Below are 43,640 nucleotides of genomic sequence, written 5' to 3' on the forward strand. Positions count from 1 at the left end.
GGTGCGCCAGCCGCGCATCGGGGAAGAGGACGAGGATGCTTTCTTCCTGATCGACGCCGCTCAGGTAGAACAGGTCATTGTTTTGCCGGAAGGCCATGGTGCCGTCAGCATTAGTCGGCATCACGTCATTAGCCTGAAAAATAGCCAGTGAAGCCGGGGGCAGCAACTCGCGGAAACGGCGGCGGTTTTCAATAAAAAGCTCGGGAGCGAGGAGAGCGTAGCGCATAGAAAAGCGTGGTGAGCGAAGAGATGGGAATAGCGTGCAAGTTAGGTTCGAAGGAAGTAGCACCCACTGCACCGGCTCGACACGGGGCCTCTGGCTTATAACCCATCAGAATTGAGCAAGTAGCCTGAAGTCTGGCCAAAGAAAGACCCTTGCCGCTAGTGGTAAGGGTCTTTCTTTGGCCAGACTTCAGGCTACTTACATTTTAGTCTTGGTCGTTTTGACCGTGGTTTTGTTGGCTTTGTAGCGCATGTCGGCCGTGCCGTTGGCTTTTGCAGGGCCGGTGGAAGTCGTCTTCGTACTACTCATTTTATTGGATGAGTAGCGCATATCCGGCGTACCATCGGCTTTCACTTTGGTACTAGTCGAGGTTTTGGTTGTGCCCGAAGGCGTCGTCATGGTGCTCGACTTCGTCATGACTTTAGTGCCGGGTGCTTGGGTCTTGCTGGTAGTAGTTTTAGTTGAGCTGGTGCTCATAGTAGCCGGTGCAGTAGTGGCAGCCGGCGCTTGGGCTAGCGCTAAGGAGCCTCCAAACAGGCTCATAGAAACGAGTAAACTGAAGATACGCTTCATATAGAAAAGGGTGGGAATTAATGGTGAATACATGGGCCTAATACGGAGCTTACATCTACGTAGTTCGCTGATAATGTACATATTTTGCGAGCATATGTGCAGGTTATTTAATATAGGCAGTGAATAATAGCAGATAGGATACATTCCGATTTATAGTAAAGCTCTCTCAGCAGTTGTTTTTATTTTTAATGATTATTTATCATAGTTTTTTCAAAAAATCGTATTCATAACTACTTTAGTGCAGTTTTACTACCCTAACCCCCTTTCAATTCCTTTTAATGAAAAATTTCTACATCTTGCTAACTGCTGGTGGACTGCTGTTTCTCTCGCAGCACTCGGCCTCTGCCAACCTAAGCGACCCCGCACCGCGCACTGAAAGCCCAGCCGAAGTTCAGCGCAAAGCCACTGCTGCCGAGCAGACTGCCGCGGCCAGCACCACGAAAAAAACAACATCTCACAGTGCCCACAAATCGAAAGCCAAGTTGCGCCACACCCTGCGGGTACTGCTGGGACTAGAGGAAAGGAAGTCCGTGACTTCCCCGGCTCAACTCCGACGGCGGCTACACGCGCGTCAGAGGCACTTGAAGATACACGCACGACGGGAATCCCGGGCACGACGTAGCCGCTCGCACGAATAGACATTCTCTGCCTATCGGGCACGAAAAAGCCCCTTGCCAGACTGGCGAGGGGCTTTTTTCTATGCAACGAGAAACGGCATTAAGCCGTTACCTGCGCTTCGAGTTTTTGGGCGAGCACGTGCTTGGGCACGGCGCCTACTTGCTTGTCAACGATTTGACCGTTCTTGAAAACCAGCAGCGTGGGAATGCTGCGGATGCCGAATTTCATCGAGGTTTGGGGGTTGGCGTCAACGTCAACTTTGCCCACTACCACTTTGCCTTCGTATTCGCCGGCCAGTTCCTCCACTACGGGGCCTACCATGCGGCAGGGGCCGCACCATTCGGCCCAGAAATCGACTAATACTGGCTTGTCGCCGCCGATGATTTCATCGAAGTTGGCGTCGGTTATTTCAATTGCTTTGTGTCCCATTTCAATTTGGGTTGGGTTAATGATGGTCTGGCGTGTACGGCCAACGGGGTCGCAAGGTAGCAGATTGGATGTTTAACATAGTGGGTGGGGGAAAGTTCAGAAGCGCGTTTCCGGCCGGCCCAAGGTCCGGCGAACGACTGAACTGGCTATCTGAAAGCTGGGAAAGTCATGCTGAACGCAGGCCTTTGAAGGAAGTCATTTACCAGCCTGTCATGCTGAGCGCAGTCGAAGCATCTCGCCCGCAACAGTAATCCAATCAAGAGGATTAGCGCACGAGCGAGATGCGGCGGCGCTCAGCAGGACGTTCCTCGGACCAATAAACAGTCTCTATATCAGCGTGCAAACTTCCAGCTCCAACTCTTTCATCTTCTCAATAAACATCTTGGGCTCAATCTGGAAGCGGCGCGAGAACATGTCCACGGCCAAGTGCTCGTGGGGCTCCACGAACTGAATTTCGAGGCGCTTGCCGCCCGGCGCGTGGTCGATGGCGTCTTGCAGGCGGTCGAGCATGGGGCCAGTTACGGTGCGTAGGTCGAGGCGCACGCGGACGCCTTTGCTCATTTTCTCGGCCACGTCGGCCAGAGGCTGCATCGAGAGGATGCGCAGGTCCCACTGGTCCTGGGTGTGGCGGCGCAGCTCCTGCTTGAGGCGCACGTACATGGGTGGCACCTGCTCGTTGGGGTAGTTGCGCGGGTTGATGAGGGGCGCAAACTTGGTGTAGTCGTCGCGGAACAGCGCCGGATTTATGCTGGTCTCGTAGTCCTCCAGCGTGAAGGTGCAGAAGGGCTGGCCGGTTTTCGTAGTCTTGAACAGAACGTTGTTGATGAGGCCGGCCACGGCCAGTTCCTTGTTCTTAATCTCGTCCACCTTGTCGAGGCCGCAGGTGCAGTAGGCGTCCAGTTCCAGCTTGAAGCTGTCGAGCGGGTGGCCCGACAGGTAGAAGCCCACCACTTCTTTTTCGCGGCGGAGCTGCTCGGTCTTGCTCCAGGGCTCCATCTCGTGCATTTTGGGCAGCGGCGCGGCCACGGCCCCGAACGCTCCGGCGCCGAAGAGGCTATGCTGCGCCGATTCTTTGGCCGCAGCATGTTGCTGCCCCATTTTCATGGCTTTTTCAATGAGGCTCTGGTCGCCGGCCGGGGCATCCACGTAGAGGCGGCGGTGCTTGCCGAAACCGTCGAAGGCGCCGGCTTGGGCCAGGCTTTCGAAGGTTTTCTTGTTCACGGTGCGCAGGTTCACGCGCTTGGCGAAGTCGAAAATGTCGCTGTATTCGCCGTTTTTCTCGCGCTCCTGCACCATGCTTTCCACCGCAAGTTCACCGGCGCCTTTCACCGCGCCCATGCCGAAACGGATGGCGCCTTCCTGGTTTACGTTGAATTTCAGCAAGGATTCATTCACATCCGGCCCGAGCACGGGCACGCCCTGCTTGCGAGCTTCCTCAATGAAGAAGGTCACCTTCTTGATGTCGCCCATGTTGTTGGTGAGCACAGCGGCCATGTACTCGGCCGGGTAGTTAGCCTTCAGATAACCAGTCTGGTAAGCCACCACCGAGTAAGCGGCGGAGTGCGAGCGGTTGAAGCCGTACTCCGCGAATTTCTCCATCACGTCGAATACCTCGTTGGCTTTTTTCGCCACGATGCCGTGCAGGTTCTTGGCGCCTTCGATGAACTTCTCACGCTCCAAGGCCATCTTTTTCATGTCCTTCTTGCCCATGGCGCGGCGCAGCAAGTCGGCCCCGCCGAGCGAGTAGCCAGCCAGAATCTGGGCCGTCTGCATAATCTGCTCCTGGTACACCATGATGCCCTGGCTGTATTCCAGGATGGGTTTTAGGAGCTCGTGCGGGTACTCCACTTCCTCGCGGCCGTGCTTGCGGTTGATGAAGTTCGGGATGAATTGCATCGGGCCGGGCCGGTAGAGGGCGTTCATGGCAATCAGGTCCTCGATGTTGGTCGGCTTCAAGTCCTTGAGATACTGCCGCATACCTTCGGATTCAAACTGGAAGGTGCCGATGGTATCGCCGCGCTGGTAGAGCGCGTAGGTCTTCTCGTCGTCGAGCGGAATGTTGTCGATGTCGATTTTGACGCCGTGGTTGCGCTCAATCAGGTTCATGGCATCCACGATGATGGTCAGGGTTTTGAGGCCCAGAAAGTCCATCTTTAGCATGCCCGCACTCTCAATCACCTTGCCGTCGAACTGCGTGACGAGCAGGTCCGAGTCCTTGGAGGTCGAAACGGGGATGTACTTCGTGATGTCGTCGGGCGCAATGATGACGCCCGCCGCGTGAATACCGGTGTTGCGCACCGAGCCTTCTAGCTGCGTGGCCAGTCGCAGAATCTGGCCCTTGAGGTTGTCCGGTGACTCGTCACGCCGAATCATGTCCAGTTCTTGGTTTTCGGCGAAGGCGCCGGCCAGCGTGGTGCCCGGCTTTTCGGGCACCATCTTGGTGAGGTCGTTGGTCTGGGGCAGCGGCAGCTCCAGCGCCCGCGCCACGTCCTTGATGCTGGACTTGGCGGCCATGGTGCCGAAGGTGATAATCTGGGCCACCTGCGTCTTGCCGTACTTTTCTACCACGTAATCAATGACTTTCTGACGGTTCACGTCGTCAAAGTCGATGTCGATATCGGGCATGGACACGCGCTCCGGGTTCAGGAAGCGCTCGAACAGCAGCGAATACTTGATGGGGTCGATGTTGGTGATGCCCACGCAGTAAGCCACGGCCGAGCCCGCGGCCGAGCCCCGACCCGGACCCACGGCCACGCCCATGTCGCGCCCTTTGTTGATGAAGTCCTGGGTGATGAGGAAGTAGCCCGCAAACCCCATGGTCTGGATGATGCGCAGCTCGTAATCGAGGCGCTCTTCGACTTCGGGCGTGCGGTCGGCGTAGCGCGGCGGCTTGTTGAGCTTCACCGTGCCGTTCCCCGCGCTTGGCCCAAAAGCCCCCACGTAGGTCAGCTCGCGCAGAAACTCGTCGGCGTTGGCAAAGGGGGCCGGGATGGGGAAGTTGGGCAACAAAATGTCGCGCGCCAGCTTGGGCGGCGTGATTTTGTCGACAATTTCATTGGTGTTGTCCACGCTGTCGGGCCGGTCGGCGAACAGCTCGTTCATCTGCGCCTGGTTCTTGAAGAAGAACTGGTCGTTGGCAAAGCCGAAGCGGGTGTGGGGCTTGGGTTTCTGCAGTTCCTCGTCGATGCGGCGCAGCTGCTTTTGGGCGTTTTCGTCGCGGCTGTAGTCGCGGCGCAGGTTATCGAGCAGGTCGTATTTCACCTCGCCCTTGGAGGTGAGCAGGGTGTAGTAGTTGGTGCGGATGTCGCCGACCGGGATGCTGTGCTCCTCGCCGGTGTTCACGCACAGCAGCAGGTCGTGGGCGGCGTAGTCGGTTTGGTCGACGTAGTGCGAGTCGTTGGTGCAGATAACCTTGACGTTGTACTTCTTGGCGAAACCGAGCAGGACTTGATTCACGTCTTCCTGGCTTTTGCCGGTGCCGTCGAAATTCATCAGCCCGTGGCGCTGGATTTCGATGTAATAATCCTCGCCGAACAGGTCGAGCCACCACTTCAGCTTTTCCTCGGCCTGGGCTTCGGTGCCGAACAAAATCGTCTGCGGAACCTCGGCGCCGATGCAGCAACTGGTGGCAATCAGGCCCTCGTGGTACTGCACCAGCAGCTCCTTGTCGATGCGCGGAAACTTGGAGTACACGCCCTCAATAAAGCTCATCGAGCAGAGCTTGCTCAGGTTGTGGTAACCGGCTTGGTCTTTGGCCAGCAGCAGCTGGTGGAAGCGGTTGTCCCTCTCCCCTTTCTCACGGCTGAAGGCCTTCTTGTGCCGGTCTTCTACCAGGTAAAACTCGCAGCCCACGATGGGCTTCACATTGTACTTGTTGGCCTCGGCCACGAAGTTGAACGCCCCGAACATGTTGCCGTGGTCGGTAAGGGCCACGGCGGGCATGCCATCCGCCTGCGCCTTCTTCATCAGGGCCGAAATGCTGGCCTGGCCGTCGAGCAGCGAGTATTGGGTGTGGCAATGGAGGTGCGAGAACGTGGGCATAGTAGGAAGTTTCGAGTTCTAAGCGTTAAATACTGAGTCGCTTCACTGAGCAATCCAGCGTTCAACATTTAAACGCTCAACATTTACAAAGACTAAAGATACCCCCGGCTGGCAGGCATTCCCAAACCCAAAATGCCTGCGGTCTGATTCCCTGCACGCTGCATTTTTGGGCTATTTACCGCATCACCTTCACCGCAATAAATGCGGGACTCACTTGCCCGCCGCCTGCACACGCAGCACCTCGCCCACCTTCACGGACTGGTCGGGTTTGGCATTCCAGGCCTGGAGGTCGGCCACCTTCACATTATACTGGCGGGAAATGCTAAACAAGGTTTCACCTTTGACCACGGTGTGCTGAGTGGCCCCTGCCGCCACTGGAGCAGAGGTGGCAGGGGCAGCCGGCGCGGCCTTTTTGGGCACGTACAGCGCGGGGTTCACCTTGCTCCCCGGACGGGCAGCTGCGACAACTGGCGCCTGCACCGGTTTTGCCACCGGCACGGCGGCGACAGACAGCGGCGCCCGCCCCGGAAGTATCAGTACTTGCCCAACCGCTAGGTTAGCGGGGGGCGTGAGGCGATTTACCTCCATGAGAGTTGCCGGTGGAATGCCGTACAGACGGCTAATGGAATAAACCGTTTCGTGGGGCTCGACGCGGTGCGTAGTTCCGGCCGCCCCGCCCGGCGCCGACGCAGTTACTGGTTTGGGAGATGCTGTCGCCGGCTTGGCAGCAACCACGGGAGCAGGACTGGGCATGGCTGGCGTAACCGAACGCGCTGGCGGCGCGGACACCAGCTCGGGTGCCGGAATGGGCTTCGACGCCACCGCTGGAGGAGCCGCAACTGGCTCGGGTTTGCTGGACTCAACGACAGCCGGCTCCGTAGCGGGCTCAGGCTCACTAGGCTCATCGGCCAAGGGCGTGGGGGCCGGTGCCGGCGCGGGAGAGGACAATGGCGCTACTTCAGGCGCGGGTACAGCGGGAGTGGCTGGAGCCGGTACCGCAACCGGAGCAGCCGCGGGCGCGGCGGCAGCAGTAGCCGTCGACAGGGCTTCGCCCCAACCATCGGCTTCCTCCGTCACGACTTGCTTGGTCTCAGTAGTTCCGTTTTTGACTTTGATTTTTACTTTGACCTTGCCGTCTTCGGGAGCCCGCTCACGTTGGGCAACTACAATTTCGTTGGCACGGTCTATCAACACATCCGTATTCGCGGCGGCCGATCCGGCGGTGGGCCGCTCCAAGGCCACTCCTTCGGGCAAGCTGCGGTATTCCACTGCCACTTCGCGCGGGCGGGTGTGCTGAAGCCACAAGACCCGGCCGGGCCGCAGGTCATCGAAACGAGACATTCGGTTTTTAGAGAAAATGGCCTTTCGGCGGATGCCATATTTCTGAGCCACGTCCAATACGGTTTCGCCAGGCTGCGCCACGTGGTATTCCACGGCCGCCACATTGCGCTTGCTTTCCAGATAATATGGGCGGCCGGGTACGGCCATATCGAAAGCTCGCAGTTCGTTATGACGGAGAAAATCGCCCAGCTTTTGGTGGCCGCGGCGGGCCAGGTCCATGGTCGTTTCGCCGGGCAGCGCAATGAGGGCGCGCAAATTATTCACCCGCACCTCGGCCGAGTTAGCGGCCACGGCTGGCATCGTCAGCAGTTCTTTGCCGCTTTGCAGGCGCTGATTGGCCACTATGCCAGCGGCCTGCGTGACATCCCCCACGGGCACGATGAGCGTGTAGGGCCGGTCGGCGGGCACGGTCGGCGCTAGCAGCCAATGGTTATGAGTGGCCAGCGCGGCCGGGTCGGTGTGCAGGGTCAGGGCCTGGGCTTCGAGGGTTTGGCCGGCCACGGCGGGAAATTCCTGGAGCAGCAGCGGCGGCTTGGGGTTCTGGCCACAGGCGGGCTCGAAGGCAATTTTCTGGGCCAGAAACATCAGCACGTAGGGTGAGGTGGCCTCGGTGATGGCTATTTCGGTAGCGTTGGCGTCGGTGGGCAAGGTGTAGGGCTTCACGCCACCAAGGCCAGTATTATAGCTCAGCAGGGCGTTCAGCCAGTTACGCAATGAGGCGTTGCTGCGCGACAGGTAGCGGGCGGCGGCGCGGGTGCTGGCCGTAAGGTGCTGGCGCTCATCCACTGCGTCGCTCACCACCAAACCAAGCTCGGTGGCGGTTTCCTGCTTGAGCTGCCAGTAGCCCACAGCCTCGTGCGGACTGCGCGCATTGCCTTGCAGGGCACTTTCCTGCAAGGGCAAGTAGCGGAAATCGAGAGGCACGCCTTCTTCCTTCAGCACGCGGTCGATGATGGGAAATGCGGCGTCGGCCAAATCCACCCGGGCCTGAAACGAGGGCTGGTGGCGGCACAGGCCGTCGGCTTTTTGCTGCACCAAGCGCTGGGCTTCTTCATTCAGCACAAGGTGCAGGCCGGCCACGTCAAAGGCCGCGGGCACGTCGGGATGCGGACGGGAAACGACGGGTTGAGCGGCCAACGGACCCGCCAGGCCGAGGCCCAGCACTACAAACAACACAACAGAATTTCGCATAGGCAGCACGGGCGGGAGGCGGCCACCGTGGCCACTTCCTGCCCGGAAGCTACAAAGAACCTGATTTTTGGCCAAAAAACGGGCCGAGGCCCTACCGAGGGCCACCAGCCGGCGGGCCGGCAGGCGGTGGGCCACCACCGGGAGCACCGCCCCCATCAGACCGGCCATAGCCGCCAGGCCGCCCAAACCCCCGTTCGCCGGGAGGCCCGTCAGTAGGCTGGGCTGGAGCTACCACGTTGCCACTGCGGATGTTGTATGTAAACATCAGCATGAGATAACGCTGCAAAATGGTAGTTTGCACGTCTTCGTAGTACGCCTCCGTCACGTTGCGCTGAATGGCGCGGTTCTGCCCCAGCAGGTCGAAGGCGTAGATTTTGATTTCGCCGCGCTGGCCGGGGAAGACCTTCTTGCCTAGGCTGGCATTCCAGAGCAGATACTGCTGGTTGAAGCCGGCCGAGAGGCCCGAATAGGCCTGATGCAATAGGTCGGTGGAAAAGCTGATGCCCGGCCCTACAATCCAGCCCAGCCGCAGCCGCGTGACTTGCGAGAAGTAGTTGGTATTGAGCCGAGATTGCAAGGTATTGCGCACGAAGTTCTGGTTCGACGTGGTAGAAGCCGTGAAATCGAACTGCGGGCTGATGTTGGAGCTGAGCGTGAGCCCGGCCCCGAACGATGGCACGCGAGCATAGTTCAGGCCGCCATTCACGATGCCGGGCGTCTGCGTGAAACTGGCGTTGGCGCTCACGTTTACGTTGGTTTTGATGGCTTTGATGGGCTGGCCGTAGCTCACCAGCGAGCGCACCGAATACTGCTGGCTCAGGTTGGTAGGCTGGGTGAGCTGGCCGCCGGCCGGCAGGCGTACGCCGGGCGCCCCCTCCGGCACCACGGTCGTATCGCGAATGGCCACTTGGGTGCGGTTGGAAATCGGGTTCTGCGTGAACGAGCCCGACAGCAGCGCGAAGAAATTGCTCGATACTTCGGGGTTCGAAGCCGAGTAACGTACCACGCCCGAGTGCTGAAACTCCTGCCGCAGCGTGGGGTTGCCAATGCTGAGCTGCAGGGGATTGGCGTTGTTCACCACAGCTTGTAGCTGGTTCACGCTGGGTGGGTTGGTATTGGTGCGGTAAAAAATCCGCAGGTTTTTCTGCCGCGTAAAACGGTAGTTGAAGCTGGCATTGGGCAGCACGTTCACGAAATAGTAGCGCCCGATGCTGGGCCGCGGAAACTGCGCGTTGCTGTACAGCTCCGCGTATTGCCCGGCCAGCCCCACACTGGCCTGGGATTTCTGCGTAATGTGCCGGTAAGTCAGCCCGCCCGACTGCGTTAAGTAGTAGTTATCGAACACGTTGCTCAAGCCTTCATTCAGCTGGCGGGTGTCGCCGGTCAGCACGTCGTACGTGTACTTGTTCGAGCTATTGGGCGCGTAGTTGATGGCGTAATTGCCTTGCAGCATGTCCTGCTTCGTCAGCGCTTCGGTAAGAGTCAGGTTGGCGTTGATGCTGCCCCCGTTCTGCTTGAGGTCGCTGGCCTGGTTGAGGTTGTTCAGGGCCGAACCGGTATCAGCGGTCCGCAAGGTGGTGTTGCTGGTGCGCTGGCTGTAGCTGCCGCCGATGCTCAGGCTGGCAGTCCGCCCGGCCTTAGCGAAACGGTGGCGGAAGAGCAGGTCACCGCCGGTATTCAGGCCCTTATTGCCCGAGTTATAGTCGCTTTGGATGTTGCTTTGGTCCTCGCCAGCCCGGCGCGTCACCCCAAATACGTTGCTGGTAGCCTCGTTCTGCTGATAGCTGAAACGCGGCCGGAATAAGATGGAGTTGGCCGAATCAATCTTGTGCTCCAGACGCATATTGAAGCGCTGGTTAGTGTTGATACTATTGCTATTGGCGCTTTGGGTGTAGGTGGTACTGGCCTGCTCCGGCAGCACGTACTGCCGGTTCGTGGTGCTGAGTAAGGTGTTGTTGGCCCGATTGAAAAAGTAGCTGGCCGATAAGTCGGTTTTCTTATTCCAGGAATCGGAGTAGTTCAGGCCCAGCGCGTTGGTTTTGGTGATGCCGCCGCTCTGGTTCACCAGGAAGTCGCCGGCATTGCCCCCATTGCCGGCCGCACCGCCGCGCCCGCCTCCCCCACCCCGGCCGTTGCCGCCCTGGTTCGAGTTGCCCACCACTCCCAGCAGGTCTTCGGTGCCAAAGTTCTGCTCGTTCACGTTGTTCGACTGTGCCAGCACCGACACTCGCTGGCTGCCCTTGAACTTGTTCACGTTGCCGCTGGCCCGGTAGCGCTCGGTTCCGGCGCCAGCCAGCACTCGCCCAAAAGTGCCGTTGCGAAACTCCGCCTTGGTCACGATATTGATAGTTTTGGTAGTGTTACCATCATCCAAGCCCGAAAACCGGCTCTGCTCGCTGCGCTGGTCGAATACCTCCACTTTATCTACCATCTCGGCGGGCAGGTTTTTGAGCACCGCGTCGGGGTCGTTGCCGAAGAAGGGCTTGCCGTCCACCAGCACCTGCTGCACGTTTTCACCCTGAGCCTGCACCTTGCCGTCGGTGCCACGGCTCACGCCGGGCAGTTTCTCAAGCAGGTCGCCGGTAGTCGCATCAGGGTTGGTTTTGAAGGCGCGGGCGTTAAATTGGGTGGTGTCTCCCTTCTGCACCGGTTGGGCTGCTTGGCCCGTCACCACCACGCCCTTCAGCCGCACACCACCGGTTTGCAGTGCCAGTGTCCCCAGTTGCACGGGCTGCCCGCTCACGGTCAGCACCTGGCTCAGCTTCTGATAGCCTACAAAGGACGCATCCAGCACATACCGCCCGGCGGCCACGTTATCAAACTGAAATTTGCCGTTGGCATCAGCCGCCGCGCCGGTTTTCACCGAGTCGGGCAGGCGAATCAGCAGTACGTTGGCTCCGATAAGTGGCGACTGGTCTTTGCTGTCGGTCACACGCCCGCTCACGGTGGTAGGCGCCTGCGCGTAGGACAGATTTAGCCCAATCAGGAAGAAAAAAACGCAGGTAAAGAGCCGCATATGACTGGTAAAAGCAACCGAAACTCGCTTGACGGCATCTAGCCGCTCAAGGTTTATAATCCAGCAGAATGAGCGCCGGGCAGTTACTTTTTACGCAACAGTAGCAGTCCATCCCGCAGGGGCAGAAAAACCGGCTCCACTCGCACATCCTGGGCCATTTTGTCGTTGAAAGCGCGCACCAGCGGCGTATCCTTATCGCCGGTTTTTACCTCGTGCGTAGGCAGCACCTTGCCGCTCCACAGCACGTTGTCGACGATGAGCAACCCGCCCGGGCGCACCTGCCCGATGACTGCCTCAAAATAAGCGTCGTTATTACGCTTGTCAGCGTCAATAAAGACCAAATCCCACACTTCATCGACCAGGCCCGGCAAAACGTCGAGCGCGGCGCCAATGTGCAGCCGTACCCGCTCAGCGATGCCGGCTGCCGCCACATACCGCCGGATGCGCGCCTCCTTCTCGGGGTCTATTTCAATGCTGTGCACCAATCCGTTATCAACCAGCCCTTCGGCTAAGCACAGCGTAGCATACCCGCAAAAAGTGCCGATTTCCAGCACCCGCCGGGGCCGCACCAAGTGACTGAGCATGCTCAAAAATCGGCCCTGTAGGTGGCCGCTGCTCATGCGCGGCAGCAGGGTTTGCAGGTGCGTTTCGCGGGTGAGCTGGGCCAGCAGTAGCGGCTCCGGCGCGGTGTGCAGCTCCGCATAAGCCTGAATGGCGTCGTCGTTGGTAGTAGTCATTCTTTAATAATTATTAGCAACCCCTTATTATCCAGCCTTACCTCCACCCCAAAACCGCAGCCGAAACACAAAAACCTGGAAGCCCGACTTACCCGGCCCGTAGTTAGCGCCAACAACCTGGTAAAGCCCCTCGTAACGGTAGACTTCCGGGCCACCATCCTCGGCGGGCACTTTGCGCAGTACACGCACTGGCAGGCCGGTTTCCTGGCTTTTGAGCAACGCCAGATTAGTGCCGGTGGCCACTTGGTCGGTGGTTTGGTGGCCGGTTTTCGGGTCGCGCCCGCCGTTGCCGGAGTAGCAGATTTCCTCTTCACCGAACTCATCATCTTCGTACTGGCCGGCCAGCACAATACTCTCCGCCCCCAGTTTCTGGGTGCCGCAGACGCCAGCCCGGGGTGGCCGATGCACGCCGCTAAACGCCAGTTCCAATCGGTTGCGGAAGGTGTCACCAGGCCGGTACGTGCCCACGTGGCCAAACACCGGCCGCTTGTCCAAACGGCTGGCAGAGTTATTCGCCACGAGCTTCGGCATTCGGCTTATAAAAGTGGACCCGCTGATAAGCTAGAAAAACCGGATTAATCGGATGCTTCTTGTGCTGCCGCAGCTGCCCCGAAATTCCGAGCAGCTGCCCGTCGTCAGCCACGCCAAAGCTGCCCAAATCAAACAACACGTGGTGGTTAGGGCACAGGCAAAGCACGTTTTCCAGGCTATCAGGGCCGTGGTGCGGGGCCCCGAGCGGGCGGATGTGCGCCGCCTCAGCGTAGGGCCCCGCCGCCCCACGCAGTTGAATGCCACACACCTGGCAGCAATGTTCGTGTAGGACCTTAACGCGGCGCGTGACGGCTGTATCTCGCACAATCCGAAGGGTCGTGCTCACTCGGCGCGGGGCCGGACCGTAGGCCGATGCTGGTTCGGCGGCGGCGGAATCAGCCAAACCCGGAGGCGCAAATAATTCCGCTTGCCCGCTCGGCGCCTCGGTTTCTTCGTCAAGAGCGACCGTTTCGGGAAGCAGCTCCAGCCGGAAGCGCCATACGCGGTGCCCGGATTTGCCCGGCGCCGCCCAGTGGCTCACCACCCGGTAGAGGCCGGCATAGCGGTAGAAACTGCTGTGGTTGGTTGTCACCTTTCGCGTCACCCGTAGTGGCAGGCCCTCCTGCTCGTTGCGAACCAGTTCCAGGTTTGCGCCCGTCAGTGTTTGGTCGGCTACCTGCTGGTTGGTTTCGGCACTGCGCCCGCCCCGGCCGGTGTAAATAATGACAGCACCCCAGTCCTTATCGTCCTCGTAGCCGCCGGAAAGCACAATGGATTCTGCGCCCAGCCCCTGCCGGGCACTGATGCCCGCCTGCGTTTGGCGATGCACGCCCGAGCCCCACAGCTCCAGCCGGCTGGCAAACTCATGGCTGGGCGCGATGCCCGCAATCGGACCGAAAATGGAAGGTGACGCTTTCGGCACGATGCGGCTATTTTCCTTCCGGCACGTATTGCAACACGCTCAGGTGCTCGTCCGTCAGCACTTCGTTGGCCATTTCGCGCAGTTCCGCCGCCGAGATTTTGTTAATCTTTTCAAAAATCTCGCTCAGCGGCTCCACGCGGCCCAGGTCCAAAGTGCTTTTACCCAGGAGCTGCATCAGGCCGCTGTTGCTTTCCTCGCTCATGGCAAGCTGGCCCATGAGTTGGTGCTTGGCCGTGTGCAGCTGGTTGGTGGTGAGCGACTTTTCGCGCAACAGCTTCAGCTCCTTCTGCACCAATCCCAGCGTGCGTTTCACTTGCTTGCCTTCGGTACCGAAGTAGATGCCGAACAAGCCGGTATCGGTGTAGGGCGAATACGTGCTGTCGATGGTGTAGACGAGGCCATACTTCTCGCGCACCGCCAGGTTAAGGCGCGAGTTCATGCCCGGACCGCCAAGGATGTTGTTCAGCATGAAGAACGGAATACGGCGCGGGTCGGTCAGCGAATAGGCCGGGCCACCCACCAAGCAGTGCGCCTGTGTGATGGGCCGGGTTTCAACCTGAGTTTTGCGCTCATAGCCGCCCACCGGCCGCCGCACCCGCGGCCCCAGCCGGGCCGGCAACGGGGCCAGTAGCTTATCGGCCAGCCGCTTCACCTCCTTAAAAGACAGGTTGCTCACCGAGCTGAACACCAGTCGGTCAGTACGCATCTGCTCCTGCAAAAAGGCATGAAAATCAGCACTCTGAAAGCGGCTCACGCTCTCACGCGTGCCCAGAATGTTGACGCCCAGCGGATGGTCGCCGAACACGACAGTATCAAAATCGTCGATAATAGCATCTTCCGGGGCATCCTGGTACATGCTCATTTCCTCCAGAATCACGCCTCGCTCCTTCTCTACCTCACGGCCGGGAAACACGGAATTGAAGGTGAGGTCCGTCAACAGCTCAAATGCCCGCTCAAAGTGCGTGCTGAGTAGGGCGGCATAGAAGCAGATTTTCTCCTTAGTGGTGTAGGCGTTCAGCTCGCCGCCCACGGTTTCGAGACGGTTGAGAATGTGAAACGACTTGCGTTTTTCAGTGCCTTTGAAAGCCATGTGCTCCCAGAAGTGAGCCAGGCCCTGCTGGTGCGGGGCCTCATCGCGCGAGCCAATATCGAGCAGAAAGCCGCAATGCGCAATTTTAGTGTGCGGTACCTGCTTGTGTAAGAGGCGGATGCCGTTGGGATATTCGTGAATGTGATAATCAAGCATAAGTGCACAAAGGTACGAACGTCAGTAGCGCCAACTCTGTAGTTCGACTTCGTCAGCAACATTGCCGGACGGCGCGCACTACGTAGGTCACGCTATTCTAACCGGCAAGGGTCGCTAGCAGTTGTCTTACTTCAATGGTATGCGCGCAGCGGAAGTGCCCCAGCGGACAAGCCCCGTGCCCGTGCAGCCCACACGGCTTGCAAGCCAACGGCTCCGCGGTTTCCACCACAAATGAGACCGGCGAAAGCGGCCCAAACCCGAACGCGGGCACCGTACTGCAAAAAATAGCCGTCACTGGGGCGCCCACCGCCGAGCACAGGTGCATTGGAGCGGAGTCGTTTACGTAGTTCATTACGGCTCCGCGCATGAGTGCGGCAGAAGCCAACAGGCTCACTTTACCCGCGAGGTTGGTCACATTTTCGCGCCCACTGGCCGCTACCAGCCGCTCGCACGCCGCCACGTCGGGCGGCCCCCCCAGCAGATACACGCGCAACCCGGCCGGCAGGGCTGCCAGAAACTCCAGCCACTTTTCCTCCGGATATTGCTTCGTAAACCATACCGAAGTAGGTGCCAGGCACACGTAAGGGCCGCCCGCCACGAAAGGCGCAACCGCTGCCTTATCCGCCGCCGATGGATACAACCGCGGCTTCGGCAATAAAGAATTATCGAATAGCCTGCTTACCAATTCTTCATCGGGCGAAGCGTCCAGCAGGCGGAGGTTGCGCGCCACCTCGTGGGTGCCGTCGCCGATGTGGTGGGGCACCCGCCGCGTGAAAAACCGACTCAGCGGATTTTTAGCAAACCCTACCCGCTCGGGCGCTCCCGAAAAGGCAGCAAGGAAGCCCGTGCTGGCAAAGCGTTGTAAAGTTACCACCCGGCCGTACTTGGCAGACCTGATTTGACGCAACAGCTGCCACAAGTTGGCGTATTTGCGGTGCTTCTTGTCCCAAATCAGCACGTGGCGCACATGGGGATGGCCGGCCAGCAGGCCTTCATTACCGCGGCGCACCAGCACATCCACTGGCGTGGCCGACTCGTGCAGGGCCAGGTGCTCCAGCAGCGCCGTCATGAGAATAACGTCGCCAATAAAGGCAGTTTGAATGAGCAGGGTAGCAGGTGGCTTAGCAGGCATGAGCAACTACGAAAGTACGCCGCACCAACAAGCCCTGTCAACTACAACCATCCCCGCTCCGCATGTGGCTGCTACTGCTCTCCGTTTTTTGGTTTTGGGAAAGCGCCTATGTCGCTGCGGACGTTACACATAGCTAACGCACCGGCCACGACTGATTAGCAAAAAACAGTCATTAGCTCCACGCAAACTTACTTTGCACGGGACCAATGGCTGTTACACATTTGCTGTTCTCTAGCTAACCAATCTAGGTTAGCTGCGTGGGTCGGTTCACAACTTCTTCGAGCGAAATGAGCGTTTCGGTGCGTTCGATACCATCGATGGGCTGAATCCGGTCGTGGAGCACATCGCGCAGGTGCTGGGTATCGCGGCATACGAGGCGCGCAAATACCCCATAGGCCCCAGTAGTGAAATGGATACTTACCACTTCAGGAATGTCGCGCAGTTGATTGACCACGCTGGTGTAAACCGAACTTTTCAGTAAGTATATACCGAGAAACGCGCTAACCCCGTATCCAAGCTTCTGATAATCAATCCGCAGAGTAGCTCCCTGAACGATGCCGATTTCCTCAAGCCTGGCCATTCGCACGTGCACTGTACCACCCGACACGTTTACCTTACGGGCAATCTCCGTGTACGGCATTTTCGCATCCTGAATGAGCAGATTCAGGATATTGCGGTCAGTATCATCAAGTTCGTAATTTCGAGCCATATTTCGCAGAAAGAATTTGAAAAGATTAAAAAATTAAGGTGTAAAGGTTACCGTTATTGTAAATTTTGGGTTGAATAGCAAAAATATTTGCACCATCTCTCTCGCGTCCTTACATTTGTCATAATCCAAGGAAAAAGACCACGGTAACAAAGTAGTGGAACAAAGCACGCGATAAATACTGAATATTCGGGTTTGTTGCGGGTTGATTCTTAGAAAAGGCTAATTCCTTTTGCTACTACCGGGGTCGGATACGAGGAGAAGAGGGGAAAACGAGGCCGCGCATCTGGGTGGGTGCGCTCCTCACATTAGTAAGAGGCGGCCTCTGGGTGGGGGCCGCCTCTTCGTGCTTAAAATCGTTTGTGGCAATCAGCTATTAGTACTATTATGTCAATCAACTGTTTACTCAACGGGAAGCTACTGGCTCACGCTGATTGTGGAACTGCTTCAGCCCAGCCTGTAGAAAAGCGTTAAACTGCGCTATATCAGGCTCGTAAGCAATGGGGGTAACCAAGGGTTTGTTAGTGGCATCATCGGGGTCAAGCAGTACGTAGTAAGGCTGGGCATTGAAGCCGTAGCGGGTTATCTGCAAGTCCGCATTTTGCTTGCCCAGCGTTGTTTTAATCTGGTGGTCGCGGGGCGAGGTATACCACTCCTTCTGGGGAAGCTCGGTCTTGTCATCCACATAGAGCGCCACTACCACGTAATCGTTGCGCAGGCGTTGGAGCACCTGCGGGTCGCTCCACACGGTTGCTTCCATCTTACGGCAATTGACGCAGGCATGGCCCGTGAAATCGATAAAAATTGGCTTGTTCTGCGCACGGGCGCACCGCTTGGCCTGCTCTAGGTCGAAATAACCATTGAGATTGTGGGGCAGCTCTAGAAAATCACCGAAGCGCGGCGCCTCGCACTGCTGACTTGCGGTAGCTACACTGGTGCCACCACCCAAACCGACCGAATTACCATTGCCAGCCGCGGCCAGCGAAAAATCGTGCTTGCTCTGGGGTGGCAGGTAGCCGGCCAGCAGCGGCAGTGGCGCACCAAATAGGCCCGGCACCAGATACACCGTAAAGGCGAAGGCTGCCACGGCCATCAGCAGGCGGCCTACGCTAAGATGGTCAAGCGGCGAGTCGTGCGAGAGGCGAAACTTACCGAGCAGGTAGAAACCTAATAGGGCCGAGAGCACAATCCACAGCACGATGTACACGTCGCGGTCGAGCAGATGCCAGTGGTAAGCCAAGTCGGCAGTGCTCAGGAACTTCAGGGCCAGCATCAGCTCTACGAAGCCCAACACCACCTTCACCGTATTTAGCCAGCCGCCGGAACGCGGCAAGCTTTTCAGCCACGATGGGAAAATAGCGAATAGCGTAAATGGCAGCGCAAATGCCAGCGAGAAGCCCAGCATACCCACAATAGGCGTAATCCGTTCGCCCCGCGCGGCGAGACTCAGGATGCTGCCCACGATGGGAGCAGTGCAGGAAAATGACACCACCACCAGCGTAAGGGCCATGAAAAAAATGCCCGCCCAGCCCCCTTTGTCGGCCTGGGTATCTACAGTGTTCACGATTTTATGGGGCAGGGTGATTTCGAACAATCCCAAAAATGACAGGCCAAACACAACGAATACGGCGAAGAATATCAGGTTCGGCAGCCAGTGTGTACTGATGAGGTTGGGGCCATCTTCCCCCAATAACACTGATACCAGCACGCCCATCAGCACGTAAATAGCAATGATGCTGGCGCCATACACTAGGGCTTTAAGGATGCCGCGCTGCCGGCTGTCGTTGCCACTGGTGAAGAGCGAAACCGTCATGGGCACCATTGGAAATACGCAGGGCGTGACTAGAGCCGCCAGCCCAAAAGTGAAAGCCAGAAAGGCAAAGCTCCACAAGCCACCAGCCTTACCAACCGGGTTTTCAGGCAACTGAACGGGGGCTGGCGTGGGAGCCACCTCGGCACCATTAGCCGCCCCAACCGCTGTGCTAGCAGGAGCAGCAGATGTGGTAGCAGCAGCTACCTGCGCCGACGAGTCGGCAGAAATTGCCTTGGGGGCCGGAGTTACTACCGGTACAGCTCCGGGCTCCGCCACGGCTACCGAAGTTGGAGTAGCCGCAGGCTTCACTGCGCCGGTTGGCTTGGTCGGGGCTGCCGCGCTCGCCACCGTTAGCGGACCGAAGCGCAGTGTTTCGTTGCCGGGCACACAACGGCCGTCCACGTCGGTGCAACTTTGGTAGTCGGCCTCGGCGGTGATGGTGAGGGGGCCGGGTTGCAATACTTTGATGCGCTGGCGGAGTTGGCCGGTTTTTTCCCAAAAGGCTACTTCGCCTTTGAAAACCTCGTCCTGCTCGTGGTGCGACTTGATGGATTGTAGCTTACCTACCAGCGCGTAGGCAGGGCTCGGCTTGAATTTCAGGGTAAATACCACCGGCCCGACCTCATCACTGAAATCTGATGCATATAAATGCCACTTGTCGTCGATGCGGGCATTAACAATTAGCTCCAGCTCCTCGCCTACCTTGGCCGTGGGCTGGCTCAGGGCCGTGCTCAGGTGGGTGGGGGTTAGAATCTGGGCAACTGCGGGCAAGGTTAAGCCCAACCAGAGTAACAAAAATTTAACTATTGAAGAGTTCTTCATTTCTACAAACATCACGTGCTGTTTCCCGGCAACTCTTCCGGAACTGAAAAAGGTCGCCCCTCGTTACAGAACCCGTTCCAGTGACTTCGGAAGAGCCTGTTGCCAGGGGCCGCGCCAACTTACACGCGCTTCCTGCCACAAAACTACGGGTGTCGATACCACAAACTGCGGCCCCAAAAGTTCATCGGCCCAACCACCTGCGCCAAACTGCGTACTTTTGAGGAATAAAGGCCCCCCGACCGAACGCGTCACGGAGCCGCCGACATGGGTTTAAAAATATTATCCACCGTTTTACTGGTTCTGGTAAACGGATTTTTTGTGGCCGCCGAATTCGCGCTGGTCAAGGTGCGCCTGTCTCAGATTGAGTTGCGCGCCAAAGAAGGCAACCGTCTGGCTCGTCTTACCCTCAGCATCTTGCAAGACTTGGAGGCCTATCTTTCCGCCTCGCAACTCGGCATCACGCTGGCTTCGCTGGGCTTGGGCTGGATTGGCGAGAGCGTGGTGGCGTCCATCATTCTGGCCGCTGTGCACGCCCTCGATTTGAACGTGACGCCCGAATTGGCTCACCAAATTGCCTTACCGGTGTCGTTTGCCACCATCACGGTACTACACATCGTCATCGGCGAGCAGGCCCCTAAAATGCTGGCCATTCAGCGGCCCGAGGCCCTGAGCATCGCCATTGCCCTACCACTGCGGGTATTTTACATCATCAGCTATCCATTTATTTGGATACTGAACAAGCTTTCCGGCTTGGTATTGCGAATCTTTGGGGTTGACTCGGTACACGCTTCCGAAGCGCATACCTCTGACGAGCTCCGCATTCTGCTGGACCAAAGCAAGGAGAGCGGCGAAATTCAGGACTCGGAGCATGAATTGATTGAGAATGTGTTCGAGTTCAACGACCGAATGGTGAAGCAGATTATGGTGCCCCGCACCAAGCTCTCGGCCCTGGACGTGAATGCGCCGGCAGACCAGATTCTGGACATCGTTTTCAACGAGGGTTACTCGCGCATGCCAGTTTACGAAGGCAACATCGATAACATCGTGGGCGTGCTGAACGTGAAGGACCTGCTGCCCATCATCCGGCGGCAGGAGCCAGTAGAGCTGGCCCGCATCATGCGGCCGCCCTACTTCGTGCCCGAAACCAAGAAAATCAATCGCCTGCTGCGGCAGTTTCAGCGCAAGCACATCGTGATGGCCATTGTGAGCGACGAGTTCGGCGGGGTGTCCGGCATCGTCACCATCGAAGACATCATGGAAGAGCTTGTAGGCGAAATCCAGGACGAGTACGACAACGAAGTGCCGGTGGTAGAGAAAGTGGCCGAAGACGAGTACCGCGTCAACCCCGCCACGCCCATCTCCGACGCCAACGAATACCTCCCCTTCCCCTTGCCCGAAGGCGAAGACTACGAAACCGTGGGCGGCCTGCTCAACGTCATCTACGGCAGCATCCCCGAAGTAGGCGACGTGGCCGTGCTCGACCCCTACGAATTCCGCGTGCTGCAACGCTCACGCCGCGCCGTGGAATTGGTGCAGCTCCGTGTCACGACTATGGCCGAGCGCGCCGAGCCTCGCGGAGAACTGGGCGACGAGATGTAGTCCTCTTCCTATCAAACCTTTACTGTTTGGCCTGGCCGCCCACCCTTGCAGCAAGGGTTGCAAGAGCCGCTTGGGCCTTTCTGTCCGGCTCGAAGCGCCGCCTGCCAGTTGAACTACCTAGCAACAAAGTCTTAGCAGGGCTGCGCAGGTAGGCCAGCGTCTGGGCCGGAGTTAAGTATGCTTCAATACGGGTTAGTAAGGATTTCCCTTTGGGCTCGGTAAACAATACCCGTGCGGTTGGTAAAGGCACTAGCTGACCAGTAAGACCCAGCAGCAGTGTATCAGCGGGAAATGCTACGGCACCAGGAGCTACTACCGAGAGGTGAAACAGACCGTAGCGAGGTACCTGCGCGGAGTCGCGTACTGTTATATCCAATTCGGCATATTGGCCAGTTGGCCCTATAAGCAGCTGAGGCAGTAAGAAGTACTGCATCACGCTTGGTCCTACGTACATTTCCTGCACAGCGCGGCCAGACGGGCCAGCGGGCACGCTACTACTACCAGCCGCCAGTCCACTGGCCCCCATTGTAGTGCACGCACCTAACTCAACCGCAGCCAGTCCGGTGGCTACTACCCAGCAAAGAACAGCAGTCCGTTGCCTCATAATAATAAATTTCCTTTGAAGAGCTTGGGTGCCATATAATAGCTTCGAGCTACCACGGAGTCGCGGGTGAGGAGATTCACTACATGGGTATTACCAGACGTAGCCCGGCCCACGTAACGCACATTGAACTCGCCGCGGTGCCCACGTAGCAAGGCCAGTTGGGCTTCCCCCGGCAATGCCCGCCGCTCCACTACTTGCCACACGCTATCCGGTTCAACCAACGCCTGAAGATTGGCAGGTACTGGTGGCATTGCCAAGCCCAAATACACGGTTTCAGCGTCTTTACCAGCTACAATTCGGTGCAAGGGCTGGTTAAAGCGGGGATGAAAGTTGAAGCGCCGCTCATAAGAAGCTGTAGTTTCTTTATTCGGCTTCTCCTCACGAGTACCATCCGGCAACTTATATACCGCCGTAGGCCCGAAATAAACGGTCCGGCTTTGGGTCCGGGCTTGCTGACAACCAGCCAGCAGCCCCAAGTTTAAAAACAGTGTGACCCAGCTATTGAAACGATAATTCATTGAATTGCTTGACTTTTTTACACTAAAAAGCCGGAGCATTTGCCCCGGCTTTTTAGTTAGCTGAAGCGGACCAGAATCAGGTTGGCTCCATTACAGCATGTAATTATTCTCCCGTTACCGTCGTGGTGAACTGCTGGTAGATGAAGAGCACGTTCGAATGCTTTATGTCTACCGTCGACACGCGGGTAATACCAGCCTTTTTAGCAGCTGTCTGAATGGAAGCATCTCCTCCAAAGGAAAGAACACCTAAGTACACATCAGCCGAAGCCGTACCTACTTTAGTACCAATCGGGTTGCTTGACACAGCAACTGGTAGGGTGATAGAGCAAGAAGACAGTATGAACGATACACCGGCTGCAGCGAAAAGGAGAACTTTTTTCATAAAATGAAACGGTAAATGATGAGGGTTGGAAAAGGTGACAGCAATCGACTGAACAGTATAAACCGTGGGCCTTTGCTAATCTGGGCGAAGGTACGACGACGGCAGGTTAAGTTGAACAATAAGATTACAAATAGATTAATTATTTTAGTTGAACAGAATACTGTATATTCGATTGCAACCAAATTATGAACATTGCTCTTTCTACTATTATCTAATCATCAGCCTTTTCAACTGATGGTATCCAGCTCGCATACAATAGATAGTTAGCGGCCGTACGACGTAAGCCTTCGCGCTGCTCCTCTGTCACGGGTTTGATTTTCTTGGCGGGAACCCCGGCGTATAAAAATCCGGGTTCGCACACAAAGTTCTCCAGCACCACGGCGCCGGCTGCGATGATGCAGCCAGTGCCCACCACGGCATGGTCCATCACGATAGCGCCCATGCCGATGAGTACATCGTCCTCCACGGTGCAGCCGTGCACTAGTGCCCGGTGCCCAATACTCACACAACTGCCAATAGTGAGCGGCGCCTTCTGGTAAGTGCAGTGGAGCACGGCCCCATCCTGAATATTGGTTTCGTCGCCGATGCGAATACTATGCACATCGCCGCGAATCACGGCCGTGAACCAGACGGTACACTTGTGACCAAGTACTACATCACCGACGATGGTGGCATTATCAGCCACGAAGCAGTCGGCTGGTATTTGGGGGTAAACGCCGTGAACGGGCAAAATGAGAGCAGGCATTTTTTGGGTAAGCGGTGAAAAGAGCGTCTAATCTATTTAACTAAATGATTTTTCCTTCTAAAATCAAGCACCAATCAGCCGCTTCCACGTCCCTTTTTCCCAATTATATTTTAATGTACTAGGCAGAGCCTGCCAAAAGTACTTACTCGTTTCCACGGCGAAACTGGGCTGCATATAGCAGTTGATGGTGCAGCCCTCACACGCTGGCAGGCGGCCTTCGAGGGCGGCCAGGCGCTGAGTTTCGGGGGCATTATAAAGAGCGTATAGCCGGCCTTCGATAGGGAATTTCTGCTCGCCGAGGTGGTAGCAAGGCAACACCAATTCATTACTGGGTGAGATGACCAGCGTGGTACTAGCCGCGCGGCACACTGGCGCAGTCACATGGTTGCCGCCATCGCGCCGCAACTGAATGAAGGCTTCGTTCAAATACACGCCCTTGTGCTTGCCAAAGGCGGAGAGGTAATCTAATTCTTCGGCGGTCAATTGCTCGCCGGTTTCCACATCGCCATATTCGAAGGCGGGATTGATAATTAGCACTAGGCCGTTGGGCTGGGTGATGTCGCGATACACTGCCTCCAAATCTGTCAGATTTTTGCGGAAGACGGTGAAGAGGATGTCCGGCCGTTCGCCCAGGGCTTTGGCTACGCGAATGCTTTCGAGCACAAAATCATAGCAAGCAACTCCCCGACCCAGGTCGTGGGTATCGCGGTCGGCGGAGTCAAGGGAAAAGTGCAGCATATCGACCAATCCGCGCAGCTTTTCGGCATTTTTGGGATACAGCAAGCCGTTGGTTGTCACGGTGGTGATGAAGCCCATCTCGCGAGCCAAGGCCAGAAACTCGGGCAACTGGCGGTGCAGCAGCGGCTCGCCCCCCGTGAAATCAATCACCGATACTCCAAGGCGCTTAAGGTCGCGCAGGTTTTGGGCCACATCCTCTAGCGTGATATAAGGTGATGGCTTCTCCCAGATGTCGCAAAACGCGCACTTCGCATTGCAGCGGTATGTGACGTAGTAATTGCAGAGGACGGGATGCTTGACAAGGCGCATGACGTAAAGGTACACCACGTGCTGTGGGACGTAGCCTTTGCTACGTCATCGCCGGACAAAACCCCAATCATAGATCAATATTCTTGGCGACGTGGGCGAGACGCAACGATTTGTCTTACAGCTAGTGAGGGAGCTTACCCCAGGCTACTGGGTCCCACTGCGTGGGAGTAGCTGCTAGCGCCTCAGTAGTCGCTTCGCCATAATGCTCTTGGTAGTAATTACAAAAACCTTTCAGTGGGCAGCGCGGGCAGTTAGGCTTCAGGAAGAAGCAAATCTGCTGCCCGTGCCAGTAGTTGTGCTTGTGGAAGTTAAACAACGTCTCAGCATCAGCCGGTAGCAGGGCCAACAGTACGGTGTGAGCCTTCTCCACCGACACTTTAGGGCCCAGAAACCCTACCCGTTGCGCCACACGGTGCACGTGCGTATCGACGGGTAGTACCGGCTTATGGTAATTGAATAACAGTAGCAATGACGCCGTTTTCAGACCAATACCGGGCATATTGGTTAGCCAGGTCATGCCGCGCTCCAGTGGCCAATTGGCCAGAAAGTCCAGGTCGAACGGCCCACCCGTTTCGGCCTGAATCCGGCGCAAAATTTCCTGGATGCGCGGCGCCTGCGTATCTGGCCAGCGCGTGGTGCGAATAGTGTGGGCCAGTTCGGCAGTGGGGGCAGCCAGCACACCGGACCAATCACCGAAGGCTTCCAGCATTCGGTCGTAGGCCAATTCCTCGTCGGCGTGGGTCGTGCGGTGCGAAAGCACCGTAGAAATCAACTCACGCATGGGCGTACGGCGCGGCTCAGGCGGCAAATGGCCGTAGAAATGGTCGAGAATCTGGTGGTCAGCCCAGGCCTTCTCGGCCGCGGGCGAGTTATAGTTTATCACGGATTGAATCAGATTAGGCGGATTACTCGGATTATGGGTTACGCTGATTTGGATACAGGGTCGAGGTTTAAACGGAAAGAGCCGCCCCAAGGGGCGGCTCTTTCTTAAAAATCAACACGTCTTTTTACCGAAACACTAGCTGGCGGCTATCAAACCATCGAAGGCCACTAAATCAATGCTTCATGCAAAGCGGGCTAATTGCGTATGGCTTACAGTTGGCCTTTCTTGGCGGCCTTCTGCATTTTCTCGTTGGCAAAGATGGCTACTTCTACGCGGCGGTTGGCAGCTTTGCCAGTGGCAGTAGCATTGTCACCCACGGGCTGGGTCGAGCCGTAGCCGGTAGAGGTGATGCGGGCAGCATCTACGCCTTGAGCCGTGATTTCATTGGCCACGGCCTGAGCGCGACGCTCCGAAAGGGGCTGGTTGATGGCATCGGAGCCCGAGCTGTCGGTGTGGCCTTCAATTACTACGTTGGTGTCAGCGTATTTTTTCAGCGTAGCAGCCAATTGGTCGATGTTGCCAGCGGCTTCCGGAGTCAGGCTCGATGAGTTAGAGCCGAAGAGGATGCCCGAAGCAAAGGTAATTTTGATGCCTTCACCCACGCGCTCCACTTTAGCGCCTTCGAGGTCACGACGTAGTTCAGCCGCCTGCTTGTCCATTTTACGACCGATAAGAGCACCAGCGCTACCACCTACTACGGCACCGATAATGGCACCCTTGGCCGTACCCGACTTGCCGCCAATCAGACGGCCGGCCACGCCACCCGCTACGGCACCGCCCAGACCACCGAGGAGACCGCCTTTCAGGGTTTTGCTCATACCTTTCGGCTTATCGGTCGAAACGGTAGTGCTTTGAGCTTGTGCAAAGTTGTTTACCAACAGTAGCACTGCGAATAGAAATGCGAGAGATGAACGAAGAAATTTCATGTTTAAAAAAGGGTTTGGATAAAAAATACTGGCGTAGTGCCGTCGTCAATGCAATTGATCGGCAAGTAAGCCATTTGCAACCACCTTGCCAAACTATTTAAACGGAACGCTTGCTTCCACCAAATGAACGTAAGCTATGCCTCATCAAAGCAAAAAACGGCCCTGTCACGAAGGCAGGGCCGTTTACATAGGATAGCAGTACCAGCCAGATAGGCTACTGATGCTACTTTTTGTTGCGATATGCATTGTAGCGGGCAGGGTCCTTTTTCTTATCCTTGTTACGGCCAATTAAGCCCCCACCAATCACACCGGCGGCTCCACCAATGAGAGCACCTTTGCCGCCACCAATTGCAGCTCCGGTTACGGCCCCGGCACCTCCACCAATGGCCGCGCCTTTGGCCTTGTTGCTCCAGCCTTTCTTAGGTGTTTGAGCTTGGGAATTTGAGCCGGCCAGCAGCAAAAACGACAACAGCACCAAGAAATATATCTTGAAAGTTTTCATGACGAATACCAGTTAAAGTTGAATAAAGTACAGCATCATTAAACGTAAGCCTGTAATTAGGGTTCTGTCCAGCCAGCTTTATGGGTTATTATACAGCCTAGACTGCCCACAAAAAAGGCCGCCTAAACAGGCGGCCTTTTCATTTCTACAATCGGCTATTCTCTCAGGTAAGCGTAAGCCGAGATAGGTTGTTACTACAGGCGGCCTTCTTCGGCAGCTTTCTTCATTTTTTCGTTGGCGTAGATGGCGATTTCCACGCGGCGGTTTGCTTGGCGGCCCTCAGCCGTGCTGTTGTCGGCCACCGGCTGGGCCGAACCATAGCCGGAGGAAGTGATACGGGTGGACGATACGCCTTTGGCAACGGTAGAGTTAGCCACAGCCTGGGCCCGACGCTCGCTCAGCGGCTGGTTGATAGCATCAGAGCCGGTGTTATCAGTGTGGCCTTCAATCAGCACGTTGGTGTCAGGATACTTCTGCAACACAGCAGCCATCTTGGTGATGTCCGATTCTGAAGCGGGCCGCAACGAAGCCGAGTTGGTATCGAAGAGAATGCCCGAGTCGAAGGTGATTTTGATGCCTTCGCCTACTCGCTCTACGCGCGCATTCTTCATGTCATTCTGCAGGTCAGCGGCTTGCTTATCCATCTTACGACCGATGAGGGCACCCGTGGTGCCGCCAGCCGCTGCTCCCACAATGGCCCCGATGGCCGTGCCTTTACCACCACCCAGCAGGCCACCTATTACACCACCGAGTGCAGCACCGCCACCGGCACCCAGCAGACCACCTTTAGTCGTTTTGCTCATGCCCGTTTTGCGAGCTCCGGTGCCGTTGTTGCTCGATAAGTCGGGCTGAGTAGTGCCCTGCTTGGAGGTGGCGCAAGAGCTGAAGAGCAGCACGAAAGCCATTAGCACAGAAAGAAAAGATTTGGAGGTATTCATGGAAATTTTAAAATAGTGAGGATGTCTCCGGGCTTATACGGGAAAAACCCGTTCCGGTACTTGGAACGGGCTTTTCAAGAAGTATGCCGAAAATTAAAAAGGCCCTTATAGCACGATTAATGGGCCTTTGATGAGACCCGACGGGCCTCCCGGGGTTCGGCCAAAGCCACCGGGGCGGGCCGCAACATGCCCAGCAAGTCGGCCAGTCGCAGCTTTAAATCCCGGCGGTCCACAATGAAATCGAGGAAGCCGTGTTCCAGCACAAATTCAGCACTCTGGAAGCCTTTGGGCAGGTCTTTGCCAATTGTTTCTTTGATGACGCGCGGGCCGGCAAAGCCAATGAGCGCGCCCGGCTCGGCAATATTGAAATCGCCTAGCATAGCAAAGGAGGCCGTGACGCCGCCTGTGGTCGGGTCGGTCAGCAACGACACGTACGGCACGCCGGCTTCGGAGAGTAGCGCCAGCTTGGCGGAGGTTTTCGCCATCTGCATTAGCGAATAACCCGCCTCCATCATGCGGGCGCCGCCGGAGCGCGAAATCATTAGAAACGGCGTGCGGTTTTGGCGGGCAAAATCAATAGCTCGGGCAATTTTCTCCCCTACTACCGAGCCCATCGAGCCGCCAATAAATTTAAAATCCATGGCAGCCACCACCAGCGGCTGGCCCGCCGACAGGCCATGAGCCGTGCGCACGGCGTCTTTCAACGCCGTATTGTGCTGCGTGGCCGCTACCCGCTGGGGGTAAGCCTTGGTATCGACAAAGTGCAGTGGGTCGCCGGAGGAGAGGTTGGCGTCGAGTTCAGTAAACCGGCCTTCGTCGAAAAGAAATTCGAAATAATCGGCCGCGTCAATCCGGTCGTGGTGGCCACAGGGGCCGCATACGTACAGCAGGCGCTTGTGCTCAGCCATGGTAACCACCGTTTTGCACTCGGGGCACTTATGCCACAGGCCATCCGGCGTCTCCTTTTTTTGATCAGTGGGAGTGACAATGCCTTTTTCTACGCGCTTAAACCAAGCCATTTTAATTTGAATAGGAATGAAGAATTAGAGATGAAGAATTGCGGGCAGCCCGAAAGTGAAAAGCGAGAGCGGGCTATTGGGGCCCATTTCTTCGTTCTTCATTCTCAATTCTTCATTAAGATACGATTACCCGAGCCTTTACGCGAGAGTAATCGTATTGTCGAGGTATACGTCCTGAATGGTGTTTAGCAGCTCCACGCCCTCGGCGAAGGGACGCTGAAAGGCTTTCCGGCCCGAAATTAGCCCCTGACCGCCGGCCCGCTTGTTGATGATGGCGGTTCTGATGGCAGCTTCAAGGTCGCCGGCTCCGATGCTTTCGCCCCCCGAGTTGATGAGGCCGATGCGGCCGGCGTAGCAGTTTAGCACCTGATAGCGGGCTAGGTCGATGGAGTGGTCGCTACTGAGTTGCTCATACATTGCCGGAAAGGTTTTGCCAAACTTCAAGGTTGAGAAGCCGCCGTTATTTTCGGGCAGCTTCTGCTTGATAATATCGGCTCCTATGGTAACGCCCAAATGATTGGCCTGGCCAGTGAGGTCGGCGGCAACGTGGTAGTCTTTACCGCTGGTTTTGAAGGCATTGTTGCGGGTGTAGCACCACAATACCGTGACCATGCCTAGCTCGTGAGCTTCTTCGAAAGCCTCCGTTACTTCCACAATCTGGCGGTTGCTCTCCTCAGAGCCGAAATACACGGTGGCACCGACGGCGGTGGCACCCAGGTCCCAGGCCCGCCGCACCGAGCCGAACATTATTTGGTCGAACTTATTAGGGTAAGTCATCAGCTCATTGTGATTGAGCTTGACTAGGAACGGAATCTTATGGGCGTATTTGCGGGCTACCGTGCCGAACGTGCCGAATGTAGTAGCTACCGCGTTGCAGCCGCCTTCTACCGCCAGCCGGAGGATATTCTCTGGGTCGAAATAGATTGGATTCGGGCCAAAGGACGAGCCTGCAGTGTGTTCAATACCTTGGTCGACAGGCAGAATACTTACGTAGCCGGTGCCCCCTAGTCGCCCGTGATTGTAGAGTGCGCCAAGGCTGCGCAGCACCTGCGGCGGACGGCTGCTGGGCACGAAGGAGCGGTCCAGAAAGTCAGGGCCGGGCGCGTGCAACAGATCTTTGCTGACGAGGGCCGTGTGCGTGAGCAAGGCTTCATTTTCGGGGCTCAATTTCAGGGAGGAAGCCATTAGGAAAGAGCTGATTGGGGTGGAATTCAGCGAGCCAAAACCCGCCGGGGGTGAGGACAAAGATAGACTGAAAACGCGTGGTAAGTCGGGTTCTGAATGCGTTAGCTGCGCGTTAAGCGCTACCTTGCTATACCAAGGCAGCCGGGCGGTCCGGCACGCCGATGGCCGAACGTTTCGCCACTATTTACGTGAAAAATCTCTCCCCTACTCTACTCGCGCTGTCTTTACTAGCCGCGCAGATGCTTAATGGCTGCGTAACAGCCAAGAAATATGATGACCTCAGCGCCCGCCAGAAGGCCGACGCCGAGGGCAAAGCCACCGCCGAGCGCCAGTATCGCGGGGCGACCGCCGAACTGCAAAAAGCCACCGATGAGTTGGCCCAATTGCGCCTCACCCAAAAGCGCCTCGTGACCGACTCGACCGAAACGGGCTCTGCCTACCGCAAAACCCGCAGTCTGTACAACGAGCTGAACAACAGCTATGATAAGCTACTCAAAAACAGCGACCGGGAACTAGCTACCAAGTCTTCCGACTACAATAAGGTAGCCAAGGACCTGGCCCGCCGCGAGGCCGAGCTGGGTGAGCTTGAAACGAACCTGCAAAAAAGCAAGGCTGAAAACGACCGGCTCGCCGCCGACCTCAAAACCCGCGAGGCTCGCCTTACCGAACTCACCCAAGCTCTGGCCGACAAAGACAAAGCCGTGACCGACCTGAAAGCTCGGGTGAGCAAGGCCCTGCTCAGCTTCAACTCCAGCGACTTGCAGGTGAAACTGAAAGATGGCAAAGTGTACGTCTCGCTTTCCGAACAGCTGTTGTTTAAATCGGGCTCGACTAAAGTGGACCCCAAAGGCCAGGAAGCCCTGAAAAAGCTCGCCACCGTGCTACAGGAGCAGAAAGATGTGAATGTAGTGGTGGAGGGCCACACCGATAATGTGCCCATCCTGCGCGGCACCGCCGGCCTCACCGACAACTGGGACCTGAGCGCCCTGCGCGCCACCGAAATTGCCCGCCTGCTCACCACCGCCGGGGTTTCGCCGGAGCGCGTCACAGCCTCTGGCCGCGGCCAGTATGTGCCTGTTGCCGCAAACGACACGCCTCAGAACAAGGCCATAAACCGCCGCACGGAAATTATCCTCACGCCCAAGCTCGACGAGCTGTTTCAGATTTTGGGCAGCAACTCAACTACGCCTGCTACCGGGCTGGTCCCCGGCAAATAGCACCTGGCTGCTCAGACGTTTGTTATTCCACAAAAAAGCCAGCCTCATATGAGGCTGGCTTTTTTGTCGGGAATCAATTATCAAGTGCTTTACAATGTCACGTTCACACGGGCGAAGTAGAAAGCACCGTTGAAGCCGAACTGATTTGGGTTATAGAGCGTGCGGCCACGGTTGGTATTATCGAAATTGGAAACGTAACGTGTAGCAGGAGTGACTGAAAAATTGTTCGGGGCGTTACGCGGGTCAACACGGTATTTGTCGGGATAGACATTGAATATATTATTGGCTCCAAGGGCCAATCCCAGTTGAGGCAGTAGCTTGAAATTGACCGTAAAATCGGTTACCCACTTAGCCGAAAAGGTCTGGTCGATGGAGGAGAACAGGAAGTTACCATTGTCCGCCGTTGGTGCATCGATGCGAGCATCGTAGTACTTCACTTCACCGAAGCGTACTGTGCGGGCTTCCAATCCTAATTTGCCGATGCTGTAGCTGGCAGTAAGCACTATTTTGCTACGAGGTTGTGCGCTTTCCAAACGACCACGCTGCTGGCGGTCAAAAAAGGTAGCTTGCAGGTTAGCGTCGTTCACCAATGTGGGCGGTAGGTTAACGGACTGTACTTTCGTTTCGGTGAAGTTGGCGGCGGCCGTCAGGCTCAAGTTACTTTTTTCGCCAAGAGGTAGGCGCTCGTTGGCAACAATGTCGATGCCGCGAGTGCGGGTATCGACAGCATTAGCGAAGAACTGCACAATACCGGCGCTGATGGTAGGCCCCAGAATATTATCAACGGCAGGGTTTGGTGTACCATCGGGCCGAAAACGATTGAACTGGGTTGAAAGTACAATCCGGTCTTTGATATCAATTTGATAAGCATCCACCGTTAGGGTCGCCGTTTTGGCAACCCGAGCCGTGATACCCGCACTAAAGTTGACTGATTTTTCCTGCTTGAGTGACCCTACTCCAAAAGCAGCCACCACCGGGCTTTCATTGTTGGCCGTGAGCACGGTTTGTGGGTTTCCTTGCACAAACTGGGTGCTGGAGCTAGTGAAGTAGCGCTGCTGTAAGGAAGGGGCTCGGAAGCCATTACCAACGGTACCGCGAATAGAGAGTCCATCTAGAAGAGTGACGCGGGCTGAGGCTTGGCCACTGACGTTGGAACCAAAATCGCTGTAATTTTCGGCCCGACCAGCTAGGCGCAGCAGCACCCGCTCAGTAATATCACTTTCCAAATCCAGATAACCAGCTTTATTGGTACGCGATTTATTGAGCACGTCGCTTGGCTGGTAGCCTGGGAAGACTTGCGCCCCAGCCGCCGCAGGACCAAAAGTAGGGCTACCATCGACCCGCACGCCATTTTGTACTGTCCGTGGGGGGGTCACGCCTGGGATGCCGGCATCATAGGAAGCAGGCTCACCAGCTGCAATTTGAAAGTTGTCGCTGCGAAATTCGCCACCAAAAGCTACGTTTAGCGTGGCCAATGGCCCCAGCTCAGTGAACTTGCGCACGAAGTTTAGGTTGGTCGTGTTCTGGCGAAAGAACAATCGACCGGAGTAAAATTGGGTTGGACTGGTGCCAGCTGGGAGCGAGGCATTAAGCGAGTTCTTCACGTTATAATCGATGCTGTTCGACCCATAGGTGTTGCTCAAATCAAAGCCAAAGCCTAATAACTGACCTCGCACCCCGCCAATAAGCGAGCGGTCCTTGATAGTTGGCGCGATGATGGGCAGGAAGCCGTTGGGATAAAGCAGCGTATCGTTCTGGGCGCTGTACCGACCAGGCAAGCGGGAGAACCCAGCGGCCGAGCCCTCGCGCTGGGTAATTCCGCCTGATAAATAAACCGCCAAGCCAATGCTTGGCATTAGTCTAAAACCGGCATTAACGAAGCCACCATAGTTGCGTTGGTCAGAGTTACCGAAGCGCAGGTTGCGCCGGTCGTAGCCGCGCTGAGCGGCTAGTTGGTCGTCGCGCTGCTTAAGGGCTTGGCGCAATGCGGGGGTATTGGCCGTAGCGGGGTAGTTACCGCCATTATCGCCAAGGTAAATAAGCGGAGCTGTATCTATGCCGCTGCGGTTAGTATAAGAGCGGTTCGAGAACTGCCCGCTTACATCAAAAAAGCCACGACCGCCCAGCCCAATGCCCACATTAGCATCAGCTTGATAAAGTTGGCCGTCACTTTCCTGAGTCTGACCCGCTGTGCTACTCACATTTATGCCCGTCGAGTCATCTTTTAGTTGAATGTTAATTACCCCGGCGATAGCATCAGAGCCATACTGGGCAGCCGCGCCATCGCGCAGCACCTCGATGCGCTTAATGGCAGCGGGAGGAATGACGTTCAAATCGGTGCCAACTGAACCCCGGCCGACGGTACCATTGATATTAACCAGAGCCGAGTTGTGGCGGCGCTTGCCATTCACGAGCACCAGCACCTGGTCGGGGCCCAGGCCGCGCAGGCTGGCGGGGTCGATGTGGTCGGTACCGTCAGAAATGGTTTGCCGGGCTGACTGGAACGAAGGAGCCGTGAAGCTTAGCACTTGGCTAACATCAGTTTGGGCGAAGGCGCGAATTTCGCGAGCCGAAATCACGTCGACTGGTGATGTCGTGAGGATATTAGAGCGGCCCTCGGTGGCACGGGAGCCGGTTACCACGACTTCGTTCAGGTCCTGGGCGCTCACTTGCAGCGTTACATCAAAAGCACGGCGACCGTCTACCGGCACGGACTGGGCCTGAAAGCCCACGGCGGAGACGAGGATGGTAGCATCGGGGTTTACTTCCAGGGTGAAAGTGCCTTCACTGTTGGTAGCCAAACCATTGTTGGTGCCTTTTTCAAGTACCGTGGCGCCCGGAATACCTTCGCCCCGGCTGCCGAGCACGCGTCCCGAAACGGATATTTTCTGTGCATTTGCTGTCAGTCCTAGCAGGACGAACAACAAGAGTATGAGTTGTCTCATGAAAAAGTTGAATGGTTAGAAAAGAAAGTTAAATTATGTGCTGCCTTCACTATCGCACTAGAGGCAGCTAAGTTTTTGGGAGCCCGCACAATCTCAACGCCCAGTGCTTACGGCCCTGTTCTTTTAGTTTCAGGACCATGGCACGTTGACAAGCAATGAAAAACCACCGTCAGGCCCCACCTATCAGAAAAGCAATTGCTCTACCTTAAGCGGAAAGTAAAGGGTAATTCATAAACTACAGGCACGGCCTTATTGCCCAGCCGCCCAGGCACCCACTGATTGGGCACGGTACGAGCCACGCGCAGGGCTTCTTCATCGCAGCCGCTGCCGATGCTCCGCAACAACTGATAGTTGCTGAGGTGGCCTAGGGTATCAACCACAAAGCCCACTACTACCTGGCCCTGCACATTTCGGGCCTCTGCCGCGGGCGGGTATCGTAGCTTGGATGTATAGGCCGCCAGCGCCTCATGCCCACCGATGAACCACGGCGCCTGCGTTAGTTGGATGCGCTCCCACTGTCCGGGCGATGTCTCAGCTTTGTACTCTTTATCGTCGGGGCGGGAATATGTCAATACATTGGTAGTATGGTCGTAACGTTGGGTTACTACTCGCTCGCCGAGGGCCGAATAGCTGTAATACTCCCATTCGCCCACTTTTTCGCCTTTTTGCATCATACCGCTTCCCCAATTGGTAGTGTGCTGACGCTGAGCCATTCCCCATAATGGCAGGCTGACTAAAAAAATACTAAATAGCAGTCTATTCATAGTGCAAGGCAGATTGTAGAATAAGAGGCTGTAAAGTTAATTTGTTACCGAAACGGCGCAATATACTGGCTTTGAATCGATATGAGCGCCATTCTTGACCTTAAGTCCACGATTCTAGTTTTTGCACTATTTCTTACTGTCACCATCCAGAACTGATAGTTCCCGCAGCCACATTTATGCGTTGTCTTGGTGCGGGCAAAACAACAGCTAAGAGAGAGCCCCGCTCCAATTCCGGACGGGTGAGAACACGGCGACCATCTATTACTAACAAAAGCAATGCCATGGTAAAAGTCAGGTTGCCATAGGGCGTCAACCGGCACGGGCTGAGCCATGGCGAGGACTCTGGTACTACTTGCCATGATCCGGCGGCTAGGTTCAACCGATTTTATTCCTGACTCAGACGTAGAAGGGGCCGCGATGTTTGAGACGCTGCCCTCTGGCTTCGAGAACTTGTTTCGCTGAGCAGCATCTGCCGCACGACCGGCAACGCCAAGCGTGCCCAATCGTGCATTTGCGGGCCGGAATAGTGCAGGCCATCGCGCGTGAATTGAGCCGGGTCGCTGGCCGCAGCCCGAGTCAGGGGTGTGATATCAACATAGGCAACGCTGGCCCGGCGGCACTCTTCCCGAGCAACGGCATTGAACTGGTCGATTTCGGCCGCAATCCGGACAGGGTCGCGGCCCTCCCGCTGGGCAAAGGGCGACCTCCCCCAATCGGGGATAGATAGTACCAATACCCGGCGGGGTTCATCGCCGGCAAAGTGCCCGGCCTTGTGCAGCAGTTCTCGGAACTCGGTGCGATAGGAGGCCATAGTCTCACCGCGATATTGGTTGTTGACCCCAATCAGCAACGAGACGAGTCCGTATGTTTTTTGATTATTGGTGGCGGCAATGGCGGTTTGCAACTCGGCGGTGGTCCAGCCGGTGCGGGCAATGATATCGGGTGATTGTATGGCTAAACCCTCTTGCCGGGCTAGCTCAGCGAGTTGTGCGGGCCAGCGGGCTGTGGCGCCCACACCCTCGCCAATCGTATAAGAATCACCCAAGGATAAAAACGTGACACCGGGCTTAGCCGATGCGAGGAGCTTTGGTGGCCGCGGCGCAAAGAGGCCATCGCAGCAGAAAATAAGGCCGGAAATCAGCAGGGGTAGCAGGCGCATCGAGCAGTAGATGGGTAGTAGTTACCGCATTTACGCTACTGGGCTTACTCCAGATTGGCCCCAAGCATCTATCGAGAGTACTCGAAGCCAAGTGCGCTACACAGCGCGCCGCGAAGCAATTTACATAAGTAACCAGCTTATGTAAATTGTTTCAAAAGCACAAAGCTGACGACTCATTCATTCCTAACCAGCCAGGCTTGGGCTACTACCAGCTCCGACCCGGCTCACGGCTAGAAATCGACTTTCACGCCCAGTGCCAGTGTTAGCAGTTGGCCTAAAACTAACCCATCATCACGATTTTTGAGGTAACTAGCCAAGTATAAGTCATTGCTGCCGAGCTCATAGTAGAATGACAATTTGCGGGGCTGCCCAGTAGCAAGCACTGGCGAGGCTAGGTACGTGAGCCGGCCACCGAGGAGCGGACCATAGCGTTTATTAGTTGAAAACCAATAATAATCGGTCGGGTACTGGTCCTTTACGCCATCGTTGAGGTTACCCTGAGTGGAGCTGAAATACGCCCCCAAGGTGATTGGGAGCACTTGTACCTGCTCCATTACGCGCAGCCGGAAGGGCGAGTACATGAGCTTCACCGAAAATACACCCAGCGCGGAGCCGGCATAGCGCTTGGGCACATAGCCAACCAAGACATCCGTTTCGAGGCGATTTCGGGAGAATTCATAGCCTGCTCCTACAGTCACCATGCCCAAGCCGCCACCGGTTTGCAGCAACAAGTGCTCGGGGCGATACCACTTACGCTCAACCGGTGGCAAGGGAGTCTTAGCAGTAGTATCGGGCGGAACTGCGGCCTGAGCACCCAGAGCCGCCAGTAAAAATGCAGAAAGAAAAAAGTTTTTCATTAGAATGCCACCTGTTTAATACGGAACTGCCGGTCACCCCACACGGTAATTATCATATAGCGACGCTCCGAAAAGGCGTCAGAATTAACGTAGGTTACGCCGTCGCCAAAAGGCTGGCCGACGCTATAGGCATGGTTGTGGCCATTCATTGCGAATACCAAGCCGGGAGCTTCGCTCACTGCCTGAATATAAGACTTGCTCAGGGATGGGTCGAAGTCCTCATTGGAGGGCGGCACGTGGGAAATAACCACTTGTCGCTTAGCTCCATCGAGGTTACCCAACTGCGGCCGTAACCAGCTCATGTTGGGTATTTGGCCGTTGAAATTATACTCGCGGCCATTGGTATCAACCATGGTAAACTTGGTGTCGCCGTACACGAAGGAATAGTTCAGCGCCCCGTAGATATGCTGGTAAGTCGTACGGCCATTGCCCACCAAGTCGTGGTTGCCGATGACGGTAACGTAGGGCACCGTCAGACGCCGCAGCTTTTCATCTACCCAGCGCATTTCGCGGGCCAGGCCGAAGTCGGAAATATCGCCGGCCACAACCAAAAACGAGATACCCTGCAACTTGTTCACACTGGCTACCAGGTCTTCGGCCTCGTCGTAGAACTGTTGCGAGTCGCCGGTAAATATGAACCGCAGCGTGTCGCCAGCCGGCAATGGCCGAGCTTGCAGCTTGGCTAGGTTTTTCTCGGTGAGATTAGTAAATTCTTCTGGAACGCGGTGGTCGTTGGGACTAAATTCGATTAGATTACAGCTTGCCAGGCCCAGTAGGGCGGCGAAGGGCGCCGCACGGGTCCAGCGGCGCAAAGAAGAGGTAAACAAAGACATGAGTAAAACCGACAGGTTGTCGGCGAGTGGTGAATGAGTCTTAAACTGCTCCTTTGCGTATCAGGTTGACAAAGGCATTGCTTTTAACACATTTTTAATATAAGTATTTTAAAAAAGGGGGAAACAGAAGGTACCTGTATAGCCCGTGTTAGATAAACGGATTGAGGCGATGATTATTTTAAACCAGACTGCTAATTATTTTATTAATGCTTTCCATAGAATGTGCATACATCCTTCTCCGAACTCCGCGCCTCCCACGAAGAAGTGCTACTTTACCCGTCAAAAGCCTATGAGGCTATCAGTTATACATACGGCTTTGATATGCGGACCAGAGCAGCTTCGAAGCACTGTAGAGTAGCGCGGAATCTTAGTTCGCGCTACTGTTTGGGCCAACCCTCGTTGCCCGATAACTCCTACCCGCGCCAGCCAAAGGTCCATTAATAGCCAATTCGGGGCACAGCCTTACCGAGTATGCCCACCCCAGCCAGCGCCCGGATTAGGCCATCACGGCCAATAGATGCAGCGCGGCCTCGCCAAGCGCTTGGTCGCCCCATAGCCGCGCATGAGGCTTTGCTTCGGACGGGCTGAGGCCTTTCGTGAACAGTTGCCAAGCAACTTCTGGACTCAACGCCACTTCAGCGGCTGGTGCGGCACCAGCCACTGGCGGCTGGAGTTGCCACATCTCGGTAGCCTTCACTAGTTGCCACACGCCGCCAATGCTGGTATCGATGCGCACCTGCACCACTGTTCCGACCGGCGCGACAACCTCCCGATACGCGTGCGGCAGCCCGCGCATCAGTGTTTCGATGAAGGGCCCAAAGAGCTCCTTGGTCAAGAGGCCCGGCCCACCCACCGCCTCGTGAATTTGCTGCTGGTGGTGCCATTTCTCGGTGTAGTCGCGGGCAATGTGAAACCAGTTCACCGACTCGGTTTCGCCTGCCCAGCCCACTGCGAAAGCCGCCGGGGCAAACGGATCGAGCGAGGCCAGGAAGGCTGTGTATTCGGCGCCCGACTGGGCCAGCAGCTCAATAAGCACGGTTGGGCTGAGGCGGCGGGCGGCGCGCACCCAATCGGCATTCAACCGGTTGAGAAAGGAGACGATGCCACCATAAGTAGAAGCATCTTCCGGAGCTTCGCCGAAATACTCATCGCGCAGCATAGAGAGCGTGCGCAAGTTGCCATCAAGCAGATGAGCCGCCACATCCTTGACCGTCCATTGCCGGGCCAAGGTAGGCCGCTGCCAATCGGCCGGCGATAAAGAGCGCAGTATTTCGGTTAGCCGCTGGTCCAGCACTGGAAACAGGGGTAGCACTTCGATGGGTACAACAGGCATTTTTATGAGAGTATTAAGAGCGGTGAATGGCGCGGATGGGAACACCTCACCGGCGCCATTCACCGCTCTAGGGCTATCCAATGGCCTGCGCCAAATCCTCAATCAGGTCCTCGGCGTCCTCAATGCCGACGCTCAGGCGAATGAGGGAGTCGCTCAGGCCCGATTTGCGACGCTGTTCGGCTGGGATGCTGGCGTGCGTCATGCTGGCGGGGTGGCCGCTGAGGCTTTCGACGCCGCCCAGGCTTTCAGCCAGGGTGAAGTACTGGAATTTTTCCAGCACGGCGATGGCATCGGCCTGGCGGTCGCCCTTCAGCACAAAAGAAATCATGCCGCCGAAGTCGCGCATCTGCCGGGCTGCCACAGCGTGATTGGGATGGTTGTCGAAGCCAGGCCAGTACACTTTTTCCACTTTGGGATGCTGGCGCAGGTACTCGGCCACGGCGCGGCCATTTTCGCAATGCCGCTGCATGCGCAGATGCAGGGTTTTGAGGCCCCGCAGCACCAGAAAGCAATCTTGGGGACCAGGCGTACCGCCGCAGGCGTTTTGCAGGAAGCTCAGGCGCTGGTGCAGCTCGTCGTCGTTCACCACAAGAGCACCCATCACGGTATCGGAATGGCCGGCCATGTACTTGGTAAGCGAATACATTACAATATCGGCCCCCAAATCTATCGGCGTTTGCAAATAGGGTGTACTGAAGGTGTTATCCACAGCCAGCAGGGCACCACACTCCTTCGCCACGGTGGCGGCGGCGGCAATGTCAATTACATTCAGGAGCGGATTGGTGGGCGTTTCTACCCAAATCAGCTTGGTTTTGGGCCCCGCCACAGCGCGCACGGCATCCATATTGTGCATTGGCACGAAGTGGAATTTAATACCCAGCGGCTCGTACACTTTCGTGAACAGGCGGTAGGTACCGCCGTAGAGGTCGTTGGTCGAAATCACCTCGTCGCCGGGCTGTAGCAACTTCACCACGCAGTCGATGGCGGCCATGCCGGAGGCAAAGGCCAGGCCATGCTTGCCGTTGTCGAGGGCCGCCACGGCAGCTTGCAGCTGCGAGCGGGTGGGGTTGTGAGTACGCGAGTATTCGAAGCCTTTGTGGTCGCCGGGCGAGCGCTGCACGTAGGTCGAAGTCTGATAAATAGGCGTCATGATGGCCCCGGTAGCGGGGTCGGGGTGCACGCCGGCGTGAATGGCTTTGGTGGCAAATTTCATAGGGCAGGAAGCGGGAATTTGACGAGGATACGCAAGGAGCACGGGCGAAGCCACTCCCCTTGGGCAGGCAAGTTACGGAGGTCGTCCAAGGCAAAGCACAAATGCGACGCGAAGGTTATCTTTGTAGTTTGCCTTACTGTTATGATGTCTTCTTTCAACCTGTTTCGCTTCGCATGAAAAAACTTTTACCGCTCTTGCTACTCCTGGTTATGTACGGCGGCGCTTTTGCCAAACCCAAACCAGCGCCAGCTACTATCGACTCGGTAGCGCTTTGGCACGCAGCCGCCAAAGCCTACGCCGATTCCGTAAATACCACGCTACACTACCAGCAGGGCCATATCAAACTACCTGGTGGCATCGGCGAGCTTACTGTACCCCGCGGCTTTCGCTACCTCGATTCGGCCCAGAGCCGCCGGGTGCTCGTGCAGCTTTGGGGCAACCCCAACGGCGAGTGCCTAGGTATGCTCTTCCCCATCGACCGCGGCCCCGTCGACCAAAATCACTGGGCTTACTCGATTGAGTATGATGCGATGGGCTACGTGAAAGACGATGATGCCGACGATATTGACTACAGCGAGTTGCTGGAGGAGATGCAGAACGACACCCGCGAGAACAACGCGGAACGCGAGAAAGCCGGCTTCGAACCCGTCTACCTGATGGGCTGGGCGGCTAATCCGTTTTATGACAAAAACACCCATGCCCTACACTGGGCCAAAGCCCTCCGCTTCGGCACCGACCCCGATACCGTTCTCAACTACAACGTGCGCCTGCTCGGCCGCAAGGGCGTGCTGGTGCTCAATGCCATTGGCGACCCCAGCCAGATAGCTGAGATAAAAGCCAGTATTCCCGCCTTGCTGGCCAGCGCCACGTTCGCCAAGGGCGAGCGCTACGTCGACTTCAACCCCGGCCTCGATGAAGTAGCTGCCTACACTATTGGGGGCTTGGTGGCGGGTAAGGTGCTGGCCAAAGTGGGCCTGTTCGCGCTCATCCTCAAGTTCTGGAAGCTGGGTCTGCTGGCCTTAGGCGGGGCCTGGGCAGCCATCAAGCGGTTTTTCGGGTTCGGCCAGAAAGAATCCTGACCCTACGGCCGACTATCGGCGCAGGTGCAGCGTAAACGAGGAGGTCGGGCACGGCGGCCGAGGTCGGTCGGCACCCCTACCTTCGCTGCCCAAATGAGATTTCTGCGCGAGCTTTTTCAAAAGAACTTTTCCACGCTGCTCACCATGTTTCTGTTGGTGGCAGTGCCACTGCTGGGTTCATCGTCGCTGCTGCTGTTGCTCTATAAGCGACAAGAACTGCTTCAGCATCTGAGTCTGGGCCAGCAACTGCTCTACTTTGTGGTCATTGCGGTCACTATGGCCTTCGCCCTCACGCCCACCACCTTTGTAGCCATCATGACGGGCTACTACTTAGGCTGGACCGGTCTGCCGGGCATGGTGCTGGCATACGCCCTGGCCGCCGCCATCGGCTACGAGTTGGCTCAGCGCCTCGATCACGGCAAGTTGCGCCACTTTCTACAACTTTTTCCCAAAGCCGAAGCTGTGTTGGGCGAATTGCAACACCAAAGCTGGCAGCTCATCCTCCTCACGCGCCTCTCCCCAGTCCTGCCCTTTGCCCTCATGACGTTCGTGCTGGCAATTGTGGGCGTGCCGCGCCGCCGTTTTCTGGCCGCTTCGGTGTTGGGCATGCTGCCGCGGAGCCTGTTCTTCTATTGGCTCGGTACCCAAGCTTCCGACGTGCTGGCCCTGCTACGCGACCCCGACCAAGGCTCGCTAAGTAAAGCAGTTCTGATAAGTTTAGTAGCCGCGTCGCTTTTCGGGCTGTTCATAGTTTTTAATCGGGCCCTTCAAAAGGCGCTGCGGCGCGGCACCCCCGAAAATCATTAAAAATCCGCTGCTGATTATTAGCTAGTTGCTGATAAATCTCGATTTTTCTTCGCAAAAAAGTATTGGTGGCTTGGAGAGCCGCTTTTTTTGCTCTTACCTTTGCACTCCCAACACGGGAAATGGTTGTGTAGCTCAATTGGATAGAGCATCTGACTACGAATCAGAAGGTTTAAGGTTCGACTCCTTACACGACCACGAAAAAGGCCCTCAGCATCGCGCTAAGGGCCTTTTTTATTTTCTGGTGGCAGAACTCAAAAAGATTCTGGCTGAGAAGCATGAATGCTTTGTTTGTGCACTGATTTCGCATTTTTCACGAAAAAGGTGGCAAAAAGGGTGGCAGTCTAGCCGCCGACTGAGACGTATTTGGCCACCGTGCTGGGAGATATTGCCAGGGTGCGGGCAATGTAGCCGTTGGACTTCCCTTCTCCTTTTAAGGCCCGCGCCTGCTCTACGACCGCCAGGCTTTTCGTCGGGGCCCCGAGTTGGATGCCGGCGGCCTTCTTCTTGGCCAGCGAGGCCTTGGTGTTCTCCGAAATCTTAATCAGATCTTGTGCCGCGATGGTGGCCAGCATTGCGACCATCACGTCGCCAAAGGGCCCCAGGCTGTCGAGGTAGGGTTCGGTGAAGGAGTTGTAGTTCACCCCATGGTCGCGCAGCTCCTTCAGGTACTTGAGCGTGGGCAGGGCCCCTTCCCGGCTGAAGCGGTCCAGGCGCCAGAACACGACCAAGTCAAACTTCTTCTGGTAGGCTTCGAGGAGCAGCTGCTTAAACTGGCTGCGGTCGGACTTACCGCCGGATACTTCCTCGGTGAATACTTGATAGATCGTGCCGTGCTGCTCAGCAAAGACCCGCAACTGGTGCAGTTGGTTTGCCGGGTCCTGGCCCTTGTCCCGGGTCGACACGCGGGCATAGATGGCGACTCGCATGCCCAAATTTACTGATTCTTGTGGCGTAGCTTCATCTCACCGTTTATTTGAACCATGAGTATGCCTTCGCGCGGTGGTGCCTTCTTTTTCCTCTTGACCTGGCCCCTGTTCACCCGCTGCGGGGCGCCGTCCGGCGCTGGGCACGACATCCAGGCGCTGGAGTTGCTGCAATTCAACGGCTGGAACGAAACATGGGCCTATCGAATGGATTCGGTCGGCCGGGTACAAGTGCTGCACGTCAACGTGGACAAGCCCGACTCCGCGGTGCACTGTTTTACCTTGTCCGCGCTTCAACGGCGGCGCGTGCTGACCCTAGCCCAGGAGGTGGTGCGCTTGGATTCGATTGGAACGGGCGGGCGACGAATACTGATTTCGGACGGGCCGATTGTCAAGGCAGTGGTCTACCGCAAAGGCAAGCCTCTGTTCTCGTACTGCTTTAACTGCAATGACCCGGTGCCGGCCTACGCGGACCCTACGGGCATTGTTTTTCACCTAGTAGAATCGCTGCGCGTGGCGGACGCGTCGCACCGAAAGCCGTCGCCGTGTGGCGAGGCCTTCTCCACGCCGGTGCTGGCCCAGGGCCTAGAGGACCTCTTCCACTTGGCGCGCCCCGACACGCTGCCCGCAGGCGCCACGCAGGAGTGACCAGTCAATTCCTGTGGCCGATTATCATTTTTTACAAACGCTCCTTTTAATGAACGGGCACTTCGAGTTGGACACGTAGAAAAATGGCCTCCCCACCCCTCCAATGAACGGCATCAAAAAATGGCCCGGAAAACCGGCGTTTCCAGGCCGTTTGGGCACCCGCAACAACCCTC

38 protein-coding genes and 1 tRNA gene (1 of these 39 cut by a window edge) are annotated in these 43,640 nt (G+C 56.7%); 7 read left to right on the forward strand and 32 right to left on the reverse strand.

The genetic code is table 11. The features are described from left to right. On the reverse strand, window positions 1-226 hold the beginning of the coding sequence (locus tag WX88_RS11960; protein ID WP_046244601.1) for an aminopeptidase P N-terminal domain-containing protein. The gene continues 1,064 nt to the left of window position 1, outside the view; 226 of the gene's 1,290 nt are visible here — the first part of the coding sequence; its start codon is at window positions 224-226; the stop codon falls past the left edge of the window. 195 nt (window positions 227-421) lie between these two features. After that, the gene (locus WX88_RS11965; RefSeq protein ID WP_046244602.1) at window positions 422-796 is read right to left on the reverse strand and encodes a hypothetical protein; all 375 of its coding nucleotides are present in this window, start codon (window positions 794-796) and stop codon (window positions 422-424) included. A 278-nt stretch (window positions 797-1,074) separates the two neighbouring features. On the opposite strand from WX88_RS11965, the gene WX88_RS30010 reads away from it, so the two are divergent. Beyond that, complete coding sequence (locus tag WX88_RS30010; protein ID WP_156176082.1) at window positions 1,075-1,434, forward strand: hypothetical protein; 360 nt, start codon at window positions 1,075-1,077, stop codon at window positions 1,432-1,434. Window positions 1,435-1,513: 79 nt separating this feature from the next. Here WX88_RS30010 and trxA read toward each other — a convergent pair whose 3' ends face one another. From trxA to WX88_RS12020, 11 genes are all read right to left on the reverse strand, one after another. Further along, window positions 1,514-1,843, reverse strand: coding sequence for a thioredoxin (gene trxA, locus WX88_RS11970; RefSeq protein WP_046244603.1), 330 nt, complete (start codon window positions 1,841-1,843; stop codon window positions 1,514-1,516). A gap of 327 nt (window positions 1,844-2,170) precedes the next feature. Then, window positions 2,171-5,884, reverse strand: a complete 3,714-nt coding sequence (dnaE, locus tag WX88_RS11975) for a DNA polymerase III subunit alpha (protein ID WP_046244604.1) — start codon at window positions 5,882-5,884, stop codon at window positions 2,171-2,173. A 210-nt stretch (window positions 5,885-6,094) separates the two neighbouring features. Beyond that, window positions 6,095-8,416: a LysM peptidoglycan-binding domain-containing protein gene (locus tag WX88_RS11980; protein ID WP_197076764.1), complete on the reverse strand. Its 2,322-nt coding sequence runs from the start codon at window positions 8,414-8,416 to the stop codon at window positions 6,095-6,097. Window positions 8,417-8,507: 91 nt separating this feature from the next. Then, complete coding sequence (locus WX88_RS11985; protein WP_052732613.1) at window positions 8,508-11,432, reverse strand: outer membrane beta-barrel protein; 2,925 nt, start codon at window positions 11,430-11,432, stop codon at window positions 8,508-8,510. Window positions 11,433-11,515: 83 nt separating this feature from the next. Continuing rightward, complete coding sequence (locus tag WX88_RS11990; RefSeq protein ID WP_046244606.1) at window positions 11,516-12,169, reverse strand: O-methyltransferase; 654 nt, start codon at window positions 12,167-12,169, stop codon at window positions 11,516-11,518. 27 nt (window positions 12,170-12,196) lie between these two features. Then, complete coding sequence (locus WX88_RS11995) at window positions 12,197-12,688, reverse strand: YDG/SRA domain-containing protein (RefSeq protein ID WP_231590686.1); 492 nt, start codon at window positions 12,686-12,688, stop codon at window positions 12,197-12,199. Then, entirely contained in the window at window positions 12,678-13,622 is a 945-nt protein-coding gene (locus tag WX88_RS12000; RefSeq protein ID WP_046244608.1) for a YDG/SRA domain-containing protein, read from the reverse strand. The genes WX88_RS11995 and WX88_RS12000 overlap by 11 nt, the downstream gene beginning before the upstream one ends. Window positions 13,623-13,629: 7 nt before the next feature. After that, window positions 13,630-14,868 (reverse strand): M16 family metallopeptidase, encoded by a 1,239-nt coding sequence (locus WX88_RS12005; RefSeq protein ID WP_046244609.1) that lies wholly within the window; start codon window positions 14,866-14,868, stop codon window positions 13,630-13,632. Window positions 14,869-14,965: 97 nt separating this feature from the next. After that, a complete protein-coding gene (locus tag WX88_RS12010; RefSeq protein WP_046244610.1) occupies window positions 14,966-16,000 on the reverse strand; it encodes a glycosyltransferase family 9 protein in 1,035 nt (344 codons plus the stop codon). Window positions 16,001-16,244: 244 nt separating this feature from the next. Next, window positions 16,245-16,709 (reverse strand): Lrp/AsnC ligand binding domain-containing protein, encoded by a 465-nt coding sequence (locus WX88_RS12015; protein ID WP_046244611.1) that lies wholly within the window; start codon window positions 16,707-16,709, stop codon window positions 16,245-16,247. Between the two features lie 403 nt (window positions 16,710-17,112). Further along, a complete protein-coding gene (locus WX88_RS12020; RefSeq protein ID WP_231590687.1) occupies window positions 17,113-19,290 on the reverse strand; it encodes a protein-disulfide reductase DsbD family protein in 2,178 nt (725 codons plus the stop codon). Window positions 19,291-19,605: 315 nt separating this feature from the next. Here WX88_RS12020 and WX88_RS12025 point away from each other — a divergent pair, with 315 nt between their 5' ends. Further along, the gene (locus WX88_RS12025) at window positions 19,606-20,940 is read left to right on the forward strand and encodes a hemolysin family protein (RefSeq protein ID WP_046244612.1); all 1,335 of its coding nucleotides are present in this window, start codon (window positions 19,606-19,608) and stop codon (window positions 20,938-20,940) included. Window positions 20,941-20,959: 19 nt separating this feature from the next. On the opposite strand, the gene WX88_RS12030 is transcribed toward WX88_RS12025, so the two are convergent. From WX88_RS12030 to WX88_RS12080, 11 genes are all read right to left on the reverse strand, one after another. After that, on the reverse strand, window positions 20,960-21,544 hold the full coding sequence (locus WX88_RS12030; protein WP_046244613.1) for a hypothetical protein: 585 nt from the start codon (window positions 21,542-21,544) through the stop codon (window positions 20,960-20,962). Beyond that, window positions 21,541-22,062, reverse strand: a complete 522-nt coding sequence (locus tag WX88_RS12035) for a hypothetical protein (protein ID WP_046244614.1) — start codon at window positions 22,060-22,062, stop codon at window positions 21,541-21,543. The genes WX88_RS12030 and WX88_RS12035 overlap by 4 nt, the downstream gene beginning before the upstream one ends. Window positions 22,063-22,165: 103 nt before the next feature. Next, window positions 22,166-22,444: a TRL-like family protein gene (locus tag WX88_RS12040; protein ID WP_046244615.1), complete on the reverse strand. Its 279-nt coding sequence runs from the start codon at window positions 22,442-22,444 to the stop codon at window positions 22,166-22,168. A gap of 211 nt (window positions 22,445-22,655) precedes the next feature. Then, window positions 22,656-23,189: a gamma carbonic anhydrase family protein gene (locus tag WX88_RS12045; protein WP_046244616.1), complete on the reverse strand. Its 534-nt coding sequence runs from the start codon at window positions 23,187-23,189 to the stop codon at window positions 22,656-22,658. A 63-nt stretch (window positions 23,190-23,252) separates the two neighbouring features. Continuing rightward, entirely contained in the window at window positions 23,253-24,236 is a 984-nt protein-coding gene (locus WX88_RS12050) for a radical SAM protein (protein ID WP_046244617.1), read from the reverse strand. A 121-nt stretch (window positions 24,237-24,357) separates the two neighbouring features. Then, window positions 24,358-25,119: an endonuclease III domain-containing protein gene (locus tag WX88_RS12055; RefSeq protein WP_082115996.1), complete on the reverse strand. Its 762-nt coding sequence runs from the start codon at window positions 25,117-25,119 to the stop codon at window positions 24,358-24,360. A 209-nt stretch (window positions 25,120-25,328) separates the two neighbouring features. Then, window positions 25,329-26,045, reverse strand: coding sequence for an OmpA family protein (locus tag WX88_RS12060; RefSeq protein WP_046244618.1), 717 nt, complete (start codon window positions 26,043-26,045; stop codon window positions 25,329-25,331). Between the two features lie 223 nt (window positions 26,046-26,268). Further along, window positions 26,269-26,547, reverse strand: coding sequence for a YMGG-like glycine zipper-containing protein (locus WX88_RS12065; RefSeq protein WP_046244619.1), 279 nt, complete (start codon window positions 26,545-26,547; stop codon window positions 26,269-26,271). Window positions 26,548-26,741: 194 nt separating this feature from the next. Further along, window positions 26,742-27,485, reverse strand: a complete 744-nt coding sequence (locus WX88_RS12070) for an OmpA family protein (protein WP_046244620.1) — start codon at window positions 27,483-27,485, stop codon at window positions 26,742-26,744. Window positions 27,486-27,601: 116 nt separating this feature from the next. Continuing rightward, a complete protein-coding gene (gene accD, locus WX88_RS12075) occupies window positions 27,602-28,504 on the reverse strand; it encodes an acetyl-CoA carboxylase, carboxyltransferase subunit beta (RefSeq protein ID WP_046244621.1) in 903 nt (300 codons plus the stop codon). 138 nt (window positions 28,505-28,642) lie between these two features. Then, a complete protein-coding gene (locus WX88_RS12080; RefSeq protein ID WP_046244622.1) occupies window positions 28,643-29,689 on the reverse strand; it encodes a class I fructose-bisphosphate aldolase in 1,047 nt (348 codons plus the stop codon). Window positions 29,690-29,877: 188 nt separating this feature from the next. Between WX88_RS12080 and WX88_RS12085 the strand changes: the two genes are divergently transcribed. Continuing rightward, on the forward strand, window positions 29,878-30,906 hold the full coding sequence (locus WX88_RS12085) for an OmpA family protein (protein WP_231590688.1): 1,029 nt from the start codon (window positions 29,878-29,880) through the stop codon (window positions 30,904-30,906). Between the two features lie 89 nt (window positions 30,907-30,995). Here WX88_RS12085 and WX88_RS12090 read toward each other — a convergent pair whose 3' ends face one another. From WX88_RS12090 to WX88_RS12120, 7 genes are all read right to left on the reverse strand, one after another. Then, window positions 30,996-33,851, reverse strand: coding sequence for a TonB-dependent receptor (locus tag WX88_RS12090; RefSeq protein ID WP_046244624.1), 2,856 nt, complete (start codon window positions 33,849-33,851; stop codon window positions 30,996-30,998). A gap of 200 nt (window positions 33,852-34,051) precedes the next feature. Beyond that, window positions 34,052-34,615, reverse strand: a complete 564-nt coding sequence (locus tag WX88_RS12095; protein ID WP_082115998.1) for a TonB family protein — start codon at window positions 34,613-34,615, stop codon at window positions 34,052-34,054. 385 nt (window positions 34,616-35,000) lie between these two features. Further along, window positions 35,001-35,774: an SGNH/GDSL hydrolase family protein gene (locus tag WX88_RS12100; RefSeq protein ID WP_072053000.1), complete on the reverse strand. Its 774-nt coding sequence runs from the start codon at window positions 35,772-35,774 to the stop codon at window positions 35,001-35,003. A gap of 230 nt (window positions 35,775-36,004) precedes the next feature. Continuing rightward, entirely contained in the window at window positions 36,005-36,631 is a 627-nt protein-coding gene (locus WX88_RS12105) for a hypothetical protein (RefSeq protein ID WP_046244625.1), read from the reverse strand. Continuing rightward, window positions 36,631-37,464, reverse strand: a complete 834-nt coding sequence (locus WX88_RS12110; RefSeq protein WP_046244626.1) for a metallophosphoesterase family protein — start codon at window positions 37,462-37,464, stop codon at window positions 36,631-36,633. The genes WX88_RS12105 and WX88_RS12110 overlap by 1 nt, the downstream gene beginning before the upstream one ends. Before the next feature lie 496 nt (window positions 37,465-37,960). Further along, complete coding sequence (locus tag WX88_RS12115; RefSeq protein ID WP_046244627.1) at window positions 37,961-38,797, reverse strand: maleylpyruvate isomerase N-terminal domain-containing protein; 837 nt, start codon at window positions 38,795-38,797, stop codon at window positions 37,961-37,963. Window positions 38,798-38,870: 73 nt separating this feature from the next. Continuing rightward, window positions 38,871-40,010, reverse strand: a complete 1,140-nt coding sequence (locus WX88_RS12120) for a cystathionine gamma-synthase (protein WP_046244628.1) — start codon at window positions 40,008-40,010, stop codon at window positions 38,871-38,873. 173 nt (window positions 40,011-40,183) lie between these two features. Here WX88_RS12120 and WX88_RS12125 point away from each other — a divergent pair, with 173 nt between their 5' ends. The 3 genes from WX88_RS12125 to WX88_RS12135 all read left to right on the forward strand — a co-directional run bounded on the left by WX88_RS12125 (window position 40,184) and on the right by WX88_RS12135 (window position 42,091). Further along, the gene (locus WX88_RS12125; RefSeq protein ID WP_072053001.1) at window positions 40,184-41,089 is read left to right on the forward strand and encodes a DUF2167 domain-containing protein; all 906 of its coding nucleotides are present in this window, start codon (window positions 40,184-40,186) and stop codon (window positions 41,087-41,089) included. A 93-nt stretch (window positions 41,090-41,182) separates the two neighbouring features. Next, window positions 41,183-41,896, forward strand: coding sequence for a TVP38/TMEM64 family protein (locus tag WX88_RS12130; protein ID WP_046244629.1), 714 nt, complete (start codon window positions 41,183-41,185; stop codon window positions 41,894-41,896). A 121-nt stretch (window positions 41,897-42,017) separates the two neighbouring features. Continuing rightward, a tRNA-Arg gene (locus WX88_RS12135) sits at window positions 42,018-42,091 on the forward strand. Window positions 42,092-42,237: 146 nt separating this feature from the next. Here WX88_RS12135 and WX88_RS12140 read toward each other — a convergent pair. Next, the gene (locus WX88_RS12140; RefSeq protein WP_046244630.1) at window positions 42,238-42,822 is read right to left on the reverse strand and encodes a recombinase family protein; all 585 of its coding nucleotides are present in this window, start codon (window positions 42,820-42,822) and stop codon (window positions 42,238-42,240) included. A 204-nt stretch (window positions 42,823-43,026) separates the two neighbouring features. On the opposite strand from WX88_RS12140, the gene WX88_RS12145 reads away from it, so the two are divergent. Further along, entirely contained in the window at window positions 43,027-43,467 is a 441-nt protein-coding gene (locus tag WX88_RS12145) for a hypothetical protein (RefSeq protein WP_156176085.1), read from the forward strand. Window positions 43,468-43,640: the final 173 nt, after the last annotated feature.

The organism is Hymenobacter terrenus, assembly GCF_000972495.1.
Classification (GTDB): domain Bacteria; phylum Bacteroidota; class Bacteroidia; order Cytophagales; family Hymenobacteraceae; genus Hymenobacter; species Hymenobacter terrenus.

Excerpts from the sequence above, each read along its gene's own strand:
- WX88_RS11965 (WP_046244602.1), bottom strand. The coding sequence starts at position 796 with ATGAAGCGTATCTTCAGTTTACTCGTTTCTATGAGCCTGTTTGGAGGC.
- WX88_RS30010 (WP_156176082.1), top strand. The coding sequence starts at position 1,075 with ATGAAAAATTTCTACATCTTGCTAACTGCTGGTGGACTGCTGTTTCTC.
- trxA (WP_046244603.1), bottom strand. The coding sequence starts at position 1,843 with ATGGGACACAAAGCAATTGAAATAACCGACGCCAACTTCGATGAAATC.
- dnaE (WP_046244604.1), bottom strand. The coding sequence starts at position 5,884 with ATGCCCACGTTCTCGCACCTCCATTGCCACACCCAATACTCGCTGCTC.
- WX88_RS11980 (WP_197076764.1), bottom strand. The coding sequence starts at position 8,416 with ATGCGAAATTCTGTTGTGTTGTTTGTAGTGCTGGGCCTCGGCCTGGCG.
- WX88_RS11985 (WP_052732613.1), bottom strand. The coding sequence starts at position 11,432 with ATGCGGCTCTTTACCTGCGTTTTTTTCTTCCTGATTGGGCTAAATCTG.
- WX88_RS11990 (WP_046244606.1), bottom strand. The coding sequence starts at position 12,169 with ATGACTACTACCAACGACGACGCCATTCAGGCTTATGCGGAGCTGCAC.
- WX88_RS12005 (WP_046244609.1), bottom strand. The coding sequence starts at position 14,868 with ATGCTTGATTATCACATTCACGAATATCCCAACGGCATCCGCCTCTTA.
- WX88_RS12010 (WP_046244610.1), bottom strand. The coding sequence starts at position 16,000 with ATGCCTGCTAAGCCACCTGCTACCCTGCTCATTCAAACTGCCTTTATT.
- WX88_RS12015 (WP_046244611.1), bottom strand. The coding sequence starts at position 16,709 with ATGGCTCGAAATTACGAACTTGATGATACTGACCGCAATATCCTGAAT.
- WX88_RS12025 (WP_046244612.1), top strand. The coding sequence starts at position 19,606 with ATGGGTTTAAAAATATTATCCACCGTTTTACTGGTTCTGGTAAACGGA.
- WX88_RS12030 (WP_046244613.1), bottom strand. The coding sequence starts at position 21,544 with ATGAGGCAACGGACTGCTGTTCTTTGCTGGGTAGTAGCCACCGGACTG.
- WX88_RS12035 (WP_046244614.1), bottom strand. The coding sequence starts at position 22,062 with ATGAATTATCGTTTCAATAGCTGGGTCACACTGTTTTTAAACTTGGGG.
- WX88_RS12040 (WP_046244615.1), bottom strand. The coding sequence starts at position 22,444 with ATGAAAAAAGTTCTCCTTTTCGCTGCAGCCGGTGTATCGTTCATACTG.
- WX88_RS12045 (WP_046244616.1), bottom strand. The coding sequence starts at position 23,189 with ATGCCTGCTCTCATTTTGCCCGTTCACGGCGTTTACCCCCAAATACCA.
- WX88_RS12050 (WP_046244617.1), bottom strand. The coding sequence starts at position 24,236 with ATGCGCCTTGTCAAGCATCCCGTCCTCTGCAATTACTACGTCACATAC.
- WX88_RS12060 (WP_046244618.1), bottom strand. The coding sequence starts at position 26,045 with ATGAAATTTCTTCGTTCATCTCTCGCATTTCTATTCGCAGTGCTACTG.
- WX88_RS12065 (WP_046244619.1), bottom strand. The coding sequence starts at position 26,547 with ATGAAAACTTTCAAGATATATTTCTTGGTGCTGTTGTCGTTTTTGCTG.
- WX88_RS12070 (WP_046244620.1), bottom strand. The coding sequence starts at position 27,485 with ATGAATACCTCCAAATCTTTTCTTTCTGTGCTAATGGCTTTCGTGCTG.
- accD (WP_046244621.1), bottom strand. The coding sequence starts at position 28,504 with ATGGCTTGGTTTAAGCGCGTAGAAAAAGGCATTGTCACTCCCACTGAT.
- WX88_RS12080 (WP_046244622.1), bottom strand. The coding sequence starts at position 29,689 with ATGGCTTCCTCCCTGAAATTGAGCCCCGAAAATGAAGCCTTGCTCACG.
- WX88_RS12090 (WP_046244624.1), bottom strand. The coding sequence starts at position 33,851 with ATGAGACAACTCATACTCTTGTTGTTCGTCCTGCTAGGACTGACAGCA.
- WX88_RS12095 (WP_082115998.1), bottom strand. The coding sequence starts at position 34,615 with ATGAATAGACTGCTATTTAGTATTTTTTTAGTCAGCCTGCCATTATGG.
- WX88_RS12100 (WP_072053000.1), bottom strand. The coding sequence starts at position 35,774 with ATGCGCCTGCTACCCCTGCTGATTTCCGGCCTTATTTTCTGCTGCGAT.
- WX88_RS12105 (WP_046244625.1), bottom strand. The coding sequence starts at position 36,631 with ATGAAAAACTTTTTTCTTTCTGCATTTTTACTGGCGGCTCTGGGTGCT.
- WX88_RS12110 (WP_046244626.1), bottom strand. The coding sequence starts at position 37,464 with ATGTCTTTGTTTACCTCTTCTTTGCGCCGCTGGACCCGTGCGGCGCCC.
- WX88_RS12115 (WP_046244627.1), bottom strand. The coding sequence starts at position 38,797 with ATGCCTGTTGTACCCATCGAAGTGCTACCCCTGTTTCCAGTGCTGGAC.
- WX88_RS12120 (WP_046244628.1), bottom strand. The coding sequence starts at position 40,010 with ATGAAATTTGCCACCAAAGCCATTCACGCCGGCGTGCACCCCGACCCC.
- WX88_RS12125 (WP_072053001.1), top strand. The coding sequence starts at position 40,184 with ATGAAAAAACTTTTACCGCTCTTGCTACTCCTGGTTATGTACGGCGGC.
- WX88_RS12130 (WP_046244629.1), top strand. The coding sequence starts at position 41,183 with ATGAGATTTCTGCGCGAGCTTTTTCAAAAGAACTTTTCCACGCTGCTC.
- WX88_RS12140 (WP_046244630.1), bottom strand. The coding sequence starts at position 42,822 with ATGCGAGTCGCCATCTATGCCCGCGTGTCGACCCGGGACAAGGGCCAG.
- WX88_RS12145 (WP_156176085.1), top strand. The coding sequence starts at position 43,027 with ATGGATTCGGTCGGCCGGGTACAAGTGCTGCACGTCAACGTGGACAAG.